The organism is Mesorhizobium sp. BH1-1-4 (assembly GCF_020165665.1).
Lineage (GTDB): Bacteria > Pseudomonadota > Alphaproteobacteria > Rhizobiales > Rhizobiaceae > Mesorhizobium.
In genome coordinates this window covers 1-57,671 of the sequence record NZ_JAIUIN010000030.1, presented here as the reverse complement: position 1 = coordinate 57,671, position 57,671 = coordinate 1, and the positions used below count along the sequence as shown (strand labels likewise).

At 63.6% G+C, this 57,671-nt stretch carries 50 protein-coding genes and 3 tRNA genes (1 of these 53 running past the window's edge); 33 read left to right on the top strand and 20 right to left on the bottom strand.

Features of this window, described 5'->3' with window-relative positions; genetic code table 11:
• From nagZ to LB569_RS29275, 10 genes are all read left to right on the top strand, one after another.
• Positions 1-404, top strand: partial view of a beta-N-acetylhexosaminidase gene (gene nagZ, locus LB569_RS29320; protein ID WP_140701613.1) — the 3' end only. It extends 616 nt beyond the left edge of the window; the window shows 404 of its 1,020 coding nt (coding positions 617-1,020); its start codon lies beyond the left edge, outside the window; its stop codon occupies positions 402-404.
• A gap of 62 nt (positions 405-466) precedes the next feature.
• Positions 467-1,267: a segregation and condensation protein A gene (locus LB569_RS29315; protein ID WP_224695056.1), complete on the top strand. Its 801-nt coding sequence runs from the start codon at positions 467-469 to the stop codon at positions 1,265-1,267.
• Positions 1,264-2,028: an SMC-Scp complex subunit ScpB gene (gene scpB / locus LB569_RS29310; protein WP_224535129.1), complete on the top strand. Its 765-nt coding sequence runs from the start codon at positions 1,264-1,266 to the stop codon at positions 2,026-2,028. Before LB569_RS29315 ends, scpB begins: the two co-directional genes overlap by 4 nt.
• Positions 2,029-2,207: 179 nt before the next feature.
• On the top strand, positions 2,208-2,429 hold the full coding sequence (locus tag LB569_RS29305) for a twin-arginine translocase TatA/TatE family subunit (RefSeq protein ID WP_095087696.1): 222 nt from the start codon (positions 2,208-2,210) through the stop codon (positions 2,427-2,429).
• A gap of 30 nt (positions 2,430-2,459) precedes the next feature.
• Positions 2,460-3,209, top strand: a complete 750-nt coding sequence (gene tatB / locus LB569_RS29300; protein ID WP_224695055.1) for a Sec-independent protein translocase protein TatB — start codon at positions 2,460-2,462, stop codon at positions 3,207-3,209.
• Complete coding sequence (tatC, locus tag LB569_RS29295; protein ID WP_096446762.1) at positions 3,206-4,081, top strand: twin-arginine translocase subunit TatC; 876 nt, start codon at positions 3,206-3,208, stop codon at positions 4,079-4,081. The genes tatB and tatC overlap by 4 nt, the downstream gene beginning before the upstream one ends.
• 103 nt (positions 4,082-4,184) lie before the next feature.
• Positions 4,185-5,489, top strand: a complete 1,305-nt coding sequence (serS, locus tag LB569_RS29290) for a serine--tRNA ligase (protein ID WP_224695054.1) — start codon at positions 4,185-4,187, stop codon at positions 5,487-5,489.
• Positions 5,489-6,247 (top strand): 5'/3'-nucleotidase SurE, encoded by a 759-nt coding sequence (surE, locus tag LB569_RS29285; protein WP_224695053.1) that lies wholly within the window; start codon positions 5,489-5,491, stop codon positions 6,245-6,247. The genes serS and surE overlap by 1 nt, the downstream gene beginning before the upstream one ends.
• The gene (locus LB569_RS29280) at positions 6,244-6,903 is read left to right on the top strand and encodes a protein-L-isoaspartate(D-aspartate) O-methyltransferase (RefSeq protein WP_140701608.1); all 660 of its coding nucleotides are present in this window, start codon (positions 6,244-6,246) and stop codon (positions 6,901-6,903) included. Before surE ends, LB569_RS29280 begins: the two co-directional genes overlap by 4 nt.
• Before the next feature lie 164 nt (positions 6,904-7,067).
• The gene (locus LB569_RS29275; protein WP_224695052.1) at positions 7,068-8,615 is read left to right on the top strand and encodes a peptidoglycan DD-metalloendopeptidase family protein; all 1,548 of its coding nucleotides are present in this window, start codon (positions 7,068-7,070) and stop codon (positions 8,613-8,615) included.
• Between the two features lie 108 nt (positions 8,616-8,723).
• Here LB569_RS29275 and LB569_RS29270 read toward each other — a convergent pair whose 3' ends face one another.
• Positions 8,724-9,614: an NAD-dependent epimerase/dehydratase family protein gene (locus tag LB569_RS29270; protein ID WP_224695051.1), complete on the bottom strand. Its 891-nt coding sequence runs from the start codon at positions 9,612-9,614 to the stop codon at positions 8,724-8,726.
• 113 nt (positions 9,615-9,727) lie between these two features.
• Between LB569_RS29270 and LB569_RS29265 the strand changes: the two genes are divergently transcribed.
• On the top strand, positions 9,728-10,549 hold the full coding sequence (locus tag LB569_RS29265) for an AraC family transcriptional regulator (protein WP_224695050.1): 822 nt from the start codon (positions 9,728-9,730) through the stop codon (positions 10,547-10,549).
• Between the two features lie 38 nt (positions 10,550-10,587).
• On the opposite strand, the gene LB569_RS29260 is transcribed toward LB569_RS29265, so the two are convergent.
• Positions 10,588-11,478, bottom strand: a complete 891-nt coding sequence (locus tag LB569_RS29260) for an ATP-binding protein (protein ID WP_224695049.1) — start codon at positions 11,476-11,478, stop codon at positions 10,588-10,590.
• 291 nt (positions 11,479-11,769) lie between these two features.
• On the opposite strand from LB569_RS29260, the gene yajC reads away from it, so the two are divergent.
• The 7 genes from yajC to LB569_RS29225 all read left to right on the top strand — a co-directional run bounded on the left by yajC (position 11,770) and on the right by LB569_RS29225 (position 18,598).
• Entirely contained in the window at positions 11,770-12,111 is a 342-nt protein-coding gene (gene yajC / locus LB569_RS29255; protein WP_010909882.1) for a preprotein translocase subunit YajC, read from the top strand.
• A gap of 76 nt (positions 12,112-12,187) precedes the next feature.
• Positions 12,188-13,228, top strand: a complete 1,041-nt coding sequence (locus LB569_RS29250; protein WP_224695048.1) for a SecDF P1 head subdomain-containing protein — start codon at positions 12,188-12,190, stop codon at positions 13,226-13,228.
• A gap of 88 nt (positions 13,229-13,316) precedes the next feature.
• Positions 13,317-15,866, top strand: coding sequence for a protein translocase subunit SecDF (gene secDF, locus LB569_RS29245; RefSeq protein ID WP_224695047.1), 2,550 nt, complete (start codon positions 13,317-13,319; stop codon positions 15,864-15,866).
• A 27-nt stretch (positions 15,867-15,893) separates the two neighbouring features.
• Positions 15,894-16,286, top strand: coding sequence for an Mth938-like domain-containing protein (locus LB569_RS29240; protein WP_224695046.1), 393 nt, complete (start codon positions 15,894-15,896; stop codon positions 16,284-16,286).
• A gap of 1 nt (position 16,287) precedes the next feature.
• Positions 16,288-17,133, top strand: coding sequence for a phytoene/squalene synthase family protein (locus tag LB569_RS29235; RefSeq protein ID WP_224695045.1), 846 nt, complete (start codon positions 16,288-16,290; stop codon positions 17,131-17,133).
• A gap of 80 nt (positions 17,134-17,213) precedes the next feature.
• Positions 17,214-17,648 carry a hypothetical protein gene (locus LB569_RS29230; RefSeq protein ID WP_224695044.1) on the top strand — a complete coding sequence of 145 codons (435 nt, stop codon included), beginning with the start codon at positions 17,214-17,216 and terminating at the stop codon, positions 17,646-17,648.
• Entirely contained in the window at positions 17,648-18,598 is a 951-nt protein-coding gene (locus tag LB569_RS29225; RefSeq protein ID WP_224695043.1) for a sterol desaturase family protein, read from the top strand. Before LB569_RS29230 ends, LB569_RS29225 begins: the two co-directional genes overlap by 1 nt.
• Before the next feature lie 39 nt (positions 18,599-18,637).
• Here the strand turns inward: LB569_RS29225 and LB569_RS29220 are convergent, their stop codons facing one another.
• The 5 genes from LB569_RS29220 to LB569_RS29200 all read right to left on the bottom strand — a co-directional run bounded on the left by LB569_RS29220 (position 18,638) and on the right by LB569_RS29200 (position 21,587).
• Positions 18,638-18,934 carry a type II toxin-antitoxin system RelE/ParE family toxin gene (locus LB569_RS29220; protein ID WP_318013147.1) on the bottom strand — a complete coding sequence of 99 codons (297 nt, stop codon included), beginning with the start codon at positions 18,932-18,934 and terminating at the stop codon, positions 18,638-18,640.
• The gene (locus tag LB569_RS29215; RefSeq protein ID WP_224695042.1) at positions 18,931-19,206 is read right to left on the bottom strand and encodes a type II toxin-antitoxin system ParD family antitoxin; all 276 of its coding nucleotides are present in this window, start codon (positions 19,204-19,206) and stop codon (positions 18,931-18,933) included. The genes LB569_RS29220 and LB569_RS29215 overlap by 4 nt, the downstream gene beginning before the upstream one ends.
• Before the next feature lie 72 nt (positions 19,207-19,278).
• A complete protein-coding gene (gene trmFO / locus LB569_RS29210; protein ID WP_224695041.1) occupies positions 19,279-20,691 on the bottom strand; it encodes a methylenetetrahydrofolate--tRNA-(uracil(54)-C(5))-methyltransferase (FADH(2)-oxidizing) TrmFO in 1,413 nt (470 codons plus the stop codon).
• 565 nt (positions 20,692-21,256) lie between these two features.
• On the bottom strand, positions 21,257-21,397 hold the full coding sequence (locus LB569_RS29205; RefSeq protein WP_065005581.1) for a DUF1127 domain-containing protein: 141 nt from the start codon (positions 21,395-21,397) through the stop codon (positions 21,257-21,259).
• Positions 21,398-21,446: 49 nt separating this feature from the next.
• Positions 21,447-21,587, bottom strand: coding sequence for a DUF1127 domain-containing protein (locus LB569_RS29200; RefSeq protein WP_013531315.1), 141 nt, complete (start codon positions 21,585-21,587; stop codon positions 21,447-21,449).
• Positions 21,588-21,819: 232 nt separating this feature from the next.
• Between LB569_RS29200 and LB569_RS29195 the strand changes: the two genes are divergently transcribed.
• Both LB569_RS29195 and LB569_RS29190 read left to right on the top strand, forming a co-directional pair.
• Complete coding sequence (locus tag LB569_RS29195) at positions 21,820-22,938, top strand: DUF2157 domain-containing protein (RefSeq protein WP_224695040.1); 1,119 nt, start codon at positions 21,820-21,822, stop codon at positions 22,936-22,938.
• Entirely contained in the window at positions 22,935-23,519 is a 585-nt protein-coding gene (locus LB569_RS29190) for a GDYXXLXY domain-containing protein (protein WP_224695039.1), read from the top strand. The genes LB569_RS29195 and LB569_RS29190 overlap by 4 nt, the downstream gene beginning before the upstream one ends.
• Before the next feature lie 95 nt (positions 23,520-23,614).
• On the opposite strand, the gene LB569_RS29185 is transcribed toward LB569_RS29190, so the two are convergent.
• A tRNA-Leu gene (locus LB569_RS29185) sits at positions 23,615-23,697 on the bottom strand.
• Between the two features lie 358 nt (positions 23,698-24,055).
• Here LB569_RS29185 and tig point away from each other — a divergent pair.
• On the top strand, positions 24,056-25,540 hold the full coding sequence (gene tig / locus LB569_RS29180) for a trigger factor (protein ID WP_224695038.1): 1,485 nt from the start codon (positions 24,056-24,058) through the stop codon (positions 25,538-25,540).
• Positions 25,541-25,692: 152 nt separating this feature from the next.
• Positions 25,693-26,217 (top strand): hypothetical protein, encoded by a 525-nt coding sequence (locus LB569_RS29175; RefSeq protein WP_224695037.1) that lies wholly within the window; start codon positions 25,693-25,695, stop codon positions 26,215-26,217.
• 47 nt (positions 26,218-26,264) lie between these two features.
• On the opposite strand, the gene LB569_RS29170 is transcribed toward LB569_RS29175, so the two are convergent.
• The 8 genes from LB569_RS29170 to radC all read right to left on the bottom strand — a co-directional run bounded on the left by LB569_RS29170 (position 26,265) and on the right by radC (position 34,340).
• Positions 26,265-27,581 carry a M20 family metallopeptidase gene (locus tag LB569_RS29170; RefSeq protein ID WP_224695036.1) on the bottom strand — a complete coding sequence of 439 codons (1,317 nt, stop codon included), beginning with the start codon at positions 27,579-27,581 and terminating at the stop codon, positions 26,265-26,267.
• On the bottom strand, positions 27,581-28,540 hold the full coding sequence (locus tag LB569_RS29165) for an ABC transporter permease (RefSeq protein WP_140701592.1): 960 nt from the start codon (positions 28,538-28,540) through the stop codon (positions 27,581-27,583). The genes LB569_RS29170 and LB569_RS29165 overlap by 1 nt, the downstream gene beginning before the upstream one ends.
• Entirely contained in the window at positions 28,537-29,484 is a 948-nt protein-coding gene (locus LB569_RS29160; protein WP_224535096.1) for an ABC transporter permease, read from the bottom strand. Before LB569_RS29160 ends, LB569_RS29165 begins: the two co-directional genes overlap by 4 nt.
• A gap of 47 nt (positions 29,485-29,531) precedes the next feature.
• On the bottom strand, positions 29,532-30,518 hold the full coding sequence (locus LB569_RS29155; protein WP_224695035.1) for an autoinducer 2 ABC transporter substrate-binding protein: 987 nt from the start codon (positions 30,516-30,518) through the stop codon (positions 29,532-29,534).
• A 34-nt stretch (positions 30,519-30,552) separates the two neighbouring features.
• Entirely contained in the window at positions 30,553-31,323 is a 771-nt protein-coding gene (locus tag LB569_RS29150) for an ATP-binding cassette domain-containing protein (protein WP_224695034.1), read from the bottom strand.
• Between the two features lie 36 nt (positions 31,324-31,359).
• Positions 31,360-32,136 carry a glutamine amidotransferase gene (locus tag LB569_RS29145; RefSeq protein ID WP_224695033.1) on the bottom strand — a complete coding sequence of 259 codons (777 nt, stop codon included), beginning with the start codon at positions 32,134-32,136 and terminating at the stop codon, positions 31,360-31,362.
• 60 nt (positions 32,137-32,196) lie between these two features.
• Positions 32,197-33,384: a carbohydrate kinase family protein gene (locus LB569_RS29140; protein WP_224695032.1), complete on the bottom strand. Its 1,188-nt coding sequence runs from the start codon at positions 33,382-33,384 to the stop codon at positions 32,197-32,199.
• Positions 33,385-33,578: 194 nt separating this feature from the next.
• The gene (gene radC / locus LB569_RS29135) at positions 33,579-34,340 is read right to left on the bottom strand and encodes a RadC family protein (protein WP_224695031.1); all 762 of its coding nucleotides are present in this window, start codon (positions 34,338-34,340) and stop codon (positions 33,579-33,581) included.
• A gap of 248 nt (positions 34,341-34,588) precedes the next feature.
• On the opposite strand from radC, the gene LB569_RS29130 reads away from it, so the two are divergent.
• Positions 34,589-34,972, top strand: a complete 384-nt coding sequence (locus LB569_RS29130) for a hypothetical protein (protein ID WP_224695030.1) — start codon at positions 34,589-34,591, stop codon at positions 34,970-34,972.
• A 37-nt stretch (positions 34,973-35,009) separates the two neighbouring features.
• Here LB569_RS29130 and map read toward each other — a convergent pair whose 3' ends face one another.
• Positions 35,010-35,837 (bottom strand): type I methionyl aminopeptidase, encoded by an 828-nt coding sequence (map, locus tag LB569_RS29125; protein ID WP_140701584.1) that lies wholly within the window; start codon positions 35,835-35,837, stop codon positions 35,010-35,012.
• Between the two features lie 427 nt (positions 35,838-36,264).
• Here map and LB569_RS29120 point away from each other — a divergent pair, with 427 nt between their 5' ends.
• The 7 genes from LB569_RS29120 (at position 36,265) to LB569_RS29090 (ending at position 50,996) form a co-directional block, all read left to right on the top strand.
• The gene (locus tag LB569_RS29120) at positions 36,265-36,561 is read left to right on the top strand and encodes a DUF982 domain-containing protein (RefSeq protein ID WP_224535081.1); all 297 of its coding nucleotides are present in this window, start codon (positions 36,265-36,267) and stop codon (positions 36,559-36,561) included.
• 155 nt (positions 36,562-36,716) lie between these two features.
• Positions 36,717-36,992 (top strand): DUF6074 family protein, encoded by a 276-nt coding sequence (locus LB569_RS29115; RefSeq protein ID WP_318012760.1) that lies wholly within the window; start codon positions 36,717-36,719, stop codon positions 36,990-36,992.
• Positions 36,993-37,295: 303 nt separating this feature from the next.
• Positions 37,296-48,329: a hypothetical protein gene (locus LB569_RS29110; protein WP_224695057.1), complete on the top strand. Its 11,034-nt coding sequence runs from the start codon at positions 37,296-37,298 to the stop codon at positions 48,327-48,329.
• 195 nt (positions 48,330-48,524) lie between these two features.
• Positions 48,525-48,600, top strand: a tRNA-Cys gene (locus tag LB569_RS29105).
• 243 nt (positions 48,601-48,843) lie between these two features.
• On the top strand, positions 48,844-50,070 hold the full coding sequence (locus tag LB569_RS29100) for a pilus assembly protein TadG-related protein (RefSeq protein ID WP_181173537.1): 1,227 nt from the start codon (positions 48,844-48,846) through the stop codon (positions 50,068-50,070).
• Between the two features lie 4 nt (positions 50,071-50,074).
• Positions 50,075-50,515 carry a TadE/TadG family type IV pilus assembly protein gene (locus tag LB569_RS29095; RefSeq protein ID WP_181173536.1) on the top strand — a complete coding sequence of 147 codons (441 nt, stop codon included), beginning with the start codon at positions 50,075-50,077 and terminating at the stop codon, positions 50,513-50,515.
• Complete coding sequence (locus LB569_RS29090) at positions 50,505-50,996, top strand: TadE/TadG family type IV pilus assembly protein (protein ID WP_224695029.1); 492 nt, start codon at positions 50,505-50,507, stop codon at positions 50,994-50,996. The genes LB569_RS29095 and LB569_RS29090 overlap by 11 nt, the downstream gene beginning before the upstream one ends.
• A 112-nt stretch (positions 50,997-51,108) precedes the next feature.
• Here the strand turns inward: LB569_RS29090 and LB569_RS29085 are convergent.
• From LB569_RS29085 to phaC, 3 genes are all read right to left on the bottom strand, one after another.
• Positions 51,109-51,183, bottom strand: a tRNA-Glu gene (locus tag LB569_RS29085).
• A gap of 233 nt (positions 51,184-51,416) precedes the next feature.
• Positions 51,417-52,670 (bottom strand): YcbK family protein, encoded by a 1,254-nt coding sequence (locus LB569_RS29080; RefSeq protein WP_224695028.1) that lies wholly within the window; start codon positions 52,668-52,670, stop codon positions 51,417-51,419.
• A 215-nt stretch (positions 52,671-52,885) separates the two neighbouring features.
• Entirely contained in the window at positions 52,886-54,721 is a 1,836-nt protein-coding gene (gene phaC, locus LB569_RS29075) for a class I poly(R)-hydroxyalkanoic acid synthase (RefSeq protein ID WP_224695027.1), read from the bottom strand.
• Positions 54,722-54,819: 98 nt separating this feature from the next.
• On the opposite strand from phaC, the gene LB569_RS29070 reads away from it, so the two are divergent.
• The 3 genes from LB569_RS29070 to LB569_RS29060 all read left to right on the top strand — a co-directional run.
• Positions 54,820-55,212, top strand: coding sequence for a hypothetical protein (locus LB569_RS29070; RefSeq protein ID WP_224695026.1), 393 nt, complete (start codon positions 54,820-54,822; stop codon positions 55,210-55,212).
• A 63-nt stretch (positions 55,213-55,275) separates the two neighbouring features.
• Complete coding sequence (locus tag LB569_RS29065) at positions 55,276-56,493, top strand: LL-diaminopimelate aminotransferase (RefSeq protein WP_224535068.1); 1,218 nt, start codon at positions 55,276-55,278, stop codon at positions 56,491-56,493.
• A gap of 37 nt (positions 56,494-56,530) precedes the next feature.
• Positions 56,531-57,671: homoserine dehydrogenase (locus LB569_RS29060; protein WP_224695025.1), on the top strand; the 1,141-nt coding region annotated here is incomplete at its 3' end.

The following is a 57,671-nucleotide window of genomic DNA, read 5'->3' as shown; positions in this document are numbered from 1 at the left end:
TCAGGGAGCTCAACCATCTGCCGATGGCGATGACGGCGCATGTCGTCTACAGCGCGATCGACCCAAAAAACCCGGCGACGACTTCCGGCAAGGTCATCGACGAGATCATTCGACGCGAGATCGGCTTCGATGGACTGCTGATGAGCGACGACACCTCGATGAAGGCACTTTCTGGGGATTTCCCGACAAAGGCGGCCTCGATCCTTGCGGCGGGCTGCGATCTGGTCCTTCACTGCAACGGTGTTTTCGAGGAAATGGCGGGCATCGCATCGCGCACCACGGGGCTTGAAGGCAAGGCGCTGGAGCGCGCCAAGCGGGCGATGACCTATATAAGCAAGCAAGACGCGGTCGAAGAGACCGAGATTCGCGCTGAATTCGCCACCTATTTCGATGCGGTGGCCTGACGAAGGGAAGTGACAGGGTCGTGGCGGAAACATTGGAAAGCAAGGCCGCGAAGGCCGCACCGATGGACCGCCTGTGGGCCGAGAATGACGATTCACGCGTCACCGGCGATCCGTCGCTGGTCGTCGACGTGGCCGGCTTCGAAGGCCCGCTCGATCTTCTCTTGCATCTTGCCCGCACCCAGAAGGTCGATCTGGCGCGCATATCCATCTTGGCACTGGTCGAGCAGTACCTGACCTTTGTCGAGACGGCGAGGGCGCTGAGGCTCGAGCTTGCCGCCGACTATCTTGTGATGGCGGCGTGGCTCGCCTTCCTCAAGTCGAAGCTCCTGATCCCCAAGCAGCCGGGCGAAGAGGGCGAAAGCGGCGAGGAACTGGCGGCGGTGCTGCAATTCCGGTTGAAGCGGCTCGAAGCCATGCGGGACGCGTCGGCGCGTCTGGTCAACCGCAACCGGCTCGGCCGCGACGTGTTCCCCCGAGGCATGCCCGAAATGGTCATCATCGAGAAGCGTAACGCCTATTCTGCGTCGCTCTATGATCTCTTGACCGCCTATGCGCAGCAGCGGCAAAAGCAGACGATCAACAACGTGACGATCGCCAGGCGCGGCGTCTGGTCGCTCAAGGACGCGCGCGACATCCTGACCCGCCTTGTCGGGGCTGTAAGCGACTGGACGACGCTGGAAAGTTTCCTGATCGTGTACATGACCAGCCCCGAGGAAAGGCGCACGGCTATCGCCAGTTCCTTCGCGGCGACATTGGAACTGGTGCGCGACGGCACGATGGACGTGCGGCAGGATCAGACGTTTGCCCCGATCTACCTGCGCGGTCGCGTGCAGGCAATCAAGGCAGTGGAGGTGGCATCATGAGCGAGCGCGCCAACGCTTCGGTTGTCCCGTTCAAGGTCGAGGACGAGCCTGAGCAGGAGCTGTTTTCCGAGGATGCGGCTGAGCAGGCGCGGAACCCGGCCGAGCGGCTGCACATGGCGCAAGCCGTGCGCATGGCCGAGGCGATCGTGTTCGCCAGCGCCGAGCCCGTGAGCGAAAAGCAACTGGCCGCACGGCTGCCCGACGGCATCAATGTCGCCGCGGCCATGGCCGAGCTGCAGCAGATCTATGCGCGCCGCGGCGTCAATCTGGTGCGGGTGGGCGACGCCTGGGCGTTCCGCACCGCCGGCGACCTGGCCTTCCTGATGAGCCGCGATACGGTGCAGCAGCGCAAGCTGTCGCGGGCGGCGCTCGAAGTGTTGGCGATCATCGCCTATCACCAGCCGGTGACGCGCGCCGAGATCGAGGACATCAGAGGCGTCGAGACCTCGAAGGGGACGCTCGACACGCTGCTCGAGACGGAATGGGTGCGCATGCGCGGCCGCCGCAAAACGCCCGGTCGTCCCGTCACCTATGGCACCACCGAAACCTTCCTCGATCATTTCGCGCTGGAGGAGATCCGCGATCTTCCCGGTATGGAGGAACTGAAGGGCGCCGGTCTGCTGTCAGGCCGCATGCCGTCGAATTTCTCGATCCCGCTGCCGCCGGCCGATCCCGACGCGCTGACCGAGGACGAGGATCCGCTGACCGACATCGACCTCGAGGAACTCGGTCTCCTGACGCCGCGCGTCACGGAAGATTGACCGCGAGCGCCTATCAAAAGCCATCCCGTGGCTTTACATGCGCCGTTTGGTAGCGGACCGCATAGCCGAAAATGCGTGACATCCGACACCCTTTCATAAACTCTGTCGCGGTTGTGTTTGAATCCCAACGCGAAAACGCATAGATCATCGCCAGGGAAAACATTCGAGAGAGATTTGCTATGGGTTCATTTTCGATTTGGCACTGGATGATCGTGCTGGTCATCGTGCTTCTGGTGTTCGGCCGCGGCAAGATCCCCGAGCTGATGGGCGACATGGCCAAGGGCATCAAGAGCTTCAAGAAGGGCATGGCCGACGACGACGTTGCAGAGGACAAGCGTACCGTCGAACACCGTGCCGATGAGACCGTTTCGGCCGCGAAGGAAAAGGCCAGCAAGAGCTGAGCCAAAAAGTTCTAGTCGGAACAGATTGCCATGTTTGAAGTCGGCTGGACCGAAATGCTGGTGATCGCGATCGTCATGATCGTGGTCGTCGGGCCGAAGGATTTGCCTAACATGCTGCGCACCTTTGGCCGCACGACGGCCAAGCTGCGCGCCATGGCCGCCGATTTCCAGAAGCAGTTCAACGAGGCGCTGAAGGAAGCCGAGCTCGATGACGTCAAGAAGTCGGTTGACGAGCTCAGGGGCCTGAGCCCGGTTGCCGAGATCAAGAAGCAGCTCAATCCGTTCGAACAGGCCGCGGCCGATGTGCGCGCGGGCGTTGACGCGGCGATGAAGCCGAAGCCGGCCACCGATCCCTCGGTCCCCGCCGCTTCGACGCCGCAGGCGGCCGAGCCGCTGAAGAACGGCGCAACTGAAATGCCAGGCGTCAACGGGCCTCAAGCGACGACACCAGCGCCGATTTTTCCGGCGATGACCGATGAATCGGTTGTGGCGGCATCCACGGGTCCTGCCGTTGCGACGACGGCTGCCAAGAGAACCGCCAAGACGGCACCGGCTGCGAAGGCGCCGGCCAAGGCCTCGGCATCCACGAAGGCAGTGACGGCAAAAGCCCCACTGGCGCCCAAAGCGGCGACAAAGACCACGACGCCGGCAAGACCTGGAAACGTGGCTGCAGAGAAGCCTGCCGCGGCCAAGGTAACCGCCGCCAAGGCGTCGGCGAAACCGAAACCTGCCGTGGCGAAGAAGTCGGCGGCCAAAAAGACGGCTGGAGCCGCCAAGTGAGCGTTTCGGACAAGGAAAAGGACGAGATCGAAAAATCGTCGGCGCCATTGATGGAGCACCTGATCGAGCTGCGCAGGCGGCTGATCTGGTCGCTGGGTGGCTTCTTCGTCGCGTTCCTGGTTTGCTTCTTCTTTGCCAAGAAGCTGTTCAACTTGCTGGTCGTCCCGTTCAAATGGGCGACGAAATGGGCGGGGCTCGACCCGCACAAGGTCGAGCTGATCTACACCGCGCCCCAGGAATTCTTCTTCACGCAGGTGAAGCTCGCCATGTTCGGCGGCATGGTCATCGCGTTTCCGCTGATCGCCACGCAAATCTACAAGTTCATCGCGCCTGGCCTCTATAAGAACGAGCGCAACGCCTTCCTGCCGTTCCTGATCGCATCGCCCATCCTGTTCCTGATGGGCGCCTCGCTGGTCTATTTCTTCTTCACGCCGATGGTGATGTGGTTCTTCCTCGCCATGCAGCAGGTAGGCACGGACGACCAGGTACAGATTTCCCTGCTGCCGAAAGTGTCGGAATATCTCAGCCTGATCATGACGCTGATCTTCTCCTTCGGCCTGGTGTTCCAACTGCCGGTGGTGACCAGCCTGATGACGCGTGTCGGCATGCTGTCGTCCAAGGCGCTGGCGGAAAAACGCAAATGGGCGATCGTCATCGCCTTCATCGTGGCTGCGGTGCTGACACCTCCGGATCCGATGAGCCAGATCGGCCTGGCCATTCCGACCATCCTTCTCTACGAGGTCTCCATCTGGGCCGCGCGATGGATCGAGCGGGATCAGGAAAAACAGCGGCTTGCGCGCGAGAAGCAGGAAGCCGGCGAGACCGTGGCGGACAAGACACCGGACGAGCCTCCGGCGCCGGCTGCTTCGTAAGACTTTGGCGGCGACGGAAAACGACAACCGCCGCCCCGCCTCATCTTGCATCGATCAAGGATGCGGTTTACGCCCTCAAACCTTAGCTTGAGGACGGATAACCATGCTTGACATCAAATGGATTCGCGACAACCCGAAGGCTCTCGTCGAGGCGCTCACCAAGCGCTCGTGGCCGTCGGCTGAGGCGCAGTCCACGGTCGACGGGCTGATCGCCAAGGACGAGGCGCGGCGCGAGCACGTCACCGAGCTGCAGACCAAGCAGGAGCGCCGCAACGCCGCCTCGAAGGAGATCGGCAACGCCATGCGTTCGGGCGATGCCGCACTTGCCGAAAAGCTCAAGGCCGAGGTCGGCGAGATCAAGACCTTCATCCAGAATGGCGAGGCGCGCGAGCGCGAACTCGACAAGGCGCTGAACGACGCGCTGGCGGTGCTGCCCAACGTGCCGTTCGACGACGTTCCGGTCGGCAAGGACGAGCATGACAATGTCGTCAGGCATATCGTCGGCAAGGTGCCGACGCGGCCGAACTGGGTGAAGGAGCATTTCGAGATCGGCGAAGCGCTCGGCATGATGGATTTCGAGCGCGCGGCAAAGCTGTCGGGTTCGCGTTTCACCGTGCTCAAGAGCGGCCTGGCGCGGATGGAACGCGCGATCGGCCAGTTCATGCTCGACCTGCACACGACCGAGCACGGCTATGAGGAAATCATCCCGCCGTTGATGGTGCGTGACGAGGTTCTCTTCGGCACCAACCAGTTGCCGAAATTCGAGGAGGATCTGTTCTTCACGCCGCACGGGGAGGGCAGGCTTGGCCTGATCCCGACCGCCGAAGTGCCGCTCACCAACCTCGTGCGCGAGGAAATCACGGCTCATGAGAAACTGCCGCTGCGCTACACCGCGCTGACGCCCTGCTTCCGGTCCGAGGCGGGTTCGGGGGGGCGCGACACGCGCGGTATGCTGCGCCAGCACCAGTTCTATAAAGTCGAGCTGGTGTCGATCACCGACCAGGACTCCTCACTCGCCGAACACGAGCGGATGACACAATGCGCCGAGGAGGTGCTGAAGCGGCTCGGCCTGCCGTTCCGGACCATGGTGCTGTGCACTGGCGACATGGGCTTTGGCGCGCGCAAGACCTATGACATCGAGGTCTGGCTGCCCGGCCAGAACGCCTATCGCGAAATCTCGTCCTGCTCGGTCTGCGGCGATTTCCAGGCGCGGCGCATGGATGCCCGCTACAAGGACAAGGACGGCAAGGGCAACCGCTTCGTCCATACGCTCAACGGCTCCGGCACCGCCGTCGGCCGCGCGCTCATTGCCGTCATCGAAAACTACCAGAATGAGGATGGCAGCGTAACCATTCCTGAAGTGCTGCGGCCTTACATGGGCGGCCTGGAAAAGATCGAATCGAAATAATGCGCGTTCTTCTGACTAATGACGACGGCATTCATGCCGAGGGCCTGGCGTCGCTCGAACGCGTCGCCCGCACACTATCCGACGATGTCTGGGTGGTGGCGCCGGAGCAGGACCAATCGGGCTACGCGCATTCGCTGTCGATTTCGGAGCCGCTGCGGTTGCGCAAAATCGGCGAGAAGCATTTTGCCGTACGCGGCACGCCGACCGATTGCGTCATCATGGGCGTCAAGAAAATCCTGCCCGGTGCCCCCGACCTGATCCTGTCCGGCATCAATTCTGGCGCCAACATCGCCGACGACGTGACCTATTCGGGCACCGTCGCCGGCGCCATGGAAGGCGCGCTGCTCGGCATCAGGTCGATCGCGCTCAGCCAGGGCTACAGCTATGTCGGCGAGGACCGCGTCGTCCCTTACGAGACGACCGAGGCGCTGGCGCCGGCGCTGCTGAAGAAGCTCGTCGCGACGCCGCTTCCCGATGGCGTGTTGCTCAACGTCAATTTCCCCAACTGCCTTCCCGAGGAGGTGGCCGGCACGGTGGTCACCTCGCAGGGCAAGCTGGTGCATAGCCTGTGGGTCGACGAGCGTCGCGATGGGCGCGGCCTGCCTTACTACTGGCTTCGCTTCGGCCGCGAGCCGGTCGAAGGCAAGCAGGGCACCGACCTCCATGCCTTGCGCAACCGGCTGGTGTCGGTGACGCCGTTGCAGCTTGACCTTACCGCGCATGAGATCCGTGACCAGCTGAGCAAGGCGCTTGCATGAATCAGGGCTTTCCAATCGATGATCGCGAGGGATTTGCCGCGTTCCTGCTGCGCCTGCGCGGCCGGGGAACGGTGCCGAAGGCTCTGATCGCGGCTTTCGAGGCGACGCCGCGCCGCGGCTTCCTGGCGGCGCAGTTCCACCAGATCGCCTGGTCGGACCGCATGCTGCCGATCGAATGCGGCGAAGCGATCGAAGGGGCCGACATGCAGGCGGCGGTGATCGCCGCCCTTGCCATCGAAGCGGGAAACCGCGTGCTCGAGATCGGCACCGGTTCCGGCTACACATCGGCTGTCATGTCGCGGCTGGCGGCGCGGCTCGTCACCATCGACCGCTACAAGACGCTCGTCGAGCAAGCCAGGCAGCGTTTCGAGGCGCTCGGCATCGGCAATGTCATCGTGCGCCAGGCCGACGGTTCCAATGGATTGCCCGCCGAGGGGCCGTTCGACCGTATCGTCGCCTGGGCGGCCTTCGACAGCCTGCCGCGTTTCCTGCTCGACCAGTTGTCGAGCGGCGGCATCGTCATCGCGCCGATCGGTCCGGAGGAGGGCGAGCAGGTGCTGGCAAAGCTTACCAAGGTCGGCAGCCGTTTCGAACGCGAGGATATCGGCATGGTGCGGCTGCAGCCGATCCTGCGCGGCCTGGCGGCGGTTATCTAGTTTAAGGCCGGCCGCGGATCTCTTTCGGCCCTGCTCTGCGGGTCGCCGACCATCCTCAAATGTTTTAAGAAAATTTTCGTCGGATTCTAATGGGTTAACCGCCCAGTAACATTAACGCGCTTTAATCCTGTCCAGTTGGTGCAGCGTTTGTGCGGGTTAGTGCGATGCAACTCAGTGTTTTGAAGGCAAATGGTCGCAATCTGGCGCGGGGCTGCGCTGTCTTGATGATTGCGGGCGCGGCGGCAGGGTGCAGTTCCCAGGCGTCGCGGTTCAACAGCGTCGATGACGTGTTCACCTCCTCGACCAACAATCAGCGCACCATCATCAACAAGCAGGATGCCGTGCAGCCCTATCCGGGCGATGTCGCGGCTGCTCCTCTCGACGGCAGCCACACGCAGTCGGTGAGCCGCTCCAGCCTCGAGCCGGTTTCGAGCCGGCCGCTGCCGCCGCCGGTTTCCGCGCAGGCGCAGCCGGCTCCAGCGCTCGCGCCGGCCGCCAATCCGGTGCGTGTCGCATCGGCACCGGCCCTGGTCCGGCCCGCTCCCCATCTCGACAGGACGGCGACCGGCACTGTCGAACCGGCCGCGAAGCCGTTCAAGAATGCCCAGCCCGACGCGCCGAAAATGGCCGAGGCGGGCAGGCTGCACGCGACCGAAATCGTCGTCAGGGACGGCGAGACCATTTCCGGCCTGGCGGCACATTACAAGGTGCCGGCCGATGTCATCATGAAGGTGAACGGCCTGAGCCCGACCAAGGGGCTGAAGAGCGGCCAGAAGATCGTCATCCCGGCCTATGCCTATTCGAGCAAGGCGGAGTCGAAGGTCGCCGATGCCAAGCAGTTGAAGGACGGGCCCGCGAAAGACGGCAAGCACGACCTGCCGGCCACGGCGCCGGACAAGGTGGCCGTGCTGCCGCAACAGCCGAAGCTCAAAGAGGGCAAGTCCGCCGCCCAGGTCGATGCGTCGGCCGCGGCGAACCAGCCCAAGGAGCCCAAGCCGGCACAGGTGGCCAAGGCGACCGGCGCCGCCGGCACCTATACGGTCCAGTCGGGCGACACGATGTCCTCGGTCGCCAGGAAGACCGGCGTCGGCGTCGTTGCGCTGAAGCAGGCCAACGGCATGAAGGACGGCATATTGAAAATCGGCCAGACCTTGAAAGTGCCGGCCGGCGGAACGGCGACGGTCGCCAGCGCCAAGCCGGCCAAGGTCGATCCGGTGACCACGGCAACGACGCAAGCCCCGGCAAAGGCCACGCCTTCGGAAACGCTTGCCTCCTACACGCCGCCGAAGAAGGACGCCAAGGTCATCCAGCAGGCCGAGGATGACGACGCGGTGGCGCCGGATGCGACCGGCATCGGCAAGATGCGCTGGCCGGTGCGCGGCCGGGTGATCTCCGGTTTCGGATCCGGCAAGGATGGCGTCGACATCGCCGTGCCCACCGGCACGCCGGTCAAGGCGGCCGAGAACGGCGTCGTCATCTATGCCGGCGACGGGCTCAAGGAATTCGGCAATACGGTGCTGGTGCGCCACGAGAACGGCCTGGTCACCGTCTATGGCCATGCCAGCTCGATCGAGGTTCAGCGCGGCCAGAAGGTCAAGCGTGGCCAGGAGATCGCACTGTCCGGCATGAGCGGCACGACGGACTCGCCGAAGCTGCACTTCGAAGTGCGCAAGAATTCGGCACCGGTCGACCCCTCGACCTATCTCGAATAGAAGAAAAGAAGCGATATGCGGGCCGTCTGACCTCCAGTCCGGCCCGCCGGCTCAGCCCGTTCCGCAAGGAGCGGGCTTTTTCAGTTCTGGCGGATGCCTGTTTCAGGTTCAAAGATGATCGCGGAGCGTGTCGGCGATCATGACCTCGAGGCTGCTGGCCTTGATGCCGAGAAGCATCTCGGCGTCGGAAGAATCGACCAGCAACGGATTCTCGAACAGATAACGCATCTCGATCAGCTCCTGCATGCCCAATGCTTCCATCTCGGCAATGGAATAGGAACGGATTTCAGAGACCTCTCGTCGAAGCATCGCGGCGGTTTTCTGGATGAGCTCCCTGGGTGAGGCGTATTGCGAGGGAACGTGAAAAGCGCGCCCCCATTCGCCGGAGTAGCGGGAGGCCGCGACAAGCGTCCTGGCGACATCCTTAGTGAAGGCCCAGGCATGCGTTGCGTCGAGGTTTCCAATGAAAGCGGTGGGTTTCCCCTCGATGATGGAGGGCAGCGCAACCAGCGAGAAGTAGCTGATGGCGCCGTGTCCGAGATAATCGCTGGACCGCACTTCAATCGCGGGAACATTGGCACGGACCGCCCGCTGCCACATGATCGTCCTGGCGGTTCCTTTCTTCGAAGTCGGGTCCAGGGAAAGGTCGGAACGAAGCGGGCTGTCGGCATTTTCCCCATAGCCATAGAGGTTTCCCAGCACGATCAGCTTCGCGCCGACCGTCTCGGCCGCGCGCACTGTGCCGTCGATGATCGGGAAGAAATCAGTCGGCCACCGGTGATAGGTGGCCATGGCACACATGAAGATGGCATCGGCGCCTTGGCAGACGCGCGCGAGTTCCGAGGCATCGGTGGCGTCGGCCTTTACGGCCCGTACGTTCGGCAACGCGTTAGGGCCGACGCTTCGGCTGGTGAGAACGACATTATGTCCTTCCTCGCCAAGAAGGCGGGCGGTTTCGCGACCGACCGGACCGGCTCCGACAACAACATAGAAACTCATGGCATAACCTCTCGTCCAAGTTTGATTGAGAGGCGTGAGTACAGGTCCGCGGCATTGAAAATCGCGCGGGAATTGCCAAATCTCGAACAGGTTTTGCCATGAAACGAGAGATCATGCGTTCGCAATTCGCTCCGGCCCAGGCCGCGCCCGACGTAACGATGGCCTCCAGGCATGTCAAAGCCGGCGTCCATCGTTTGCCCCGGGCGTCACACCATCGCATCATGGTGCATGCCAGCGCGGCGACGCGCTCCTACTGCAATCAGGTCGGACGATATTTCGTCAGGCGCGCCGGCGATATCGACCTGGTGCCGGCTGGCCAGGAGGGCGGCTTCGCGGCCGAAACCCCGTTCGACACGATGGAGATTGCGTTGCAGCCAGCCTTGATGGACAGGGTGGCGGCGGAGCTTGGCGGCAAGGCGCAAGCATTGCGGCTCGACACGCGCCACATGCTTCGCGACCAGCGCATCGAACATCTCGTCCGGGCGCTCGAGAGCGAACTGAACGCTAACGCGCCGAGCGACCCTTTGTTTGCCGACAGCATCGGCGCCGCATTGGCGGTGCGGCTGCTTGGCCTCGGTGAACAGGATATCGATCCAACGAACCGTTTGTCGGATACCCAGCTCACGCGCGTGCTGGAGCACATCGAGGCGGCTCTCCACGAGCCGCTTTCGATCCAGCGACTAAGCCGTGTCGCCGGTGCGAGCAGCTCGCAGTTGCGGACATGGTTCAAGGTGGCGATGGGTGTCACCTTGCACCGCTACGTATTGCGGCGTCGCGTCGAACGCGCATGCGTTCTGTTGCGGCAGGGTGACCTCAGCACAAGCGAAGTGGCTGAAATGAGCGGCTTCGCGCATCAGTCACATCTTGCGCACTGGATGCGCCGCGAGATCGGCCAAACGCCGCGCGACCTCAGGCAGGCGCAACCGCTCAAATAAGCCTGCGCTGGATCGCGTTGGTTACGCGATCCAATGCTTCAATCGTTCAACGGCTTGCCGAGCCGTCCGGCCAGGTCCTGCGTGAACTGCCAGGCGACGCGGCCCGAGCGGCTGCCGCGCGTCGTCGCCCATTCCAGCGCTTCCGCCCGCAACTGCTCGGGGTCGATGTCGAGGCCATGGTGGCTGGCATAGCCGTTGACCATGTCGAGATATTCGTCCTGCGAGCATTTGTGGAAACCCAGCCACAGGCCGAAACGGTCGGACAGCGAGACCTTTTCCTCGACCGCCTCGGACGGGTTGATGGCGGTCGAGCGCTCATTGTCGATCATGTCGCGCGGCAACAGGTGCCGCCGGTTAGACGTGGCGTAGAAGATGACATTGGCCGGGCGGCCCTCGACGCCGCCTTCGAGCGCTGCCTTCAGCGACTTGTAGGACGTATCGTCATGGTCGAAGGAGAGGTCGTCGCAAAACACGATGACGCGGAAAGGGGCAGCCTTCAGCAGGCCCATCAGCTTCGGCAGCGTGTCGATGTCCTCGCGGTGGATTTCGATCAGCTTCAGCGGCAGGCCGGATGTGGGCTTTCGTGATTTGGCCTTGGCGTTGATTTGCGCATGCACGGCCTTGACCAGCGACGATTTGCCCATGCCGCGGGCGCCCCACAACAGGACGTTGTTGGCGGCAAAGCCGGCGGCGAAGCGCTCGGTGTTGTCGACGAGGATGTCGCGGACGCGGTCGACGCCGCGGATCAGGCCGATGTCGACGCGGTTGACCTTGCGCACCGGCTCCAGATAGCCGGGATCGGCCTGCCAGACGAAGCAATCGGCCACGTTGAGGTCGGTTTCAGGCACCGGCGGCGGCGCCAGGCGGCTGACGGCCTCGATCAGGCGGTCCAGTTTCTGGTTCAGGGCGTCGATGCTGGTGTCGGTCATATCAGGTCTTTTTTGCTTCGGTTCTTGCGGTGGCAGGCCGAACCGGCTCGATTCCGGCGGTTTCGAAACCGGTTGCAACCATTTGTTCGAACGTGATCTTTTCCGAAAACCGGCTCCCGGTTTTCGTGATCCTGCTCTAACACGGCTAAACAGGCCGGAAAAGCAGCGGATTTGCCTGGCGCCGCAGTTGCATTGACAACTTTACCGACTATATTCCGGCCAAATTTCGCGGAGCCGCCAAATCTCGCTTAACCGTTTGGCGGCTGTTTTTCAACATTCAGGAGTACCTCGATGTTCGTGACACCGGCATACGCCCAAGGCATCGGCGGCGCCTCTCCCGATATGTTCATCAGCATTTTGCCGTTTGTCCTGATTTTCGTGATCATGTATTTTCTCATCATCCGCCCGCAGCGCACGCAGCTGAAGAAGCGCGGCGAGATGCTGGCGGCGGTCCGCCGCGGCGACACGGTCGTCACCGGCGGCGGCTTCGTCGGCAAGGTGACCAAGGTGATCGACGACAACGAGCTCGAGATCGATCTTGGCGGCGGCACCAAGGTGACGGCGCTGCGCTCGACGATCGCCGATGTGCGCGTCAAGGGCGAACCGGTCGCCAACCAGAACGCCAAGAAATAACCCGATTTCAGGCGGAGCGATCCGCGGACAGGGCTCTGACGAGCGACCGTATATGTTCCACCTTTGGCGCCTGAAGATGATGCTGACGTGGCTTGCCGTGGCCACGGCGCTCGTCTTCGATGCCTCGAACCTTTTCGCTGCCCCTCCACAGGCCATGCGGCCCGAAGGGCTTGCCGACAGCGGGATGATCGTCGAAGCAAGCCAGCAAGATGGCATCCTGCTTCGTTTGAACGTGGCCGATGTGATCGAAGGGCGGCTGAAGGCTACACGCGGCGATATAAGGGCGCTGCTGCTCGACGCCAGGATTGGTTATGCTGGCCTCGCCATATCGGACAGGGCCGTGCAACTGCGCATCACCGATCCGGCTCGGCTCGATGCCGCCAAGGCAGCGCTCAAGACGATAACCGATCCTGTCGCGGACAGCGGTATTCAGGAAATGACTTTGGACGACGGCGGGTCCGCGTTGCTCAAATTCACATTGACGGACGCGGGTTTGAAATATCGGAACTCTGTCGCGATCACGCAGTCGATCGAGGTCATTAAAAACCGTCTCCAGGATTTGGGCGCCACGGGCGCGGTTGTCCAATCGGCGGGCAAGGACAGTATTCTTGTTCAGGCCCCGAGCATCATGGATCAACAGAGGCTGAGAGATGTCCTCATTCGGCCTGGTCGCCTAAGCTTCCAGTTGGTCGATCTTTCGATGCCCGTGAACGATGCGATCAGCGACCGCCCGCCTGTTGGCTCGGTGGTACTTTATACGCAGGACGATCCGCCAGTTCCTTATCTGGTCCAAAACCGGGTTATCCTCTCCGACAAGAACCTGCTCGACGCCAACGCAAACTACAATGCGCAAGGCGGTCAACCGGTTGTCGTATTCCGGCTCGATTCCAAAGGTACGGCACGGTTCAAACAGGTTACAACACAAAACATAGGCAATCCGTTTGCGGTGATCCTGGATGATCACGTGATTTCGGCGCCTGTCATTCGTGAGCCGATTGATGGCGGCTACGGTCAGATTTCGGGCAATTTCACGGCCCAGGAAGCCAAGAACATTGCCTTGCTGCTACGCACCGGCGCATTACCGGCAAGATTGACAATCGCTGAGGAAGCGCGATAGGGCCGGCCGTGATCAGAATGAGAAACGTACCCACGAACCGAACCGATGGCGGAACGCTGCCGCTTTACGCCTGAACGGATAAGAATCGATGCTGTATTTCTCGCGCTTCAAGATGATCCTGATCTGGCTGGCCGTGGCCGCCACAGTGGTCCTCGCCGCGCCCAATCTGATCCCCGCAAGCACCTTGGCCCAGCTGCCCAGCTGGGTGCCGAAGCGGCAGATGACGCTCGGCCTCGACCTGCAGGGCGGTTCGCACATCCTGCTCGAGATGAACCAGAACGATCTGATCAAGGATCGGCTGGAGACGACGCGCGACGAGATCCGCACGCTGTTGCGCGATGCCAAGATCGGTTACACCGGCCTTGGCGGCACGGGGCGGACCTTGCAGGTCCGCATCACCGATCCGGCCCAGGTCGATGCCGCCAAGACGGCATTGAAGACCTTGACCGATCCTGTCGCGGCCGGCCTGTTCACCGGCGGCTCCATCCAGGAGATGGCGCTGGATGATTCCGAACCGGGCCTGCTCAAGTTCACCGTCACCGATGCCGGCATCAAATATCGCACATCGACCGCGCTGGCGCAGTCGATCGAAGTGGTCGAGCGCCGCGTCAACGAACTCGGCACGACCGAGCCGATCGTGCAGCGGCAAGGCGACGACCGCATCCTTGTCCAGGTGCCTGGCCTGCAGGACCCGCAGCGGCTGAAGGAAATCCTCGGCCAGACCGCGAAGCTGACCTTCCAGATGGTCGACCAGTCGATGCCGGTGCAGGACGCGCTCAAGGGGCGCCCGCCGGCCGGTTCTTCGGTGCTCTATTCGCAGGACGATCCGCCGGTTCCCTACCTGATCGAGAACCGCGTCATCGTATCGGGCGAAAACCTTGTCGACGCGCAGGCGACATACAATTCGCAGAACAACGAGCCGGTGGTTTCGTTCCGTTTCGATTCCAAGGGTGCGGCCCGCTTCGGCCAGGCGACATCGCAAAATGTCGGCAAGCTGTTCGCCATTATCCTCGACAACCAGGTGATCTCGGCGCCGCAGATCCGCGAGCCGATCCTCGGCGGCACCGGCCAGATCTCAGGCAATTTCACCGCCCAGAGCGCCAACGATCTCGCCGTGCTGCTGCGTGCCGGCGCGCTGCCGGCGACGTTGACGGTCATTGAGGAACGCACCGTCGGTCCGGGCCTTGGCCAGGATTCGATCCATGCCGGTAAGGTCGCCGGCATCATCGGTTCGATCCTGGTCGTCGCCTTCATGTTCGTGGCCTACGGCTTCCTCGGCTTCCTCGCCAACATCGCGCTGGCGGTGCACGTGGCGATGATCGTCGGGCTGCTGTCGCTGCTTGGCGCGACACTGACCTTGCCTGGTATCGCCGGTATCGTGCTGACCATCGGCATGGCGGTCGATTCAAACGTTCTGATCTACGAGCGCATCCGCGAGGAGCGACGCGCCGGTCGCTCGGTGATCCAGGCGATCGACACCGGCTTCTCGAAGGCGCTGGCGACCATCGTCGATTCCAACGTCACCTCGTTGATCGCGACCGTCGTGCTGTTCTATCTGGGTACCGGCCCGGTGAAGGGCTTTGCCATCACCTATGCCATCGGCATCCTGACCACGGTCTTTACCGCTTTCACCTTCACCCGTCTGCTGGTCTCGATCTGGCTGCGGCGTGCACGTCCGAAGGAGTTGCCGCGCGCGCCGGTGACCTTCGTTCCGCCCGGCACGAAAATTCCGTTCATGGGTATCCGGCGGTGGACGTTCGCGCTGTCGAGCACACTGTCTATACTGTCGGTCGTCTTGTTCATGAGCATCGGCATCAATTACGGCATCGACTTCAAGGGCGGCTCGCTGATCGAGGTGCAGTCCAAGAGCGGCGATGCCAATATCGGCGATATCCGCAGCCGATTGACGGAACTGAATATCGGCGAAGTGCAGGTGCAGCAGTTCGGCGCACCGAACGACGTCTTGATCCGCGTCGGCACGCAAGACGCTGGTGAGAATGCCGAGCAGACGGTTATCGACAAGGTGCGCGGCGAGTTGCAGGATCAGTATGATTTCCGCCGCGTCGAGGTGGTGGGGCCGACTGTTTCCGGCGAACTGGCCAAGCAAGGCACGATCGCCATGATCGTCGCGCTGATTGGCATCCTGGTCTATGTCTGGTTCCGCTTCGAATGGCAGTTCGCGGTCGGCGCCATCATCGCGACGGTGCACGACGTCGTCATGACTCTCGGCTTCTTCGTCATAACAGGGCTTGAATTCAACCAGTCGTCCCTGGCGGCGATCCTGACCATCATCGGCTATTCGCTGAACGACACGATCGTGGTCTATGACCGCGTTCGCGAGGATTTGCGAAAATACAAGCGAATGCCGCTGCCGCAGCTGTTGAACAACGCCATCAACGAAACATTGTCGAGAACGACGCTGACGTCCGTGACGACCAGCTTGGCACTGCTGGCGCTGGTGCTGTTCGGCGGCGAAGTGATCCGTTCCTTCACACTGGCGATGTTGTTCGGTGTGGTGTTCGGCACATATTCGTCGATCTTCATCGCGGCACCTTTGCTGATCCTGTTCAAGCTGCGGCCGCAGGCCTCGGCCGATGAGGAAAAGCCGGTCAGTGGCGGCAAGGCGGTCGCGACCTGACGCGCGGCCTCGAGGGGTGACAGAGTGATGGCCGGCAAAGGCATCGTCATCCGCGAGGCGCATTTCCCTGGCCGTGCGCCGATCGAGGCCTATGGCAATGGCGGGTTCCGCTTTGCCGACATGTCGCATCGGGGCTCGCTGCTCTGCCTGCCCACGGGCATCCATGGCTGGGAGCCGGCGGATCCCCTGGCGTTGACGATCGCGGATTTCGGAAAACTTCTGGCCGAGGCGGACAAGGTCGAGATCCTGCTGGTCGGCATGGGCAAGGACCTGCGGCCATTGCCGCCGGCGCTGCGAGCGGCGCTGAAGGAGGTAGGCATAGCGTCCGACCCGATGTCGACCGGCGCCGCGGTGCGGACCTACAATGTCCTTCTGGCGGAAGACCGCGCCGTGGCCGCCGCGCTCATCGCCGTCGATTGACATGCCAGGGAACACAGAGATCGTCATGGACGCGGTGCGCGCCACCGATCATGACCGGTATCTGACGGCGCTCTACGCGCCCGCCGACAAGCGCGACGCGCTGTTTTCGCTCTACGCCTTCAATGCCGAGATCGCGGGCATTCGCGACCGCATCCACGAGCCGTTGCCCGGCGAGGTGCGGCTGCAATGGTGGCGCGATGTGATCGCCGCCGACATTGAAGGCGCAGGCATTGGCCACCCCGTTGCCGACGCGCTGAAGGCGACAATTTCCGCCCATCGCCTGCCGAAGCTGGCGTTCGACAACATGCTCGAAGCGCGCATCTTCGATCTCTACGACGATCCGATGCCGTCGCGCACCGATCTGGAAGGCTATTGCGGCGAGACGGCGGCGGCACTTATCCAGCTGGCGGCCATGGTGCTTGATCCTGTCGAAGCGCCGCGCTTTGCCGAACTGGCGGGCAGGGCGGGCTGTGCGCAGGCGATTACAGGGCTTTTGCTGCTGTTGCCGCTGCACCGCAGGCGTGGGCAGTGTTTCGTGCCGGCCGACATACTGGCGGCGGCGGGGTCGTCGCCGGAAGAGTTTGTGGCCGGCGACGGCGGGCCCGGGGCAGAACGCGCGGTGGCGGCGATGATCGCGCTGGCGCGCGAACACCTCCGGGCCTTCGAGCAAGGTGCTGCCGCGCTGCCGCCCTCGCTACGCCCGGCGTTTCTGCCGCTGGCGCTGTCGCGGGCCTATCTGGCGAAGATGGAAAAAGGTGACCCGCTTCGTGTCACCCCTCGGCTCTCGGCGTTGCGCCGGCACTGGTTGACGCTGCGTCGCGCGACGAAAGGCTGGCCGGCACTTTGACGTAAACGTCAATCATGCTAAGCATCGCCGCGCGGAACCGTTGCTTGAGACAACGGGCCGGTCGGAGGAGATGCCTGTCCATGAGCTTGCCCGTGCTTGTCGCGATCGTCGTGCTTGGCATCGCGCTGTCGGTCGCCGCGGTGCATTTCACCGGCGGCAGCCGCAAGGCAAGGCTCGCCGACGCGCTTCAGGCACGCGAACGTTTTGCGCAGGATTATCCGGATGAAGAGGCAACAGCCGTCCGGCTCACGTCCGACGGTCAGGCCGCTTTCCTGGAGTTGGGGAGAGGGCGTCTCGGCATCGTTCAGGCCATAGGCGATTGTTTCCTGACCCGTGTCGTCACACCTGGTGATGTCGCGGCGCTGACCTCGGACGCCGCCAACGCCATCACTTTGCGGCTTGCCGATTTCACCTGGAAGGGCGGCCGCTTCACCTTCGCCGACGCCGGCGACGCAAAAGCGGTGCTGGCCGGGCTTCAGCCGCAAACACTGGGTGGCGCCAGGGAGGCCGCGTGATGGACAGCTATGATTTTCCGCAGGTCACCCAGCTGGCCATTCCGTTTTTCGTCGCGGCGATCCTGATCGAACTCTGGCTGGTGCGCACCGGCCGCGCGAAGGGCTCGTTCGAGACGCGCGACACCCTGACCAGCCTGATGATGGGGACGGGCAATGTCGTTGCCGGGCTGCTGCTTGGCGTCGTCTCCTATTGGGCGCTGCTGTGGCTGTGGCAGTTCCGCGCCTTCAATCTCGGCCTGTCGGTGTGGGTGTTCCTGGCCGCCTTCCTGCTCGATGATTTGCGCTACTACGTCTATCACCGCATCGCGCACCGGGTGCGCTGGGTGTGGGCCGAGCACGTCAACCACCATTCCAGCCAGCACTACAATCTGTCGACGGCGCTCAGGCAGAGCTGGACTGGCCTGTTCACCTTCATGTTCGTGCTGCAAGCGCCGCTGGTGCTGCTCGGCTTTCACCCGGCGGTGATTGCCTTCACCTTCGGCTTCAACCTCGTCTGGCAATTCTGGATCCACACCGAGACGATCGGCAAGATGTGGGGCTGGTTCGAGTTCATCTTCAACACGCCGTCACACCACCGCGTCCACCACGCCACCAATCCGCGCTATCTCGACGCCAATTATGCCGGCACGCTGATCATCTGGGACCGCATGTTCGGCACCTTCGTCGAGGAGCTGGAAGAAGATCGGCCGCGCTACGGGATCGTCAAGAACCTGGGCACCTTCAACCCGCTGAAGGTGGCGTTCCACGAATGGATCGGCATGTTCAGGGACGCGTTTGCGCCCGGCCTGACTGTGGGCGAACGGCTCAACTATCTGATCAAGCCGCCGGGCTGGAGCCATGATGGCTCGCGCGATACGTCGGAGAGCTTGAAGGCGGCGTATGTGCGGAGAAATCCGGGAGAATCGGGTAAGCCGGGGTTGCCGTTTGCCGGCACGGAACCGGCAGAATAGCAGTTCCTCAGGATGGCTCGCTTGATCCGCCATCGCGCATCATCGTTTCAAAGTCGCGGCCGCCGTAGAAGGTGTTGACGATGCGCACGAGATCATTGTCGACGACGTATGCGATAATGGCGGAGTTTTCGAACGGGTTCGCAGGCCCGGCACGATGTCATCACGGGACCGGCCACCGCGAGGCGCATTGCCTATGCTTTGGCAGCGGAGTTCGATGCGATCGACGAATTTAATGGTGACTTGCTGGCTTCCGCTCTGATTGAAGATGTAGCTGGCTATCGAACCCAGATCCGCGATCGCTTCTTCACTAAGAATGACGGCGAGACGCTGGATCATCGCTCTCCCGCCAACCCCGAGATTCGTTTTCTTACTCTCTCGATCGCTTCATCCAATGGAACGCCCGGTCTCGTGTCTTCGATCGAAGCTTTCACGCGGGCTCGGATGGCGGCCATACGCTCGGCATGTTCTTCTTCTTCGCGCTGGAAGGCGCGAAGAGCGGCGCGGATGACCTCGCTTGCCGAGCCGAAAGAACCATCCTCGACCTTTTCGCGGATCATACGCGCCATGGCGGGCGTGACGGTGATGGATAGTTTCTCGGCGGATTCCATGACCGGGGCTCCAAACATTAAGTAGGATACTATCCTACTTTGGCTTCAAACCCAACCAAAGAGGCTGGACCGCTACTCCGCTGCCTGAGCCGTCTCCGCCGGCAACCCCAGCCACTGTCGACAGTCATTCCGCGCGCGCGACGTGATCGCATGCCGTTTGGCTACGGTCTTGTCCTTACCGCGCAGGCGCTTGCCTTCGACTTTCTGTGCTTCCACTGGCGGGAACAGGCCGAAATTGACGTTCATCGGCTGGAAGGATCGCTTGCCCGGCTCGTCGTCGGAAACGATATGGCCGCCGGTGATGTGGTTGAGCAGCGCGCCGAAGGCGGTGGTGAGCGGCGGCAGGGACGGTGCATGGCCGAGCCGCTCGGCCGCGGCGAAGCGGCCGGCGAGCAGGCCGATCGCCGCACTTTCGACATAGCCCTCGCAGCCGGTGATCTGGCCGGCAAAACGCAGGCCGGGCCGCGACTTCAGCTGCAGCGAGGCGTCGAGTAGGGCCGGCGAGTTAATGTAGGTGTTGCGGTGCAAGCCGCCCAGCCGTGCGAAATCGGCGTTTTCCAGGCCCGGAATGGTGCGGAACACGCGTACCTGCTCGGCGTGCTTCAGCTTGGTCTGGAAGCCGACCATGTTGTAGAGCGTGCCCAGCGCGTTGTCCTGGCGCAACTGCACCACGGCATAGGCCTTCACCGTCGGGTTGTGGGCGTTGGTCAGGCCCATCGGTTTCATCGGCCCGTAGCGCAGCGTCTCGACGCCGCGTTCGGCCATGATCTCGATCGGCAGGCAGCCGTCGAAATAGGGCGTGCCTTCCCACTGCTTGAATTCGGTCTTCTGGCCCTCGATCAGCGCCTGCACGAAGGCGAGATATTGGTCCTTGTCCATGGGGCAGTTGATGTAGTCCTTTCCGGTGCCGCCAGGGCCGACCTTGTCGTAGCGCGACTGGAACCAGCAGGTATCCATGTCGATCGTGTCGAAATGGATGATCGGCGCGATGGCGTCGAAGAAGGCCAGCGCATCGGCGCCGGTCGCTTCGGCGATCGACTGGGCCAACCCGGGCGCGGTCAAGGGTCCGGTGGCGATGATCGTCTGATCCCAGTCCGCCGGCGGCAGGCCGGGAACCTCCTCGCGCTCAATGGTGATCAGCGGGTGCGCTTCGAGCTTTTTGGTCACCGCGTCGGAAAAACCGTCGCGGTCGACGGCAAGCGCGCCGCCGGCCGGCACCTGGTTGGCGTCGCCGGCGCTCATGATCAACGAACCGGCCAGCCGCATCTCGGCATGCAGCAGGCCAACGGCGTTGTTCTCGGCGTCGTCCGAGCGGAAGGAGTTGGAACAGACCAGCTCGGCCAAGCCATCAGTCTTGTGGGCGTCGGTGCCGCGAACCGGGCGCATTTCATGCAAGATGACGGGAACGCCGGCCTCGGCCGCCTGCCATGCGGCTTCGGAACCGGCGAGACCACCGCCGACGATATGGATTGGATTTTTGCTCATGGTCGCCGGAATAATCGCTTGGCGTCGCGATTGCAATTGTCGCGCGGCGGTAACGCGAACCCTGGTCGGGAGAGCCTGTCCCTGAAAACAACAACACCCGCCGGGGGAGGAGGTCCGGCGGGTGTCGTTTTTGGGGCCGATCCTCGGGAGGAGGTGAAGATCGACCGTATTCGTCATCGCCGGGGAGGAGGTCGGCTCAGACGAAATTCCTTTCGCCATTTAAAGAGGGCGAAACCTCTGGGGCAAAATACCTTTTGCCGGGGGAAACAACGCCCGCCGCGGGAGGAGGTGCGGCGGGCGCCGTTTGTGTGGCCAACCCTCGGGAGGAGGTGAAGGTCGGGCCTATTCGTCATCGCCGGGGAGGAGGTCGGCTTTGACGAAATTCTTTTCGCCTGACTAAGAGGGGCAAAACCTCTGGGGCAAAATTGCTTTTGCCGGGGGAAACAGCGCCCGCCGCGGGAGGAGGTGCGGCGGGCGCCGTTTTGGTGGTCAACCCTTGGGAGGAGGTAAGGGCTGACCGTATTCGTCGGGGTCGGGGAGGAGGTCGACCCGGACGAAATTCAGTTTAGATCGCCTTGCGGGCGATGATCTTGATTTCGTCGCGGACGATACCGAGATCATGCAGCTGGCGGTTCGAAAGGCGACCCAGCTCGGTAACCGTCTCGCGATAAACGCGCCAGTTACGATAGTTGCGGATCAGGTTCATTGTCGTTCTCTTTTTCAAAACTGGTTCGGACCATTCGCGGTCCGAAGAATTAGACCGCCTTGCGAGCGACGTAAGGAATGTCGCTGCGGCTAATGCCGAGGTCGGTCAGTTCACGGTTGCTCAGGCGGCTCAGCTCGGACACGGTGTCCCGGTAGCGGCGCCAGTTGCGGTAGTTGCGGATCAGGTTCATGGTAGTCTCGTTTCGTCTTTCTTGCGGATCATTCCGTTTGTGTACGAACCATAAATAAGGGGACCCATATCGATTTAAAAGCGCTATGGCTGCATGGCAGCAATGCAAATTGTGCAATGCAACATTAACGCGGCTTCACGGACCTGACATAAAGAAGCCAGAATCAGAAAGTGCCGTGACGTCAACGGTTTGGCTGTGTCGGCTAAAAGACGACCAGGGTGGGGAAGAAGACATGGCGGGCTACTCAGCGCGGGTCAGGGCCGACATCGGGCGATGGCAACAGGCCGGGCTGATCGATGCCTCGACGGCTGACCTGCTGAGGCGCGACGTCGAGGTCAACGCACGCCAGTCGCTCAGCTTCGGTTCCATCCTCGCAATGATGGCGGCGCTGCTCTTTGGAGCGGCCATCCTGATCTTCGTCGCCGCCAATTGGGAAGCGATCCCGCGGCTGGCGCGGGTGGCAGCACTCTTTGCGGTCATTCTGGGCGGCTATGCCGGCGGCGCGGTGCTGAAGACACGCGACCATGCGGCGATCGGCGAAGCGTTGTGGATCGTGGCGGCGGCGGCGTTCGGCGGGTCGATCGCGCTGATCGGCCAGATGTATCATTTGTCCGGCGACGAGGCTTCGGCGCTGGTCACCTGGGGCGTGGGCACGGCGCTGGCGGCGGCGGCGCTGCGCTCCAACCCGCTGACCGTGGCGGCGGTCGGCATCGCCGACGCCTGGCTGTTCCTGAAAGGCTTCGACTATTACAGCCGCAGCGACTTTCCGCATGCCTTCCTCGTCATGGCGATCGTGCTGTTTGTCCTATCGTTCTGGACCCGAAGCCAGCCGGCACGGCACCTGATCATCCTGTCGCTGCTCTTCTATCTCGTGCTGTTGGCCACGGATCAGGCGACGCTGCCGGTGGCGATCCCGCTGGTCGTTGCCTCTGTCGTGCTTTTCTCGGCGGGCGTCCTTGTACCGGAACGGGTCGACAGGATCGTGCAGCTTGGGGGCCGCTTGCCGTTGCACGCATTGCTCGGCTTCCTCACCGGCCTGGCCGTCATCCAGTTCGAACTGGCCGACGAACGCACCTACAACAGCGGTTTCACCCTTGCCTCGGTCGTAGCCCTGGCGGGCATCGTTGCGGCAATCGTGTTCGCGGGGCGCGAGAGCCGGGGGCTACGCTGGCTCGCCTATCTCGGCTTCGCCTTCGAACTCGCCACGATTTATGTGGTGACCCTGCAATCCATGCTCGACACAGCCGGTTTCCTCCTCGCCGCCGCGGTGCTGCTCGGCATTCTGGCAATCGTCATCATCCGCGTCGAAAAACGCATGAAGGATCCAGCCACGGGAGGAGCCACGGCATGATGACCGGGAAGAGGCTTGTTATCTCGGCGCTGGTGCTGGCGGTCGTCCAGATCGGCTTCCTGAGCTGGATCATCGCCGGCCGGGCGGCGATCCTGCGCAACGGCAAGGAAGTGCTGCTGAAGATCGAACCCGTCGATCCGCGTGACCTGCTGCGCGGCGACTATATTGTCCTCGGCTACGACATTTCGCGCATACCGGTGAAAATGATCGCCAACATCCCCGCCGACAAATTCTCCAGCGACGATAGCTCGATCGTGGTTCGGCTGAAGAAGGGCGTCGATGGCTACTGGACGCCGACCACTGCCTGGTTCGGCAAGGCGGCGACGCCGGCCGCTGCCGATGAGGCCGACATTTCGGGCCATGTCGCCGCCGGTTGGGATCTGCGCGGCGAAGGCATGACGATCGCGCCGGACTATGGGATCGAACGTTTCTACCTGCCCGAGGGCCAGGGGCTGGCGATCCAGAATGACATGCGGGTGCGTCCGTTCGGAATCAAGCTGGCGTTGGCCAGCGACGGCACGGCGCAGATCAAAGCGCTGGTCGACGGCGACAAGACGCTGTTCGAGGAACCGCTTTATTAGATTGAGGCGCCGGTCCTCCTTCGCCAAGGCTTCGGAGGACACCTTCGGCTGCGTGCCTGAGGTGGCCTGCCACCCGAAGCTCGAAGAGCGAAGGGTGGTGCGGGTAGAGGGACTCGAACCCCCACGATCTCTCGCCAGAACCTAAATCTGGTGCGTCTACCAGTTCCGCCATACCCGCATGATCCGGCAATCCCATGTAGCCATCATTCTGTCAATGTCGGAGACAAGATGTCGGGCAAGGGCCGAATGTGGTTATTCGCCTAAGCGCGAAGACTGTTGAAAATTAGGCTCGCCTGTGACAAAAGGCGTGTCAAATGTGACGGAACGCGACGATCCGCTTCTACAAGATGTGATAAGAAGTAGGAAAAACAAGAACTTATTCACATTTTGGAACGCAGTTTGGGAGAGTTTGAGCCGTATTTCCGGTCAAATCGCCAGGTTCCGTACCGAAAGCCATTCCCGGCAAGAATTACCGGCAGGCTGTGAACGGCAGGGAGCCGTTTGGCAGCCTCATTGGTGAAAACAAAGGTTTTACGATGCAGGTCACCGAAACACTCAATTCCGGTCTCAAGCGCGAGATCAAGATCACCGTGCCGGCCGGTGACATGGAAGCCAAGCTGATGGCCCGGCTGTCAGATGCGCGCAACAAGGTCCGCATCAATGGCTTCCGTCCGGGCAAGGTGCCGGTGCAGCACCTGCGCAAGGTCTATGGCAAGTCGTTCATGGCCGAGGTCGTCAACGAGATCCTCAACGATTCGACCCGCTCCATCATCACCGGGCGCGGCGAAAAGGCCGCCATGCAGCCCGAGGTCATCATGACCGAGGACGAGAAGGAAGCCGAGAAGATCCTGGCCGGCGGCGTCGATTTCGAATTTCGCCTCAACTACGAGGTCATTCCGGCCATCGAGATCAAGGATTTCTCCGACATCAAGGTGACGCGCCAGGTGTTCGACGTTCCGGATTCGGAAATCGACGACCAGGTCAAGCGCGTCGCCGAATCGGCGCGCAGCTACGAGCCGAAGACCGGCAAGGCCGCTGAAGGCGACCGCGTCTCGATCGACTATCTCGGCAAGATCGACGGCGAGGCTTTCGCTGGCGGCGCCGGCACCGACCAACCGCTGGTGCTGGGCTCCAAGGAGTTCATTCCGGGCTTCGAGGATCAGCTCGTCGGCACCAAGGCCGGTGACGAGAAGCAGGTCACCGTGACTTTCCCGGAAAACTACCAGGCCGCGCATCTGGCCGGCAAGGAAGCGACTTTCGACGTTACCGTCAAGGAAGTGTCGAAGCCTGGCGAACTGGAAATCAACGACGAGACCGCCAAGAACCTCGGCCTGGAATCGCTGGACAAGCTGCGTGAGATCGTGCGTGGCCAGATCGAAAACCAGTTCGGCTCGATGACGCGCCAGAAGGTCAAGCGCCAGCTGCTCGATCAGCTCGACGCGGCCTATTCGTTCGAAGCGCCGTCGAAGCTCGTCGAGGCGGAATTCAACAACATCTGGGCGCAGGTCAACCGCGACCTGGAAGCCGCCGGCCGCACCTTCGCCGACGAAGAGACGACCGAGGAAGAGGCGCGCGCCGAATACATGCGCCTCGCCGAGCGCCGCGTGCGCCTCGGCCTGGTGCTGGCCGAGATCGGCGAGAAGGCCGGTGTCATGGTATCGGACGAGGAACTGCAGCGCGGCCTGTTCGAGCAGGTTCGCCGCTTCCCGGCCAATCAGCAGCAGGAAGCCTTCGAATTCTACCGCGGCAACCCCGAGGCGCTGAACGCGCTCAGGGCGCCGATGTTCGAGGAAAAGGTGGTCGATCACCTGCTCGGCCAGATTTCGGTCACCGACGTCAAGGTCAGCAAGGAAGAGCTGATGGCCGACGACGAGGAGGCCGATACCGCGACCAAGGCGAAGCCTGCGAAGAAGGTGGCCGCCAAGAAGGCCGAAGCCAAGGCGAGCGAAGCCGCCGACGACGCGGAAGAGCCGAAGAAGAAGGCCGCGCCGAAGAAAAAAGCGGCCAAGGACGCCGAATAAGTCCGCATATTCCAATGAATTCCTAAAGGCCGCCTCCGGGCGGCCTTTTTCGTTGCGAAACTGCAACATCGGATTGGCTTGTGATGGGTGCCAGTGGCGATACGAAGCCTTGATCATTATCTGGTTGATTGAAAGACCAGAGGTAATTGGCGATGTCGTTGCGGGTGTTCGTGGAACTGAGGCGCGCTGCCGCCACAGGGTTTTTCCTGGCCTTGGCCTGCGGCGCTGCCGGGGCAGGCACGGACAATTGGCGTTTCGACACCGGCAATGACGGCCTCGTCACCGCGTCGGTCTATGCCACCAACAAGCTGATCACCGGCGGCGGCGCGCTGAGCTACAGCCCGGTGCTGACCATTGCCTGCCGGGCGGACGGCGAGCCCGCCTGGACCGAATGGCTGCAATTGAACGACGCGGTCTCGGCCAGCCGGAAAATCACCATGTCGGTCGCCATCGACGGTTCCGGCAAATTCGACGAGAGCTGGTCCGTCGGCACACGCGGCAGGGTGCTGATGCGCGACGGTGCCGATGGCATCAAGCGCCTCGTTCCGGCAAACCGCCTGCTGCTGTCATGGCGCTTCGGGCTGTTGTCCGGGCGCGGTCAGGCCGATTTCGACCTCGCCGGTTTCGGCGAGGCGGTCAACCAGATTGCCGGCAGCTGCAAAACCGATCCGCCCTGATTTTTCGAAAAGCCGCAGCCTGTCGGGCCATCGCCACTGGGGTGGCTCTAGCGGCACCATTTCTCGACGGCGAGCGCGATCGCCTTCGTGCAGTCGACGAGATCGCGTACCGGAACACGTTCATTCGGCTGGTGTGCCTGCGCCGGATCGCCCGGGCCGAAGTTGACGGTCGGCGTGTTGCCGAGACCGGTCGGCAAGCCGATGTCGCTGTGCGCGCCAAAGCCGCTGAGGACCGGCGACAAATTGGCCTGCTCGACCGCCTGCCGGAAGACGCCGACGAATGGATTGTCCGACGGGATTTCGGCGCAGTCGGCGTCGAGGATCCATTCGACGCGGGCAGGGTGCTTTCGCAGATAAGGGTCCGCCTGACAGACATTGGCGATATGCTCTTCGATCTCGCGTTTGACGTTGCCGCCCAGCTTGAATTCGTCATGCTCGCTTGGCAGGTACTGCGCGTCGATGATGATCTCGCCGCGGCCCGCCATCGAGGAGGGGTGTTCGCCGGCATTGATCTGGGTGACGATGATCTGGTTGGGCAGGTCCATCAGCGGATGATTCTTCCTGGGGTCGAACATCCAGCGCCGGTTGAGGATGTCGATGCCGTCGAGGATCTGCCGGCAAAGCTGCACGGCATCGACCGGGCCACTCGAATACCAGGCGTTCGGCGTCAGTTCGGCATGGCCGCCAATGCCGTCGATGATGATCTTGCCCCAAAGGATCCCGTGACAGAGGGGAGCGATCTTGTTCGCCGTCGGTTCGGTCATGATACCGGCATCGGCGCGAAAGCCGCGATCGACCATGGCAAGCGAACCCATGCCGCCGATTTCCTCGTCGACGACGGTGGTGAAAACGACGTCGCCGGACAGGGGAACTTCGAGTTCCCTGAGGATCTCCACCGCCATCAGCATGCAGGCGACGCCGCCTTTCATGTCGACGGTGCCGCGGCCATGCAGGAATCCATCCTTGAGAACGGGCTGGAAGGGGTCGGTTGCCCAGTGTCCGGCGGCGCCTGGCGGGACGACGTCGATATGGCCGGTCAGCATGATGGAACGACCGCCGCCAGTGCCCTTCAAGACGCCGCCGAGATTGGGCCTGCCGTCGAACGTCCTGCCTTTGTTGGCGCCGGCGCGCCCCTTGTATTTTTCGTAGAGCGCGGGGCCGTCCGGATCCCAGAGATCGGTCGTAAAGCCCAGCGCCTCGATGCGCTTCTGCAGATAGAGCTGGCAATCGCGCTCGCCGGGACCTGCATCCTTCGGGTTGGATTTCACGATCGAAGGGAAGGCGACGAGATCGCTCAGCGTTTCGACGATGCGATCGGCCGCTGCCTCGACGCGCGCGGCGATGGTCTCTTCCATGGAAGGCATTATGATCTCCAACGTTGGGAAAGCCGGTCGGCAAGCAGGACGAACACCAGAAGGGCGCCGACGATCCCCACCTGCCAGACCGTGTTGATGTTCAATTGCAAGAGGCCGGTCTTCAGCGTGACCAGCAGCAGAACAGCCGCGAACACACCACCGACGCCGCCGCGCCCCCCGGTGATGACGATGCCGCCGAGCATTGCGGCGGTCAGCGATTCGAGTTCGAGGTTCTGGCCGATATTGGGCCTGCCGCTGCCCAGCCAGGCGATCGAGACGAGGCCTGCGGCACCGGCAAGGGCACCGCTCAGCACATAGAGAATGAAGCGAACGCGCTCGACCGGGATGCCGACCAGTTTGGCCGAGCGTTCATTGAAACCCATGGCATAGATCCAGCGGCCCCAGGCGGTCGCCATCAGCACCAGGCCGGCAAGCGCGAAGCACGGGATGGCGAGTGTGAGGAAGGGAACGGGAATGCCCAGGAAAACCCCACGGCCCCACAGAAGCAGCCATGCGGGCACCCCCGCCTGCGCCGCGCCGCCGGTGACGGCAAGCGCGACGCCTGAATAGACGAAGAAGGTGCCGAGCGTGGCGATGAAGGGAAGAAGGGCGAGACCGTTGACCAGCCACCCGTTCATCGCACCGAGCAGTGCGCCGGCCAGGATGCAGATGACCGGCAACAGAACAGGCGGCAATCCAAGCTTCAGACAAAGCATGGCGATGATTGCCGAGAGCGAGACCGCACCGCCGACAGACAGATCTATGCCCGTTCCGCCGGCCAGGATGACCAGCCCTTGTCCGAGGCCGACCAGAGCGAGGATCGTCGAGAACTGCAGGATGGTGGTGACGGTGCCGAGATTGAAAACCGATGGTTTTAGCGCCAGCAGGCCCAGGATCACGATGAGCCAAAGTCCGCACAGCAAGGCGAGGGTCAGGGCAGGACCCTGCAGGTTCCGAAGCGTTTTCATGCGCGGGCTCGCTGGAACCGGGCCAGAGGGAGGCGGTTGGAGACGGCTTCGAAGCCGAGCACGCCAAGGATGAGAACGCCAGTGACGACGGGCTGCCAGAGCGAGGGAATACCGATCAGAAGCAGTCCGTTTTGCAGAATTCTGAGCAACAACACCCCAAGCACCGTGCCGATCAGGCTGCATCGCCCGCCCAATATGCTGGTGCCGCCGAGAATGACCGCCGCTATTGCATCGAGTGCCAGCGTGCTGCCGATCGTCATTTCGACATTGCGGTATGTGGCGACGTAAAAAGTGGCGGCGATGCCGGTGAGGACACCGCTGATGACGAAGGTCGCGAAGCGTATCTTGACCACCGGGATTCCCGACAGCCGCGCCTTCTCTTCCGAATTGCCGATTGCCAGCAGGTGCAATCCATAGGGCGTGCGCCGCAACGCCAGCCATACGGCGAGATAGGCAACGGCTATGGCGAAGGCCGCGACGGGGATCCCCAACACAGTGGTTGAGAGAAGATCGGTGAGGCTCGAAGGCAGGCCGGAGAGCCATTGCCCGCCAAGCAGGACGAAGACGGCGGTGCGGTAGACGCCCAGCAGGCCAAGCGTTCCGACGATCGCCGGAACGCGGCCGAGAACGACCACCGCGGCCGTCACGCAGCCCAGCACCGCGCCGGCCATGGGACCCGCGACGATCGCCAGGAACGGGCTGCCATCGGCGCCGAGTATGCGCCCGATGGCAATGGCGGCGAGGCCCATGACGATACCGATCGAGACATCGATACCGCCCATGGCCAGAAGCAAGGTCATGCCAAGGCCGATCAACAGCAGTTCGACGCTGTTGCGCAGCACGGTCACCGCATTGCCCGAGGTGGCATAATGCGGCGATGCGACGGAGAAGATGGTGATCGCCAGCAGGCAGGCGACAAGCAGGGACCACTCCCGCCCGTTCATGGAGAAGATACCGTTTCCAGACCGTCGCACCGTATTCATGTCAGGGCTCAGAAGTTGAACTTGTCGACATTGTCCTTGGTGAAGACGGCTGGCGGGCCGAGCAGAAGAATGCCCTTCGCGGCATCATAGGTGGCGGGCTTTTCCAGGCCGGCGATGTTGTTCTCGGCCTCGAAGCTCTTGCCATCGATCAGCTGCTTGCCGGCCCAGACCGTGAGATAGCCGAGCTGTTCGGGATCCCACAGCACGGTGAAGCTGAAGGCGCCGCTCTTCAGGTAGGATCGCGCGGTGTTGGGGCTGCAATAGCCGGCGCCGATGACCGAGCCGATCTTGCCCGCGGTTTCGATCGCCTGGGCGACGCCCGGGCAAGTCGAGGAGGCAACGGCGATGATGGCCTTGATGTCGGGATTGGCGGCCATGAGGTCGCCCGAGATCTGCGCGGCGCGCTCGGCAGTGCCGCCGGCAAATTGCGGAGCCAGCAGCTTCAGCTTCGGATATTTGGCGGTTGCCTCCTTCTGCATGAAGCCGATCCAGGCGTTCAAATTGGATGCCGTGGCTTCGCCCGAGACGATGCCTATCGTCGCGTCCTCGCCGACGCGCTTGACGAGTTCGTCGATGATCGTCGTGCCGAGGCCTTCGTCGGTAGCCTGGGCCACATAGACCGCGCGGCCGCTGTCGGGCGCGTCGCTGTCGCTGGTGAACAGTTTTATGTCCTTGGCCTTGGCACTCTCGACCACGGGAGCGATGCTGGAGGCATCGAGCACGCTGACCGAGATCGCTTCGACGCCCTGGTCGATCAGGTTCTGCACGATCTGCAACTGATCGACCGGATTGGTGTCGACAGGGCCGGAATAGATGAAGTCGACACCGAGATCCTTGGCGGCGCGATTGCCGCCGGCTTCCATGGCGTTGAAATAGGGAATGCCGATCAGCTGCGGGACGAAGGCGACCTTGTGCTTGTCGGCCGCATGCGCCGCCGTGGCAACGGCGAGCGACAATGCCGAGGCGGCGAGCACTTTCCTTAGATGTGAAAGCATTGTGGTTTTGATCCTCTCTGGAATGACGTGCGTTTCAGTTTGTTTTTTCGAGCGCCCGCACGTCGGGATGGGCGCCTGTTATGAGCGATACGACTTCCTCGTGATTGGTCTCGGCGGCCAGCCGTTCGGCCACCTTGCGGCCGCGTCGGAAGACGACGATGCGGTCGGCGACTTCGAACACTTCGGAAATGTTGTGGCTGATGAGGACGACGGCGCAGCCGCGCGCGGCAAGCCGCCGCGTCAACGCCAGCACCTTGCGGGTCTCGGCGACGGCAAGGGCTGCCGTCGGTTCGTCCATGATGACCAGTTTGGCGTTCAGATTGAGCGCACGGCAGATGGCGACGGCCTGGCGCTGGCCGCCAGACAGGCTGCCGACCGGCGCTTCGGGGTCGGAAATGTGGGCGTCTAACTCTTGCAGCAGCCCATCGACGCGCTGGCGCATCTCGCCGCGCTTCAGAAAGGGGATGCCCAAAATGGAGCGTTTCAATTCACGGCCGAGAAAGACGTTCTCGGCGATCGACAGGTTCTCGGAAAGCGCCAGTTCCTGGAAAATCGTCGCGATTCCCGATGCGGCCGCATCCTTGGGCGAGGAGAAGGCCACCGGATTGCCTTCGATGATGATCTCGCCCTCGCTCGGCGGATGGGCGCCCGCCAGGATCTTGATGAAGGTCGATTTGCCCGCGCCATTGTCGCCGAGCAGCGCCAGCACTTCGCCGGAGCGGACTTCTAGGTCGACATTGGCGAGCGCCGTCAGCGCGCCGAAGCGCTTGGCGATGTTCCTGGCGACAAGAAACGGTGCTGTCATGGCGGGTTCCCAGCGGTTGCTGATCGGGTTGAGTGGCTAGATGGTCTTGCTCACCCAGCGCAGCACATTGGTCCAAAGCCTGGCATAGCCGGGCCATTCGACGAAACTGTTCGGCAGCCAGTGCGGCCCGATATCCGACGTCCAGACCAGCGTGCGCCCCTCGCCATGGCGCCCGGTAACCAGCAGCGGATGACCGCCCTGGTCCCGCGGCAACCGCGCCAGCACCTCGACATCATCCCGGTCGCGGGTAACGACCTCGTTGGCGCCGAGAAGAATGGGCCATTCACCGTCGATGCCGGCAAACAGCGGATGATCCCTGGGGCCGGTGATCTCGGGCCGGAAGCCCTCCGGGATTTCGAGCCGGTCGTCATTGGGAAGGCAGGTTACCGGCAGCGCATCCTCCACGGCCGTGCGATGCCAGCGGGCCTTACCGTCAATGCCCTGGAAGCTGAAATAGCCGCCGATCATGACCAGCCCACCGCCGGCTTGCGTCCAGTCGCGAAGAAGCTTGAGCCGGTTGGGAACGGTCTTGCCGTGCAGCCAGACGTCAGGATGCAGCAGCAGCGAATTCGCGCCGATATCGGACAGGATGATCGCCCTGTATTGCGACAGGCCTTCCATGGTGAAAGGCAGCTTTTCGACGGCTTCGTGGGCCGGCATGTATTCGAGATCGAATTCGCTGTCCTTCAGGGCGTTGACCAAAGGTGTCGCGCCGAGATGGAAGGTGACGCTGCCGAACTGGTCGAAACCCTTGTAGTGGGTGGCCGAACTCATCCAGCTCTCGCCGACCAGAAGGACTTTCGCTTTCGTCATGATCATGTTTCTCCCGATATTGCCTGGTGTGGGATACTTTCATCCCGGTAAGGTATCGATTTAGCTTGCCATCACGTCATTCGCTAAAGCGGTGGCCTTCAATGTCGTGAAGTCGGCGATGTACCCTTGAGCGCCCTCGACGGTGGTCGTCAGGCTGGCGCCGATCGCCGCGTAGCGGGCCGCTGTTTCCAGCGATGCGCCATGCAGCCATAGACTGAGGAAGATGCCGGCGAAGCTGTCGCCGGCACCGGTCGCGTCGACCCGGTTGACGGGCAGCGCCGGGACCTCGATACGCGGTCCGCCCGTCGACGGAAAGACGACCGCGCCGAACTCGCCAAGGGTGAGCACGACCGTTCCCCGCGGCTTGACGCGCGACAGGATCAGCCGCACCTCTTCGATCATGGTCGCCACACCGGTGCGAAAGCCGAAAATCTCGCGCATCATGACGTCGTTGATGAAGGTCAGGTCGATCTGCCTGATCATCCGCGCAAAGACTTCGGGCGTCCGCGCGCTCCTGGGCAGACCGGCGGAATGCAGGCTCACTTTCCATCCGGCTTGATGAAAGCGCTCGATGGAGGCGGTCATCGTGTCATAATGAAAGCCTTCGATGTGCAGGCAGGCCGGGCGTAGCTCGGGTTTGATCTCCAGATTGGCGGTCAGGTCGACTTCGCCCAGTTCGAACGGTTCGCTGATGATGGTGCGGCTGCCGTTGCGTTCGATGATGACGATCGCCTGCGAAAGCCGGTTGTTGGGCGTGCTGCGGATCGGCAAGGCGTGGACGCCCAGTTTCGAAAGCGCGCCAAGCGCCCAGTCGCTCTCCGCGTCCTGGCCGACCGCCGTCGCCAGTTCCACGTCGAGCGCATAGGGCGCCCCGACGCCCGCGGCGGCAACCGCAAGGTTGGCCGCAGGGCCGCCCAGCGCTTTTTCGATATGGCTTGCCGTGATCCGGTCGTCGCGATGAGGCAGCACGTCGACGCGGCACAGGAAGTCGACGCTCACCCGGCCCGCCACCAGAAGCCTCGGCAAATGGTCGAGATTCTTCAGCCGCTGCGGCGGGCGGCCGGGCAGGGAGCGTGCAAAGGAACTCGGCCGGTACATCAAGGCGGCGATCGCCTTCTCGATGCGGTCCCGCGTGCCGTCCTTCAGCCCGGCTGTGCCATTGATGAAGTTCGAAACCGTGCCGATGGAGACACCGGCCGTTCGTGCGACATCCGCTATGGTCGGGCGCTTGCGTTGCAACTGCGTCATCCAATTGAAGCGTTTCAAACCGTAACAGCGGAAATGCCTGCCCTCAACGAAATCATCTTTCAAAAAACTGGATGGGCCGCTTCCTCTGTGGAAGATTGATCCGCAAAACAAGCGATATCAGGATCGTCCTTTCCAAGATTGAACGATTTTCAAATTCCGGCCAAGACGTCACCCGCCGTGGCGGGACCCTGGATCTAGATCAGCAGCAGGCCCTTCATGCTGGCGTATCCTTTCCGCCCGATGATGATGTGGTCGTGCACGGAAATGCCCAGCCGCTTGGCGGCTTCGATGATCTCTTTCGTCATCTCGATATCGGCGCGCGACGGCGTCGGGTCGCCCGAGGGATGATTGTGGACCAGGATGATCGCTGTCGCCGACAGTTCGAGCGCGCGCTTGACCACTTCGCGGGGATAGACCGGCGTGTGGTCGACCGTGCCTGTCTGCTGCACCTCGTCCGATATCAGTGCGTTCTTCTTGTCCAGGAACAGGATGCGGAACTGCTCGCGCGCCTCGAACGCCATGGCCGAGCGGCAATAGTCGAGAAGCTGCTGCCATGAGGCCAGGACCTCGCGGCCCTGAACCTCGCCGCGCGCCATGCGCTGTGCCGTTGCCGCAACCACCTTCAGGTCGAACGCCACCACCGGACCGATGCCCTTGATCTCCTGCAGAAGGCCAACGGGCGCGCCGAGCACTTCGGCCAAGGTGCCGAAGCGGGCCAGCAGCGCCTTGGCGACCGGCTTGGTGTCGGCGCGCGGGATCAGGCGGAAGAGCAGGAGTTCCAGAAGCTCATAGTCGGGCAAGGCATCCGGACCGGCCGACGCAAAGCGCTCGCGCAGACGATCGCGATGGCCGAGATAATGGGGCTTTTCGGCTGGGGCGGGCTTTGCCTTCGCGGCTTGCCGGATCGGCACTTCGGAGAAGAAACCGCGCTCGTCGTCGTCGCCTTGTCTCGCCATGTACCGCCCATATCCAGCCCGGAGCCGAGCAATGATCGCTGATCCCCACGAAATACTAGGACGGCGGGCGGGGGCGGTCGAGGTCTTTTCGGCGCTGCCAATCAAGCAATAACCGTCAAGAGGCTGGGGCCGCTCCCAGTCGGCGGCAGGGAATGAGTAGCCTCCGCCTTCGACGCAATGTTGGGCAATGGGGCGCGTGCAAGCTCTCGGTGTCGTCACTGACAACGCCACATTAGGAGACAACCAAGATGCCCAGGCTCATTCGTATCCTGCTGTCCGCCGGGCTGCTTCTTGGCTTCGCCCCGGCAATGGCTGCCCCGATGATCGATGCCGGACCCGCCGTTAGCCGCCCGGATCAGCACTTTCCGATCCATGTCATCCAGTACGATCATCCCTGCACTGACGGCCGTTACAGCGACGGGAGGCCGCATGATTGCCGCGAGATCCTGCGCATGCTGGATCACCGCGAGCGTTATCGGGAAAGGCACCGGAACTACGCGCGCGAACGCTACGATCCCTGCACGGATGGCAGGGTCAGCGATGGCCGTCCGCGCAGTTGCCGGGAAATAATGCGCTGGTTCCGAGACCAGGACGAGGACGAGGACTGGCGGCCACGCCAACACTGGAAATAGGCGCGAAACAGAACAGGCGATTGAGGGCCACGGGCTCCTAGGCTGGCAGGCCGGGGCGGTCGAGCTTTTTGGGCGACAGGGTGAAAATCTCGCAGCCGGTGTCGGTCACGCCGACCGTGTGCTCGTATTGCGCCGACAGCGAGCGATCGCGCGTCACCGCCGTCCAGCCATCCGACAGCACCTTCACATGCGGCCTGCCGAGATTGATCATCGGCTCGATGGTGAAGATCATGCCGGGGCGCATTTCCACGCCTTCATTGGCACTGCCGTAGTGCAGGATGTTGGGCGCGTCGTGGAACAGCTGGCCGACGCCGTGACCGCAGAAATCGCGCACCACCGAGCAGCGCTCGGCTTCGGCGTAGGTCTGGATGGCAGCGCCGATGGCGCCGGTGCGCGCGCCCGGCCTGACCGCGGCGATGCCGCGCATCAGGCATTCATGGGTGACCTCGAGCAAGCGCTCGGCGGCGCGCTTGATCGTGCCGACCGGATACATGCGCGAGGAATCGCCATGCCAGCCATCGAGGATGTAGGTCACGTCGATGTTGACGATATCGCCATCCTTCAGCGGTTTGTTATCGGGAATGCCGTGACAGACGACATGGTTGATCGAGGTGCAGGACGATTTCGTGTAGCCGCGATAGTTGAGCGTGGCCGGCAGTGCGCCATGATCCATGCCGAACTCGAAGACGAAACGGTCGATCGTGTCGGTGGTGACGCCGGGACCGACCATCGGCGCCAGCTCGTCCAGGCAGCGCGCGGTGAGGTCGCATGCCTTGCGCATGCCGGCAAAGCCTTCCTCGCCATAGAGGCGGATCTGGCCGGTGTTTCTGAGCGGTGCCGTGGCGGCGTCGAGATAGGTGACCATTTTGTCCGTATAGAAGATGACGCGTCGCAGGAGTGCTGGCGCGAATATGCCACCAGATTTGGCACCTGGCGGCGAAAGGTTCAAGGAAGAACTGCCTGGTGCGGCTCCCGCCGCCCGGATATTCGCTTGCCGAACCCAACCGGAGCGCTCGTCCTTGGCGCGCTGTTCGCCTTGCCGTCGGCCTATGTCTTGCTGATGGTGGTGCCCATGGCCTTCGACGCGGAGACCGACCCGGCCAACCAGTAGTCGCTGCCTGGTGCGCCGGAAAGCCTTGCCGGGCCGGCTGCGCCGGCAGGGCTTTCCCTGGCCGGCTGCAGCAAAAGCGGCTGCTTCCGCAGTGACGACACATTTTCGTGGCACAAACGGATAAAGCAACTTTTGACGACGAACGGCGTTGCTTGGGCGACGCCAGTTCGGGAGATGTTGGATGGACAGATTGCAATTCGAGGTACCGGTGCGCATCGCACCAGGTCCCGGCTTGCCGGTCGAGGAAATCTACAGCGTCGAGCAGGCGCTCGATTTTCTGCAGGACTGGCCAGCGCGCCGGCAGGGCCCGGTGTATCAGAAAGCCTTCAATGCCTGTTTTGGCGCCACGGTGGACGTGGTCGAGACCGAAGACGCCTGCCGGGCGTTCATGGCGTTCTGCCGCGTCACCGGATTGATGGCCGGCGACATGATGGCGCCGCGTAAGCGCGGCGGCGAGGCGAGACCGCTGCAGGCCTGAGGCGGCTTCGAATCCCCGGGTGACCAGCTCATCTTCCACCGCGCATGACAATGTCACGCGCGGCGATGCTTCGGCTCGCCTCGTTAAGCTTCCGTTTCCACCTTCGCGGTTAGCCATTGCTTGTTCGGCAATGGTTGATTCGTTGCGTCAGTTTCATGGTTCGGAAGATGTCCCCAGAAAAAGTCCGTGCGTTCCCGATCGATCGTCAGCTATTCTTGGTCAGGGAAGTGGCCGCTACGCTCGGTAGTCTAAACGGCGAGAAGGCCACATCGTTCTGGAGGGCCAAGGCGGCGGAGCTGCTTGATCGGATCATAGGATCGGGCAGAGACAGGGCTACGGCCAGTGACGAAGTACGCAGGTTTTTCCTTGCTGTACAAAGAGAATTGTCGGCCGGGTCGGTTGCTGAACCGGCGCCAGTTCTTTCTGCTTGAAGCAGATTTTATTCCATAGTCTTGTGCTACTTCCCAACAATACGTAACCACCCGACGGTTGCTGCGATTTCTGTGTCTAAACGGCAACAGAGTATCTAAATTACCTCATATCTATTCTTGAGAATACCCGGCCGTGGCTGCGATCTGATAGGTTGCATTAGCAAGGGATGATTCGTTCCGGGTTGGGCGCGGGTCGGGGGGATGGCGATGGCTCTTCGGGAGAGTGCGGTCGGGTCGCGTGGTGTTTCAGCATGGCTGAAACCTCGATGTCTCGGTATTTCCGGCTTCGTGGCGGCAACTGCCGTGACCTTGGTCATGGCGGCGATGCTGTTCATTGGTCCGACCGGTTCCGCCAAGGCGGCTTGTGTTGCGGCCAGTGGCAATGTCGAGAACTGCACAGGCGCGCCAAATGCCGACATCAGCTATACCGCGCCAGGCGTCACGACGCTCAACGTCAATACGCTGACGATCGATCCCAGCCGGATATCGTTGACTGGGACAGGCGCTGCCCCCGCTGACCCAAGTGCGGGTGTGCAGCACTACACCTGCAGCAGCAATGATCCAGCGCGGTGCACGATCACGCCGGCGACGCCTGCCAGCAACGGGCATCCCGCTACCGCCGAGTCGTGCGCTGGGCCCGATTGCGTCGCGCCGCCCGCGACAGCGGCAGGTGGACCATCTGGCAATTCCGGTCCGACACTTACGGTCAACTACAACCAGCCTGCGGCCAGCACCAATACATCCGGCAGCGGCGCGGTGATCGCGAACGGCACCATCGGCGTGCTTGGGTCCTCAAGCGGCAGCCGCGGCGGCAATGGCAGCAATGGCTACGTCTTTTCCAACGGCGGCGACGGTCACGACGGCGCCGATGGCGGTAGTGTTACGGTCAACGTCACCGGAGCCGTCCAGACGAGCAACAATTGCGTATTGCCAACGGCATGTCCCAACGCGGGCATCGTTGCGAGCAGCGTTGCTGGCGATGGCGGCGACGGCGGCGACGCCAAGGGCATCTCGGGCAATGCCGGCGACGGTGGCTTGGGTGGCAGTGGTGGCACGGCTACGGCCAACTTCAATGGCGGCAGCGTCGAGACCTTCGGTAACTACTCCGCTGGTGTCGTCGCTATCAGCCAGGGCGGTCATGGCGGCAATGGCGGCGGTGGCGGCGGCCTGGTCTTCAACCCCGGCGGCGGCAGTCCGGCTGGCAGCGGCGGCAACGCCAACGTCTTCACCGGCGTCGGCACGACGATCGTCACCCACGGTATCTATTCGCATGGCATCGTCGCGCAATCGATCGGCGGCGGCGGCGGCGGCAGCGCCGGCGGTTTCGGCCTCTTCTCTTCTTCCGGCGGTAGCGGCGGCAATGGCGGCAATGGCGGCATCGTCCAGGTCACCAACAATGCCGCCATCACCACTTGGGGCAACAATTCGCAAGGCATCCTCGCCCAGACAATCGGCGGTGGCGGCGGCGACGGCGGTTCGAATTTCGGCCTGTTCGCCTCGGGTGGCAGCGGCAGTCTCGGCGGCAATGGCGGTCCGGCCAATGTCGTGACCGTCGGAGTCACCAATTCGGGCGCGATCGTCACCCACGGCCAGGAATCGAACGGCATCCTTGCCCAGTCGATCGGTGGCGGCGGCGGCAATGGCGGCAATTCGGGCGGTCTCGTGTCGCTAGGCGGCAACGGCGCCTCGACCACCAATGGCGGCATCGTCGAAGTGACGAACACCGCCGCCGGTTCCATCGACACCGACGGCAAGCAGTCGGCCGGCATCTTCGCGCAGTCTGTCGGTGGTGGTGGCGGCAATGGCGGTACGTCCGGCGGCCTGTTCTCTGCTGGCGGCAAGGGTGGCGCCGGCGGTAATGGCGCCCGCGTGACAGTCACCAATGCCGGTGATATCGAGACCGGCAAGAACGCGATCTTCGACAGCACGGCGGCGGTCAATTCGGCCGGCATCTTCGCGCAATCGGTCGGCGGCGGCGGCGGCAATGGCGGCGGCGCCTTCTCCGGCGGCCTCGGCTTCAGCGTGGCCCTTGGTGGCGCTGGCGGCAGCGGTGGTACGTCCGGCGCCGTCGAGGTGCTGCGGGACGCCAGCGACACCGCCTATTCCATCATCACCCATGGCGACCAGTCCGACGCTGTGTTCGCGCAGTCGATCGGTGGCGGTGGCGGCAATGGCGGCTTTGCGGTTTCGGGCGCGATCGGCCCCCTTGCCCTTGCCATGGGCGGAGCGGCCGGCAATGCCAGTGACGGCAACACGGTGACGGTGGAGACCGCCGGCTCGCTGACGACCTACGGCGACGGCTCGCGCGGCATCTTCGCGCAATCGATCGGTGGCACGGGTGGCAATGGCGGCGCGGCGATCGCGGTCGCGGTCAATGCCACGGGAACGTTCGCGGCGGCGATCGGCATCGGCGGCAATGGCGGGAAGGGCGGGGCATCGAAGCTCGTTACAGTGTCGAGCCTGAGCGACATTTCGACATCTGGCGACAATGCCGCCGGCCTCGTCGCGCAATCGGTCGGCGGCGGCGGTGGCAACGGTGGCTATTCGATCGGCGGTGCGATCGGCGGGATCGGTATCGCGGTCAACATCGGCGGCCAAGGCGCCGGTGGCGGTGCCGGTGCGGATGTCATCGTCGGCAGCTCCGGCTCGATCCATACCAAGGGCGAGAACTCGACCGGCATCCTGGCGCAATCGATCGGCGGTGGCGGCGGCAATGGCGGCTTTACGGTCTCGGCGGCAATTGGCGTCGGCGCGGCAAGCGTCGGCCTTGGCGGGGCCGGCGCCGACGGCAGCAACGCTGGTAACGTCATCGTCAACGCCGACGGCGCCAACCATGCGGTCACCATGGCCGCTTATGCCGGCACCTGGAACCTGGTCACCGAAGGCAAGAACGCCGTCGGCGTTCAGGCTGAAAGCATCGGCGGCGGCGGCGGCAATGGCGGCTTCTCCGGCAGTCTGACACTTGGCGGCGTGGCCGCCGTCGGCGTCAACCTTGGCGGCAAGGGCGGTGGCGGTGGCGATGCCGGCACGGCGACCGTCAACAATGGCAAGAAAGTCGGCAATGTCGTCACGCAAAACAGCATCCTGACCATCGACGACGGATCGACCGGCATCCTGGCGCAGTCGATCGGCGGCGGTGGCGGCAATGGCGGCTTTGCCGTGACGGTGAGTGGCTCTGGCTCCTACGAGGGCGCCGGCGGCGCGGCGGCGGTATCGATCGGCGGCAGCGGCGCCACGGGCGGCGTCGGCAAGGATGTTTTCGTCACCAGCTACGGCAACATCGCTACAAACGGCAAACAGGCTGACGGCATTCTGGCACAGTCGATCGGCGGCGGCGGCGGCAATGGCGGCTTCAGCGTCGCCGGCACGTTCACCACCGGCGCGTTCGGCGCCTCGGTGGCGATCGGCGGCAGCGGCGGCACCGGCCAGCTCGCCGGCGCGGTCACCGTGACCTCGACCGGCAACATCCAAACGCATGGCGACCAGTCGATCGGCATCATGGCTCAGTCTGTGGGCGGCGGCGGCGGCAATGGCGGCTTTGCCGGTTCCGGCGCGATCACGCTGCAGGGTGTGGCAGCAGCGGTCGGCCTCGGCGGCAATGGTGCCGGCGGCGGCAGCGCCAAGACGGTCAAGGTCACCTCGACCGGTAACATCACCACCTATGGCGACCAGTCGATCGGCATCCTGGCGCAGTCGGTGGGCGGCGGCGGCGGCAATGGCGGCTCGACCGTGTCGCTGGCTCTAGGTCTGGATGCGGGCATTGCCGTTGGCCTTGGCGGTAAGGGCGGCGCGGCGGGCGCCGGTCTCGACGTCACGGTCATATCGACCGGCAATATTTCGACTGGCGCAGGCTTCACAGCTGGAGACGTGCGCGGCACGGGTGCCGCCGGCATCCTGGCGCAGTCGGTTGGCGGCGGTGGAGGCAATGGCGGCTTTGCCGGATCGCTCGGCGGCGGCAAGTCGATCGCTATCGGCGTCTCGCTTGGCGGTAACGGCGCCGGCGGTGGCGCCGCCGACATCGTCAAGGTGACGAGTACCGGCAACATCTCGACGAATTTTGACAATTCCTCCGGCATCATCGCCCAATCGATCGGCGGCGGCGGCGGCAATGGCGGCTTTGCGGTCGCCGTCTCGGGCGCGATCGGCGATCCTGACGCGGCTACGGCGGCTGTCGCCATTGGCGGCAAGGGCGGCGTCGGCGGCATCGGCAAGGACGTGACGGTGACGAGCACCGGTACGATCACAACGACCGGCAAGTTCTCCAACGGCATCCTGGCGCAGTCGATCGGCGGCGGCGGCGGCAATGGCGGCTTTGCCATCGCGGGCTCGGCGACGACAGGCAATGCCGGCATCGGCGTCGGCGTCGGCGGCAAGGGCGCGACCGGCTCGACCGCCGGCAAGGTGGTCGTCAACAGCTACAGCCTCGTCGACGGCAACGGCCTGCCGGTGCTGCAGGCGCCACCATCAAACACCGTTTCGATCTGGACCCAGGGCGACAATTCTTCCGGCATCTTCGCACAGTCGGTGGGCGGCGGCGGCGGTTCGGGCGGCTTCGCCGGCAGCCTCGGCGTCGGCCTTGGCGGCGGCGGGCTGGGTGTCAGCATCGGCGGCGGCGCCGGATCAGGCTCGAATGCCGATACGGTCACCGTCACCAGCTACAACAACATCCTGACGCAAGGAAAAGATTCTTTCGGCATACTGGCGCAATCGGTGGGCGGCGGCGGCGGCAATGGCGGTTTCGCCATCGCGCTGTCAGGCAGCAACGCCATGGCAGCAAGCGTCGCGGTCGGCGGCTCCGGCTCGAGCGGCGGCGCCGCCGAGGCCGTCACCGTCACCAGTCATGGCAGCATCGAGACCGATGGCGACGGCTCGCATGCGATCTTCGCCCAATCGGTCGGCGGCGGCGGCGGCAATGGCGGTGGCGCCGTGGCCGGCACGCTGACCGGCCGGGGTGCGGGCAGCCTGGCCGTCGGGGTCGGCGGCTCGGGCGACAATGGCGGCGACGCCAAATCGGTAACGGTCACCTCGACCGGCGATCTCAGGACCGAAGGTTTGAAGGCCGACGGCATCCTGGCGCAGTCGATCGGCGGTGGCGGCGGCAATGGCGGGTTCTCGGGCGCGCTTGCGATCACCGCGGGTCAGGGCGCGGTGGGCGTCGGTGTCGGGGGTTCGGGCGCCGGCGGCGGCAATGCCGATACGGTCACCGTAACCTCGACCGGCAATATCGTTACCCTAAAGAACGGTTCGAACGGCATCCTGGCGCAATCGGTGGGCGGCGGCGGCGGCAATGGCGGCGCGGCGGTGACCATCGCCGGCTCCGCGCAGCAGGCGGCCGCGGCCGTTTCTGTCGGCGGCAGCGGCGCCAAGGGCGGCACTTCCAAACTGGTAACCGTCAACAATACCGGCACGATCGACACGACCGGCGACAAGGCGAACGGCATCCTGGCGCAGTCCATCGGCGGCGGCGGCGGCACAGGTGGTTTTGCCATTTCCGGGGAGATGGTCGTCGACGGCGCCGGCGGCGCCGCTGTCAGCGTCGGCGGCAACGGTGGCACCGGCCAGGATGGCGGTGCCGTCATCGTCAACAGCAATGTCGGCACCACCCTCGCCGACAACAACGCAACTGTCCACACCGTGGGCGGCGATTCCAACGGCATCTTCGCGCAGTCGGTCGGCGGCGGTGGTGGCGATGGCGGTTTCTCGGGCGCCATCTCAGTCACCGGCCAGAATGCCAAGGCCGCGATCGCCGTGTCGGTCGGCGGTTCAGGTGCGGGCTCCGGCGACGGCAAGACCGTCAATGTCACTTCGGTCGATAACGTCCTGACCGAAGGCAACGGCGCGAACGGCATCCTGGCACAGTCGGTCGGCGGTGGCGGTGGCAATGGCGGCTTCTCCTTTGCCGCGACCATCAAGGGCTCGCTCGGCAAGAACCCGGGCAAAAACGGCGCGGTTTCGGTATCGCTCGGTGGCGGGGCCGGTTCCGGCGGCGATGCCGAGAAGGTCACGGTCGATTCAACCGGCATCATCCAGACCGGCGGCGACAAGGCCTTTGGCGTGCTGGCGCAGTCGGTCGGCGGCGGCGGCGGCACTGGCGGGCTCAGCGTGGCGGCGGCTCTCAACCTCGGTGAGGGCGGCAACCAGATCACCGCCGCGGTCGGCGGCGAGGGCGGTGGCGGCGGTACGGGCGGCGAGGTGCTGCTGACGCGGCACGGCTCGACCGTCACAACCGGCGACCAGTCCGTCGGCCTCTTCGCACAGTCGGTCGGCGGCAGCGGCGGCAATGGCGGCATGGCGATCTCCGGCGTGATTGCCGGCACCGACGCCAAGACCTTGTCGGCCAGCGTCGGCGGCTTCGGCGGCGCCGGTACCAACAGCGGCAAGGTGACGATCGACAATACGGGTGCGATCTCGACCTATGGCATCGAATCCCATGCCATCCAGGCACAGTCGATCGGCGGCGGCGGCGGCAATGGCGGCATGGCCGTCTCGGCCGTGATCGGCTCGCTGGGCACGGGAACCAATTTCAACGCCGGCGTCACGGTCGGCGGCTTCGGCGGAGACGCCGGTTTTGCCGGCGACGTTTTCGTGACCAATCACGGCCTGTTGCAGACCGGCCTGCTCGCGGCGGGCCAGACCACGACCAATGGCGATGGCGCTTACGGCATCTTCGCGCAGTCGGTCGGCGGCGGCGGCGGTTCCGGCGGCAACGCCATCACCGGCGTGCTCGGCCTCAACGGCAACAATGCGGGCACGCAGGTCAACGTCAGTGTCGCGGTCGGCGGCGCGGCCGGCGACGGCAACAAGGGCGGCAACGTCACCATCAGGCAGTATGGCGGCATCGAAACCAGCGGCGTGGGCGCTTTCGGCATTCTGGCGCAATCGATCGGCGGCGGCGGCGGCACCGGCGGCCGCGCCAATTCGATCTCGCTGCAGCTTGGCGCGAAATGCACCCTTCCGAAAGTCTGCGAACCGGCCGGCGGCAAGCCGAACTGGAATCTTCAGGGCGTCGTCGGCGGTGCCGGTGGAACCGGCAACGACGCCGAGACCGTCGAGGTCGGCAATTATGATTTCATCACCACCCATGGCGACAAGTCGTCCGGCATCGTCGCACAATCGATCGGCGGCGGCGGCGGCATCGGTGGCGACGCTTATGTGGGAACGGGTGGCCTCTTCGCGATACCTTACGTGCCGGTCGATCCGACGCTGCTGCTGAAGCCGCTCGGCACCAGCAGCCTGACCAGGTCCGGCACGGTCGCCATTGGCGGCAACGGCGCTGGCGGCGGCAATGGCGGAACCGTCATCGTTGCCAATGAAAGCGTGATCACCACCTTCGGCACCAAGTCGGATGGCATTCATGCGCAGTCGATCGGCGGCGGCGGCGGCGATGGCGGCGACGGCCAGGCCGGCGCGCTCGGCACCGTCGGTATCGGGGGCCAGGGCAAGGCCGCCGGCAATGGCGGCTCGGTCACCGTGACCAACGGCAAGACCGACCTCAGCCAGGCCGGCACGGCCATCATCGAGACGCACGGCACGTCGCCAACCCCTCCGGCCGAAGGCGCCCCGAGCGCCGATCCCGAGCAGGGCTATTCCGCCGGCATCTTCGCGCAGTCGGTCGGCGGCGGCGGCGGCACCGGCGGCGGCGCCGGCGGCCTGCTGTCGCTCGGAGGTTCCGGGAAAGCCGGTGGTATAGGCGGCCACGTCACGGTCAACAATTATGGCGGCATCCTTACGCATGCCGATGATTCCGTTGGCGTTTTCGCGCAATCTATCGGCGGCGGCGGCGGCGCCGGCGGCTCGCTCGGCATCAGTGCGATCGCCGTCGGCGGCTCCGGCGGCTCAAGTGGCAATGGCGGACAAGTGGATGTCATCAACGACGCCATGATCGAGACGCACGGCATCGATTCCTACGCCATCCAGGCGCAGTCGGTGGGCGGCGGCGGCGGTTCGGGCGGCGGCAAGAATGGCGGCATCACCGGCTCGATCCCGGCCTTGATCGCGATCGGCGGCGCCGGCGGCTCGTCCGGCATCGGCGGCATCGTCACCGTCACCAACAACAACAGCCTGCACACTTATGGCGCGGGTGCTGATGGTATCAACGCGCAGTCGATCGGCGGCGGCGGCGGTTCGGGCGGCCGCGCGATCGGCTTCATCGCCGTTGGCGGCAAGGGCGGCGATGTTGGCAACGGGACCATGGCCGGCAGCAATGGCGGCGGCGGCGCGGTCACGGTCAACAACAATGCCAATGGCACGATCACGGTCGAGGGCATCGGCGCGCATGGCATCTTCGCGCAATCGGTCGGCGCCGGTGGCGGCTCGGGCGGCGGCGGTATCGGCGCCAGCATCGTGCCGACTTCGGTCGGCGTCGGCGGCGATGGCGGCAGTTCGGGTGACGGCGGTGTCGTCACCGTCAACAACCACGGCGACATCACGACCGTGTCTGCTTCCTCGGTGGCGATCTTCGCCGAATCGATCGGCGGCGGTGGCGGCAACGGCGCCATGAGCATTGCCGCGGCGCTCAGCCCTGGCGCCTTGACATTCGGCATCGGCGGCGACGGTGGTGCCAGCGGCAAGGGCGGCGACGTCAACGTCACCAATTTCAGCGACGGCTTCATCCACACCCAGGGCTTTGGCTCGACCGGCATCATGGCGCAGTCGGTTGGCGGCGGCGGCGGCAATGGCGGGGCGACCTACTCGGTGGCCGGCGGCGTTCCCGGCTTCTCGCTGGCGCTGGGCGGCAAGGGTTCCGCCGGCGGCGACGGCGGCGTGGTCACCGTCGTCAACAACGGCCAGATGCAGCTCGACGGCGACAATTCGGTCGCGATCTTCGCGCAGTCGGTCGGCGGTGGCGGCGGCAGCGGCGGCACCGCGATCGCGGCGACCATCGGCCCGCCGGTGTTCATCGGCGGCGACAGCGGCGCGACCGGCAAGGGCGGCGATGTCACCGTCACCAACACCGGCGTGATCGTGTTGAAGGGCAATGGCTCGGTCGGCATTTTCGCGCAGTCGGTCGGCGGTGGCGGCGGCGTGATGACCGCCGGCACCGATGGCATCATCGAGGCTGTCAATGGCGGCAGCGGCGATGGCGGCAAGGTGACGATCAACAGCAATGTCGCCATGCTGATCACCGGCGACAATTCGGTGGGCGTCTTCGGCCAGAGTGTCGGCGGCGGCGGCGGCGTTGGTGGGTTCTCCGGTAATTTCCTCGGCCTCGACCAGGCACCGGCTGCAACCAGCCTGATGGTGAGCCCGTTCTCGACGCCGGCACCGCAAGGGTTCATGGGCAGCGCCGGCGGCGCCGGTGTGGGCGGCGACGTCACGTTCGAGCAGACCGCCAACCTCTATGTCACCGGCAAGAACTCATCCGCGCTGATGGAGCAGAGCTCCGGCGGCGGCAGCGACATCGCCGACAATGGCGACATCAACGTCACCATCGCCAAGGACGTGATGATCATCGGCGGCTCGGGCACCGGCGCCGGCGTCAGCTACCTGGACGGCAGGGACAATGTGCTGACCAACAACGGCTTCGTCGGCGCGGTCACCGGGGCCGACGGTTGCATCCCCGGGGTCGACGCGGGCTGCGAGCGCAAGATCGACGGCTATGCCATGCTCGGCGGCGTCGGCAACGACACCTACAACAATTTCAAGGACACGATGGGCTCGATTGCCCTCGGCGGTGGCCAGAATGCCTTCAACAACGAGAAGGACGCCATTTACCGGATGGGCGACACCGTCGACCTCGGCGGGACCGGCCAGTTCAGCAATGACGGCTATGTCGCGCCGGGCGACCTCGACCATGTCCTGACGACTTACGTCACGGGGAACTGGACGCAGTCGGGGATCGGCACCTACCTGCTCGACCTCGATCTCGACCCGCAAGCCGATCAGATCAACATCACCGGCACGGCAGACCTCGATGGCAAGGTCAATCTCAACATCATGGAACCAGGTGCCGCGAAGCCAGGCACCGAGGAGTACCTGATCCTGCATGCCGATGGCGGCATCACCGACAGCGGGCTCGTGCTCGACTCGATCCCCAGCGCGGTCGCTCTGTACAAGCTGGTGTATGAGGGCCTCGACGATCTCTATCTCAATGTCGATATCAACTTCGCCCGCACCGGCCTGACCGAAAACCAGACCTCGGTCGGCCGGGCCGTCAACGCCATCCAGACGGATCTGACCTCGCCGGCCTTCGAGAAGATCGCCGCTGCGCTGTTCTATATCCCGACGCTCGATCAGCTTGGCGCTGTCTACGACTCGATCTCGGGCGAGGGTGTTTCTGGCTTCGAGCAGCCGCAGTTCGACGCCTATGACACATTCATGGCCTCGATGAACCGGCAGGCGAATTTCTGGCGCACCGGGCTCGGCACCGATCCAACGGATTATTCCCTCAAGCCGCAGGCCTATGACGAGCCGGCGGCGAAGAAGAAGGATCCGTTCAAAGCCATGCAGCCGGACGAACGGCGCTGGAGCTACTGGGCAACGGCCGGCGGCAACGCCGGTGACCTCGGCGGCGATGCCGTCGTTGGCAGTGCCGAAAATGTCTACAGGGGTGGCAGCTTCGCGGCGGGTCTGGAGTCCACCGGCGACTCCGACATGGTGATGGGCTTTGCGCTGGGCGGCGCGGCGGCGTCCTTCGCCGTCGACGACCGCCAGACCTCCGGCAACATCATCGGCGCCCAGGCCGGCGCCTATGTCGCGCGCAAATGGGATCAGTTCTACATCAATGGCGGACTGGCCTTCGGCCTCTACAACAACAATGTCCATCGGGCGACCTCGGTACCCGGCTCGGACACACCGCTCGATCCCGTGCCCGCGATCACGACGGAGAACTGGCGCAGCAATTTCCTGAGCGCCGGTTTTGGCACCAATGTGGAGGCCGGCTGGCGCCAGCAAGTGGGCCAGGGCGCGATCACGCCGTTCGCCGCGCTCCAGTTCTCGTTCCTGTCCATGGATGCCTTCGACGAGACGTCGCTTGGCGGCGGCGCGCTGGGGCTCAGTTTCAACCAGCGCGTCATCACCTCGCTGCCGGTCTCGCTCGGCTTGCAACTCGACACGACGATCGCCGCAGGCGGTGACCGGTCGCTACAGGCCTGGGGTCGTGCGGCATGGGTGCACGAGTTCGAACCCGACCGCTCGGTCAAGCCGAGCTTCCAGGCGGCGCCCGGCTATTCCTTCGTGATTCAGGGCGCCGCGGCGGCCGAGGACGCGGTCGCCGTCAATGCCGGCCTGAAGATGAACTGGAACAGCAACACCTCGATGTTTGCCACTTTCGACGGCAAATTCGGCGACGGCGTGCAGACCTATGGCGGCAATGTCGGCTTCAAGGTGAACTGGTAGGATAGCGACGGAAAAGAGAAGCCAGCAAGGGCGTGCAGCCCTTGTGGAGCCAGATGCAATTCACGTCCGGCAAGCGAGTCCTGCATGACATGTATCTGCCGTTTGACGGGCTCTTTTCCACAATCGGGAGTTGCTGAAAGTTTTACCCACGACATCAAGAGACTTTAAACTTCTGCCCGATAGCAAAGCACGTATGGCCTCGTGGCGGAGCGGCTACGCTAGAGACTGCAAATCTCGGAAGCCTCGGTTCGATTCCGGGGCGAGGCCTCCAAAATTCCGAAGCGGATAGGCAGGTGGATCGGGCGGGGCTGGACGCCCATCCCCGGCCTATTCTGGCATTGCGCCAAGCGGCTTCACGCGCGCTTTGCCGCTCGGGTGGAGTGATCCTGCCCACGAAGATGTCAGCATGCGACGATCGGCCAAGACGCTGTTTGAAGCCAATGGCGCCTGCGAGCACAAATGAACCGAACTTTTTAGCCGTTCGTTCATATATGCATGCTTTCTAATTTAAGTTATGGCTTTCAATTGCGTCACCCGATTTTGGCTCGCGGCGACCGGCATATGCCGGAGCAGAAATGCAAACGTTGCCACCATCTTCGCCCTCAGCCTGCCGATCGTCGTGGGTGCGGCGGGTTTCGGCGTGGAGACGTCCTACTGGTACTATAACAGCCTGAGACTGCAGGCCACGGCCGATGCCGCGGCTTATGCCGGCGCGCTAGAGCAGATCTCTGGTTCCGACAAGCCAACGGTCATCGCGGCGGCAACACAGTCGGCCGCGACGAACGGGCTTGGCGCGGGCACGATCGTCGTCAACACGCCGCCGGCGTCCGGGCCGAACACGGCGAAGAAAGCTGTCGAGGTCATCGTCAAGCAGAACCTCGACCGCGTGTTCACGGCGATCTTCACGCAGACTCAGGTTCCCGAACGGGCGAGGGCGGTGGCCCTCATCACCAATGCCTCGAAGGCCTGCATGACCGCGCTCGATCCGACCGCTTCGCAGGCCGCACTGTTTTCCGGCAACACCGCGGTGAAGGTCACCGGTTGCGTGATAATGTCCAATTCGATCGCGCCGGACGCCATCAAGCTACAGGGCTCGGCGAGCCTCCAGGTCGATTGCCTGATATCGGCGGGCGGTGTCTCTCTCAGCAACCCCGTCACGACCATCTGCGCGGCGCCGATCACGCAGGCGCTGCCTGTCGCCGATCCATTTGCCGACCTGCCGACCCCGGCGGCATCGAATCCCTGCCAGAATGACAACAAGGCGACGCTGAGCCCAGGCACCTATTGCAACGGCATGTCGCTGAAGGGCAATGTCACCCTCTCGCCCGGCGTCTATGTCGTTCAGGGCGATCTCAAGATTAACGCCAACGCGGCCATTGTCGGCAGCGGTGTGACCATCTTCATGTCGGGCAGTTCGACCGTCGGCATGAATGGCACCGCCTCCGTGAAGCTCAGCGCACCGACCTCCGGTGCCTATTCCGGTGTGCTGTTCTACGGCGACAGGACCGGCAACAGCGCGTCCAGCACATTCAACGGCACGGCGGATTCGCTGCTGACCGGAGCCATCTACTTCCCCAGGCAGCAAGTGAGTTATCTCGGCAATTTCTCGGGCAACATCGGCTGCACCCAGGTCGTCGCCAATACGATTCAATGGTCCGGCAGCACAACCATCAACCAGGATTGCACGAGTCTCGGAATGCGCGACATTCCGGCGGCGCAGTCCGTGGCGCTGGTCGAGTAGCCCTGTGAAACGCCGATCGGTGCCGATCCTGAGCGATAGAGCGGGCGTTGCGGCGGTCGAGTTCGCGATGGTTCTGCCCTTCCTGTGCGTGGCGCTGCTCGGCATCATCGATGGCTGGTCTTACATGACGAGCTCGCTGTCGATGCGCGCCGGCGTCAAAACCGCCGCGAACCTGATCATGGCGGGATCGACCAATGATACGGCGACCCAGGGCGTGGCCATTTCGAGCTGGGAGAAGCGACCGCCGGATGGCCAGGTCACGCTAAGCCGGATTTACAAGTGCGGGACGACGGTGGTCGATGCTTCCACCTTGTGCAGCGGGCCGAAGGCGCCATCGGTCTATGTCCAGATTCAGGCATCGGCGACCTGGGTGCCGCCCTTCGCCTTCGGTGTCTTCTCCAGTTCCAGCGTCATCGGCCATCTGGAGGTGATCCGTGTCCGCTAAAGCAATCCCGGGAAAAGCGCGCAGCGGTTTTCCGTCCGGAATTGCGTCAAAACAGGTATCTTCAGGACGTCGTCAACGGCCTGCTCGAGCTAACGCATTCAGGCGGGATCAGGCGGGTGGGGCCGGGTTGGAATTCGCGCTCATCGCGCCTTTTCTCGTCATGCTGTTGTTCGGCATCTTCGCCTTCGGCTGGTCGATGAACGCCGTCTCCAGCGTTCGCTATACGCTCGAGACATCGTCACGATCACTGCAACTTCAAAATACGTTGACCCAGGCCGACATCCAATCGATCGCGACGCAGAAACTGCAGGCGCTGGGCCTGAAGGATGTGAACGTCACGATCGCCATCGATCCGGCAAGCGGCGGCTTTCGCATGGCGCACCTGACCGCGACCTACGCCTTCGTCATCGATTTTCCCTACTTCAGCGCCTTTCCGATCAACTACGCGACAACCGTCACCGTGCCGCTGGTTGGCAGTTAGGTCAGGCGTGGGCTTTTGCGGTCAGGTGACGCAAGCCCGGCCCGATTCTCGGGCGACATGGCCAAGCATCGGACGTGGGAAAAAAGGTTCTCGGCAAAGTGCTTGAAAAGCCTGGTACGCCCAAGGGGAATCGAACCCCTGTTACCGCCGTGAAAGGGCGGTGTCCTAACCGCTAGACGATGGGCGCGCTCAGACGAAGCGGCTTATACTGACGTTGTGCGCAACCGGCAACCCGTCAGGTGCCGCCTTGGACAACTTTTTTCCAACCTGACAAATCAGCGATTTCACGAGGGGCGGCAGGGCTTGGCGATTTGTGGTGACGTCAGTTGCTTCGTCACGGAGCTCCGCTCCTGCTCCGCCCGTTGGATAACGAAGTTGGCCGCCCTTAGCCGACAGGCTTTCGGTCCGCCAAATCAGCCGCTAGCCGTCGCCACCGCCGCTGCGCCGGCGGCAGCGCCAGTTCCAGTCGCGCTCGGGGCCGACGTCGACATGGACCGATTCGGTGTGGCAATAGGTTCCGACGCCGCCGCGGCCGGGCATGGTCCTGATGTAGTTCGCCAGCTCCCATTTGGAGACGCCGGGCACCTGGATGTCGGCGGCGGCGCAGTACATGTGCAGCGAATTCTTGGCACCGTTGGCGCGGCGGTTGCGGGCCGGGTCGCGATAGCCCGAGGTCACCATCATCTTGCGGCCGTAGTGGCCTTCGATCGTCTTCAGCACACGCACCAGCGACGGCTTCAGGCAGGCGACGTCCACGCTCTCATTCTGCTTCAAGAGGCCGTTGGGCGCCAGGCGGGCCATGCCGGCGGCGGACGCGACCTGATAGCTGCCGCCCGAGCCTTCGTCCTCGTTGAGGTCGACGTCGCTTTCGTCGTCGAGGCCGGATTTGCGCTTGATCTCGAACAGGGCCGTCTGGCGCACGCCAGGCAAGGCGTCGCTGCCCGTGATGTGACCGGCATCGTCACCGCCGGTCGAAGCCAGTTGTATCGGCTTTGCCGTGGAATCGGCCGAGGCCAATGTGATGATCGGCTTTGCCGCCGCCGGGGCAGGCTTGGCCTGCACGACCGGCTGTTCGCCAGATCGTGTGTTGACCAGCGGGGCAGGCGTCGCCGAAGCCGGGGTGGCACCGAACATCGATGCCAGGAAGCCTTTTTTCCTCGGGGCGTCGGCTTGCGGCGCCTCGCCAGCGGTCACATAGACGGGGTTGTTCATCACCGGTGCGGCGGCCGGCTTCGGTGCGATCGCGGCGGCATCCGCGGCGGCGATCTTCTGGGCAACCGCGTCGGTCTGCTGCGCCGTCTGTACTGGTTGTTGCAAGGCCTGCGGCGTCTGTCCCACGATCGTTTCAGCGCCGGCCGGCGTGGTGAGCGGGAAGACAGCCTGCGGCTTGGCCATCGGCACGTAGGCAACCTTTTCGGGGAGCGCCGTGTCGGTTTCGCTCATCACGGTCGTCTGCTCTGTCGCCACCTGCGACGACGAATCGGCGGCGGCGAGCGGCTTGCCGGTGGAGGCGGCGTTCATGTTCGACGCGGAAGCATTGTAGCCGGGCATTCCGACCGACATTGTCGGGTCGCCAGCCGATGTGCAGGAGGCCAGGAGCATCGAGCAGAGCGCTGCCACAATGGCGCGGCGTTCTCCCTTTGCGAGGCTCCATCCTGCTGATTTCAAAGTCAAATTCCCCCTCGATGTCCGGTCGGTATGTCCGAGACGCTGACCAATATGTCCGCGTCAGGGTGACCTTTGTCTCCGATCCGGAAACGAGACCTGTGTCAAATCAGCAAGCCTGTAAGTATTTTTGCAGCGACTGCCGAATTGCGGCTGCTTGATGGTTGACGACACCATTTCGCCCGCTTTTACGGGTCCGTCAACTCACCACACATTACAGTCCGTTACACACGCACCCTGACATAGGTCCCCGGAGCATCGCCCAAGGTTTTCATATGCTTGCCGGGTTTGCGGGCAGGGACGCGGGTGTTGTCCTTGGCCTCTATCCAGCTTTGCCAGTGCGGCCACCAGGATCCGGGATGGTCCTGGGCGCTGGCTATCCACTGGTCGAAGTCGCCTTTCGGCGGGCCGCCGGTCCAGTACTGGTATTTGTTGGATGCGGGCGGATTGACGACGCCCGCTATATGGCCCGATCCCGCCATCACATACTCGACCGTGCCGCCGAAATATTTCGAGCCGAGGAAGACGGACAGCGCCGGCGCGATGTGATCTTCCCGGGAGGCGAGATTGTAGACCGGAATGGTGACATCGCCGAGCGAGACCGTGTGGCCCGCCAGCTCCATCGTGCCGCGCGAGAGGTTGTTCTCGAGATAGCAGTTGCGCAGGTAGAAGGAATGGTTGGCCGCCGCCATGCGGGTCGAATCGGCGTTCCAGTAGAGCAGGTCGAAGGGCAAGGGATCCTTGCCGCGCATGTAGTTGTTGACGACATAGGGCCAGATCAGGTCGCCCGAGCGCAGCATGTTGAAGGCGGCGGCCATCTTGGTGCCGTCGAGATAGCCCTTTTCGTTCATCGACTTTTCCACCGCCGCGACCTGTTCCTCGTCGACGAACACTTTCAGGTCGCCGGCATAGGTGAAGTCGACCTGGGTGGTGAAGAAGGTCGCCGACTTGATGCGGTCGTCGCCTTCCCTGGCCATCAGCGCCAATGCCGCCGCCAGCAGCGTGCCGCCGACGCAGTAGCCGATCGCGTTGACGTCGCGTTCGCCGGTCGCCTTCTCGATCGTGTCGAGGCCGTATTGCAGGCCCTCCCTGATATAGGCTTCCCAGTTCTTGGCGCCGTGGCGCTCGTCCGGATTGATCCAGGAGATGACGAAAACGGTGTGGCCTTGCTCGATCGCCCAGCGGATGAAGGATTTCTGCGGGTTGAGGTCGAGGATGTAGAACTTGTTGATCCAGGGCGGGCAGATCAGCAGCGGGCGCTTCAGCACCGTCTCGGTCGCCGCATCATACTGGATGATCTCGGCGACATCGCTGCGGCCGACCACCTTGCCGGGCGTGGTGGCGATGTTCCTGCCGATCTCAAAGGGCGAATAGTCCGCCTGGCGCAATTTCAGGTCGCCCTTGCCGGCGGCGATGTCCTCGGCCAGCATCTTCATGCCGCGCACCAGGTTTTCGCCGTTGGAGGCGACGGTTTCGCGAAACAGTTCGGGATTGGTCAGGATGAAATTGGACGGCGAGATGGCGTTCGATACCTGCTTGACGTAGAAGCTCGCCTTGTGGCGGGTGTGCTCGTCCAGGCCTTCGGCATGGTCGACCAGCTCGGACGCCCAGCGCGAGGTGACGAGATAGGCCTGCTTGAGGAAATCGAAGAAGGCGTTGCGGCCCCATTCCGGATCCTGGAAACGCTTGTCGCCGCGCTCCGGTTTGACGGCATCGTCGGGCCCTTCGGCGTTGGGGCTGACGCGCTGGATGGCATTTGCCCAAACCGTCATATAGCCGGCGAACAGCCTTGTCTGCGCCTCGAGCGCGCGCTGCGGGTCGGCAAGCCAGTATTCCGAGAGCTTGGAGAAGGTCTTGACCATGTCGACGACCGGCTCGGCGACATGGTCGCGCACCTCACCTTTTTCGCGCGGTTCGGCCCAGGCGGAGGCGGCTTTGCCGGCTTGCTCGATCATCCGGGCCATGTTCAGCGCGAAGCGTTCCGGATCCTTTACCAGATATTGCTCGACCGTCGAAGGTCCGCCATCTTCCGCTTTGCCCGAATCGGGTGTTTTGGACATGGTTCGCGGGGTTCCTCCGGAAGCGTTTTCTTGACATATTAACATGGGACATCCGACAGGGTCCAATCTCGCTCTACCCCGGCTGCCAAGGAAACAATATGACGAATAAGTTTGGCGAGACTGTTTTTTTCGGTGCCGGCCATTTTTGCCGCATCGGCGCGGCGATCATGTTCGTGGCCATTGCCGGATGTTCGAGCACGAATACCAGTGGCCCGGTGCCGATGGCCTCGGACGCCGGCCCGAAGGACACCGGCACCTTTCCGAACCTGAACATCCCGCCGAAAGTGGCGGCGAAACAATTCACGGAGGCCGAGAAGAACGCCAAGCTCGCCCAGTTGAAGGCCGACGAGAACGGGCAGGGCGCCAAGGGCGGCGGCGCGGCCGTCACCAACCAGGCGGCGTTGACCGATCTCGCCAAGAAACACGGACCGCAGACGCTGAAGCAGATCGAAGGCAAATGCGACCCCGCCCTCGACCCTACCTGCAAATGAGTATATAGCGCGCGCCCAATGCCCTAACATTATCCGGGGCTCCCTTCGCTGTCTGGAACCGCCATGGAAGAATTTCACAAGGTCCGCCGGCTTCCGCCCTACGTGTTCGAGCAGGTCAACCGGCTCAAGGCCAGCGCCCGTTCGCGCGGCGCCGACATCGTCGATCTCGGCATGGGCAATCCGGACCTGCCGACGCCGAAGGCCATCGTCGACAAATTGTGCGAGGTCGTGCGCGACCCGCGCACGCACCGCTATTCCTCGTCGCGCGGCATTCCAGGCTTGCGCCGCGCCCAGGCAAACTACTATGCCCGCCGCTTCGGCGTGAAACTCAACCCCGATACGCAGGTGGTGGCCACGCTTGGCTCGAAGGAAGGCTTCGCCAACATGGCGCAGGCGATCACCGCGCCCGGCGATGTGATCCTGTGCCCCAATCCGACCTATCCGATCCACGCCTTCGGCTTCATCATGTCGGGCGGCGTCATCCGTTCGCTGCAGGTCGAGCCCGATGACGGCTTCATTCCAGCGCTCGAGCGCGGTGTCCGTCATTCGATCCCGAAGCCGCTGGCGCTGATCCTCAACTATCCGTCGAACCCGACGGCACTGGTGGCCTCGCTCGATTTCTACAAGGACGTCGTCGCCTTCGCCAAGAAGAACGACATCATCATCCTGTCCGACCTTGCCTATTCCGAAATCTATTTCGACGGCAATCCGCCGCCCTCCGTGCTGCAGGTTCCGGGCGCCATGGATGTCTGCGTCGAGTTCACCTCGATGTCGAAGACCTTTTCCATGCCCGGCTGGCGCATGGGCTTCGCCGTCGGCAACGAGCGGCTGATTTCGGCGCTGACCCGGGTCAAATCCTATCTCGATTACGGCGCCTTCACCCCGATCCAGGTGGCCGCCGCCCATGCGCTCAATGGCGACGGCGCCGATATCGCCGAGGTGCGCGACATCTATCACAAGCGCCGCGACGTGATGGTCGATGCCTTCGGCCGCGCCGGATGGACCATCCCGGCCCCGGCCGCCTCGATGTTCGCCTGGGCGCCGATCCCGGAGCCGTTCCGGCATCTGGGATCGCTCGAATTCTCCAAGCTGCTCATCGAGCATGCCGACGTGGCGGTGGCGCCAGGTGTCGGCTTCGGCGAGCATGGCGACGATTTCGTGCGCGTGGCGCTGGTCGAGAATGAGCACCGGATCCGCCAGGCGGCGCGCAACATCAAGCGCTTCCTGTCGACCAGCGCCAAGCAGCCCAACAATGTGGTGCCGCTTTCCGCCCACCGGTAAATACAAATTCGATCTGACTTGAGGGACGCCGCCTTCCATGGCTGAAGCACTGCGTGTTGGAATTGCCGGACTTGGCACGGTCGGTGCCTCGGTGGCGCGCGTGCTGCGCGACAAGGCGACGGAACTGACCCGCCAATGCGGGCGAGACATCGTCGTGGCGGCGGTGTCGGCGCGCGACCCGAAACGCGACCGTGGCGTCGATCTCGGCGCCGCGATCTGGTTCGACGATCCGGTGAAGATGGCGCAGACCGCCGAGATCGACGTGTTCGTCGAGCTGATCGGCGGCGACGAGGGACCGGCGCGGGCTTCGGTGAAGGCCGCGCTCGAAGCCGGCCGCCATGTCGTCACCGCCAACAAGGCGCTGCTTGCCAAGCATGGCGTGGCGCTTGCCGAGATCGCCGAGAAGAAGGGCGTGCTGCTCAACTACGAGGCCGCGGTGGCCGGCGGCATTCCCGTCATCAAGACGATGCGCGAAGCGATGGCCGGGAACTCGGTCACCCGCGTGTTCGGCATTCTCAACGGCACCTGCAATTATATCCTGACCCGCATGGAGGCCGAGGGCGTCTCTTTCGATGTCGTGCTGAAGGACGCGCAGCGGCTGGGTTACGCTGAAGCCGATCCGACCTTCGACATTGAGGGCCATGACACCGCACACAAGCTGTCGATCCTGACCAGCCTTGCCTTCGGCACCAGGATCGCTGCCAACGACATCTACATGGAAGGCATTTCCAACATCACCCAGGCCGACATTCGCGCGGCCGGCGATCTCGGCTACCGGATCAAGCTGCTCGGCGTCGCCCAGCGCACCGAAAGCGGTATCGAGCAGCGCGTGCACCCGACCATGGTGCCGACGGCTTCCGTCATCGCGCAGGTGCATGGCGTTACCAATGCGGTGGCGATCGAGACCGATATTCTGGGCGAACTGCTGCTCTCTGGCCCAGGTGCGGGCGGCAATGCCACAGCTTCGGCGGTCATCGGCGACGTCGCCGACATCGCCAAGAGCCGACCCGGTTTCCAGCACGGTCCGGTCTTCGGCCGTCCGGCGAAGGAGTTGAAGCCCTACAAGAAGGCGCAGATGCGCAGCCATGCCGGCGGTTACTTCATCAGGCTGACCGTGCATGACCGCATCGGCGTCTTCGCGGCAATCGCCAAGCGCATGGCCGACAACGACATTTCGC

Coding starts and splice junctions, on each gene's coding strand:
- LB569_RS29230 (WP_224695044.1), top strand. CDS start 17,214: ATGAGCTTGCCCGTGCTTGTCGCGATCGTCGTGCTTGGCATCGCGCTG.
- scpB (WP_224535129.1), top strand. CDS start 1,264: ATGAGCGAGCGCGCCAACGCTTCGGTTGTCCCGTTCAAGGTCGAGGAC.
- LB569_RS29275 (WP_224695052.1), top strand. CDS start 7,068: ATGCAACTCAGTGTTTTGAAGGCAAATGGTCGCAATCTGGCGCGGGGC.
- LB569_RS29115 (WP_318012760.1), top strand. CDS start 36,717: ATGGTTCGGAAGATGTCCCCAGAAAAAGTCCGTGCGTTCCCGATCGAT.
- LB569_RS29070 (WP_224695026.1), top strand. CDS start 54,820: ATGACGAATAAGTTTGGCGAGACTGTTTTTTTCGGTGCCGGCCATTTT.
- tatB (WP_224695055.1), top strand. CDS start 2,460: ATGTTTGAAGTCGGCTGGACCGAAATGCTGGTGATCGCGATCGTCATG.
- secDF (WP_224695047.1), top strand. CDS start 13,317: ATGCTGTATTTCTCGCGCTTCAAGATGATCCTGATCTGGCTGGCCGTG.
- LB569_RS29205 (WP_065005581.1), bottom strand. CDS start 21,397: ATGAACCTGATCCGCAACTATCGTAACTGGCGCGTTTATCGCGAGACG.
- yajC (WP_010909882.1), top strand. CDS start 11,770: ATGTTCGTGACACCGGCATACGCCCAAGGCATCGGCGGCGCCTCTCCC.
- trmFO (WP_224695041.1), bottom strand. CDS start 20,691: ATGAGCAAAAATCCAATCCATATCGTCGGCGGTGGTCTCGCCGGTTCC.
- LB569_RS29165 (WP_140701592.1), bottom strand. CDS start 28,540: ATGAAAACGCTTCGGAACCTGCAGGGTCCTGCCCTGACCCTCGCCTTG.
- tig (WP_224695038.1), top strand. CDS start 24,056: ATGCAGGTCACCGAAACACTCAATTCCGGTCTCAAGCGCGAGATCAAG.
- LB569_RS29240 (WP_224695046.1), top strand. CDS start 15,894: ATGGCCGGCAAAGGCATCGTCATCCGCGAGGCGCATTTCCCTGGCCGT.
- LB569_RS29265 (WP_224695050.1), top strand. CDS start 9,728: ATGCGTTCGCAATTCGCTCCGGCCCAGGCCGCGCCCGACGTAACGATG.
- LB569_RS29315 (WP_224695056.1), top strand. CDS start 467: ATGGACCGCCTGTGGGCCGAGAATGACGATTCACGCGTCACCGGCGAT.
- LB569_RS29270 (WP_224695051.1), bottom strand. CDS start 9,614: ATGAGTTTCTATGTTGTTGTCGGAGCCGGTCCGGTCGGTCGCGAAACC.
- surE (WP_224695053.1), top strand. CDS start 5,489: ATGCGCGTTCTTCTGACTAATGACGACGGCATTCATGCCGAGGGCCTG.
- radC (WP_224695031.1), bottom strand. CDS start 34,340: ATGGCGAGACAAGGCGACGACGACGAGCGCGGTTTCTTCTCCGAAGTG.
- LB569_RS29145 (WP_224695033.1), bottom strand. CDS start 32,136: ATGACGAAAGCGAAAGTCCTTCTGGTCGGCGAGAGCTGGATGAGTTCG.
- LB569_RS29260 (WP_224695049.1), bottom strand. CDS start 11,478: ATGACCGACACCAGCATCGACGCCCTGAACCAGAAACTGGACCGCCTG.
- phaC (WP_224695027.1), bottom strand. CDS start 54,721: ATGTCCAAAACACCCGATTCGGGCAAAGCGGAAGATGGCGGACCTTCG.
- LB569_RS29130 (WP_224695030.1), top strand. CDS start 34,589: ATGCCCAGGCTCATTCGTATCCTGCTGTCCGCCGGGCTGCTTCTTGGC.
- LB569_RS29195 (WP_224695040.1), top strand. CDS start 21,820: ATGGCGGGCTACTCAGCGCGGGTCAGGGCCGACATCGGGCGATGGCAA.
- LB569_RS29160 (WP_224535096.1), bottom strand. CDS start 29,484: ATGAACGGGCGGGAGTGGTCCCTGCTTGTCGCCTGCCTGCTGGCGATC.
- LB569_RS29200 (WP_013531315.1), bottom strand. CDS start 21,587: ATGAACCTGATCCGCAACTACCGCAACTGGCGCCGCTACCGGGACACC.
- LB569_RS29250 (WP_224695048.1), top strand. CDS start 12,188: ATGATGCTGACGTGGCTTGCCGTGGCCACGGCGCTCGTCTTCGATGCC.
- LB569_RS29225 (WP_224695043.1), top strand. CDS start 17,648: ATGGACAGCTATGATTTTCCGCAGGTCACCCAGCTGGCCATTCCGTTT.
- map (WP_140701584.1), bottom strand. CDS start 35,837: ATGGTCACCTATCTCGACGCCGCCACGGCACCGCTCAGAAACACCGGC.
- LB569_RS29150 (WP_224695034.1), bottom strand. CDS start 31,323: ATGACAGCACCGTTTCTTGTCGCCAGGAACATCGCCAAGCGCTTCGGC.
- LB569_RS29170 (WP_224695036.1), bottom strand. CDS start 27,581: ATGCCTTCCATGGAAGAGACCATCGCCGCGCGCGTCGAGGCAGCGGCC.
- LB569_RS29155 (WP_224695035.1), bottom strand. CDS start 30,518: ATGCTTTCACATCTAAGGAAAGTGCTCGCCGCCTCGGCATTGTCGCTC.
- LB569_RS29175 (WP_224695037.1), top strand. CDS start 25,693: ATGTCGTTGCGGGTGTTCGTGGAACTGAGGCGCGCTGCCGCCACAGGG.
- LB569_RS29140 (WP_224695032.1), bottom strand. CDS start 33,384: ATGACGCAGTTGCAACGCAAGCGCCCGACCATAGCGGATGTCGCACGA.
- LB569_RS29190 (WP_224695039.1), top strand. CDS start 22,935: ATGATGACCGGGAAGAGGCTTGTTATCTCGGCGCTGGTGCTGGCGGTC.
- LB569_RS29100 (WP_181173537.1), top strand. CDS start 48,844: ATGGCTTTCAATTGCGTCACCCGATTTTGGCTCGCGGCGACCGGCATA.
- LB569_RS29120 (WP_224535081.1), top strand. CDS start 36,265: ATGGACAGATTGCAATTCGAGGTACCGGTGCGCATCGCACCAGGTCCC.
- LB569_RS29305 (WP_095087696.1), top strand. CDS start 2,208: ATGGGTTCATTTTCGATTTGGCACTGGATGATCGTGCTGGTCATCGTG.
- LB569_RS29280 (WP_140701608.1), top strand. CDS start 6,244: ATGAATCAGGGCTTTCCAATCGATGATCGCGAGGGATTTGCCGCGTTC.
- LB569_RS29235 (WP_224695045.1), top strand. CDS start 16,288: ATGCCAGGGAACACAGAGATCGTCATGGACGCGGTGCGCGCCACCGAT.
- LB569_RS29065 (WP_224535068.1), top strand. CDS start 55,276: ATGGAAGAATTTCACAAGGTCCGCCGGCTTCCGCCCTACGTGTTCGAG.
- LB569_RS29220 (WP_318013147.1), bottom strand. CDS start 18,934: ATGATCCAGCGTCTCGCCGTCATTCTTAGTGAAGAAGCGATCGCGGAT.
- serS (WP_224695054.1), top strand. CDS start 4,185: ATGCTTGACATCAAATGGATTCGCGACAACCCGAAGGCTCTCGTCGAG.
- LB569_RS29215 (WP_224695042.1), bottom strand. CDS start 19,206: ATGGAATCCGCCGAGAAACTATCCATCACCGTCACGCCCGCCATGGCG.